The sequence below is a fragment of the Pseudarthrobacter naphthalenicus genome (assembly GCF_029076445.1).
Taxonomy (GTDB): domain Bacteria; phylum Actinomycetota; class Actinomycetes; order Actinomycetales; family Micrococcaceae; genus Arthrobacter; species Arthrobacter naphthalenicus.
On sequence record NZ_JARESG010000009.1, the window covers coordinates 1 to 57671 of the forward strand.

A 57671-nucleotide genomic window follows, 5' to 3' on the forward strand; every position below is an offset into this window, starting at 1 on the left:
ACTGGGAGTAGACCCCACCCAGGACATGGTGCCGGCCCCGAGCACACCAGCGAAGGGCCGGTACCAAGTCCTCAGAATCTCAGTACCAACTACCCAGACCAGCAGTTCCAACAACAGCTATCTGCCACCCAGAACCGTGACCTCGGCTACCCGACGTCAGACGAGTACTCACCGATGGCCGGTGGCGTTATGCAAGACTTCCAGTTTGGCAAGATCTCCTGGAACCCCGTCACGGGATCCAGAATCACCAAAGGAGGCATCGGTGTCACCTGGGACAAGGTTGGTGGTCCGCTCAGCGGGCTCGGATACCCCACGACGGACGAATACGCCACGGCCAACGGAGGCGTCACTCAAGCCTTCCAGTTCGGGCAAATCGTCTGGTCTCCTGCCCCTGGCCCCCGCTTCATCAAGGGCGGAATCGGTGCAACGTGGATCAATGTCGGCGGCCCAGAGCCCACTTGGATACCCCACCTCTGACGAAGTCGGCGGACTCGTCCAGGGCGGTGCAAAACAGTACTTCCAGGGCGGGGAAGTTATGGTCTCCGGCAGCAGGTGCCCGCGTTGTTACCGGTGGCATCTGGGCCGCCTGGGTTGGCCATGGCTCCGAAGGCGGGCGCTTGGGCTACCCGACCACCAACGAGTATGCAGTCGGTGGTGGAGGCTACGCGCAGGATTACCAAGGCGGCCGCATCACCTGGCGCCCCGGTAATCTCACTGTCGAGTGGGCGAAGTAAGGGCTGCATCCAGGCTTCCTCGTAGCAGTTTCGGCGGCTCGGAGGTACTGCTTAGATACGCGACGAGCCAAGGAATGCCCCGCTACCCAAAAGGGTGGCGGGGCATTTCCACGCAATCTGTCAGCGTGTAAAGCTGGTCTTGGGTCAAGACTAGCTGCACGCTTCAGGCGTCCATCTAAGGGATGGAAGGACACCACGCAGCGACGAGGACCATGCACCCTAAGCCAGGATGTGGCGGATTGGGCTCACTCAACGGTCTTGCATAGCGGCAGCACCAACAGTCAATGGTCAGAAATGCTCTGAATCGCACTCGGACGTCACTTCCCTGAGACGGCTGGCTACCTACGACGCCTATCCGCGGCACTGTCAGCGACGGTAGACGCTCACTCCAGTTGTCGGCGTCCAGATCAGTGACCCTCCCTGGAAGTCCTGCCGACATTCACGTGAAGAGTTGCAGTATTCGTCAGTGTAGGGATACCCGAGCCAGCCGTTTTCGAAGTTTTGACTCGCCCAAACGTACCGAATCGATCCGAAGGGGCTGAAGTGGGCTCCAGTGGCGGATGACCAGATCGTTGAGCCGCCCTGGAAGAACTGGTAGCAGCCGCCGTTCTTCAGGCCACATGCTTCATTGCTGACCGGATATCCGGTCTGGCCATTCTCGGAACCCAGGCGCTGGAAGCTTGAACGAATTGCACCTGCAGCGACGGCGTAGGCTCCGGATGAGGGCGACCAGTAGATGTCACCACCTTGAAACGTCTGCACGCATCCTGAAGCTGCATATCCGCAAACCTGGCCCGAAGTCGGGTAACCTAAGACCCCGTTTTCGAAGCCCATCGCCGCGTAGCGGTCCCGGATTGGACCAGCAGGGCTGATCTGAATGCCTGTGCCGGTCCAGATAATGGCGCCTCCCTGGAACATCTGATAGCAACCGCCGCCTTTTAGTCCACATATTTCAGGTCCCAAGACTGGATAGCCCAAAGGCCCGTTCTCGGATCCGGACCGCTGATAAGTGCCACGGATTGCTCCGTCCCGTATTGCGTGGGCGCCAGTGGCCGGAGACCACTGGATCGATCCGCCTTGGAAGATCTGGTAACAGCCATTGTTGACCAGTCCGCACGCTATCGGCCCCCAAGGATTCCCAATCCAGGACTTGGAGGCTTGGTATTCCTGGCTGAAGGCTGCTTCGATGTTTTCCCCGGAGCGCGCAAAGCGCTGGAGCGATGCGTAATCTCCGTTCCATACGTTCGAGTCACCTGCGAAAGGACCCGTGCTGCTGTACTGCCAGATGCTATAGGTGCTCCAGCTGGCTGTGGGAACCGGTCCTGCAATGTTGGTGGGGGAGCTTGGGTAGGCAGCAACCCAAAGGGGATAGTCGCCAAAACCGGCCGGATTACCTAGGCATTGATTCCACCAACTCGTGTTGGTGTAGATGACCGGAAGCCGACCCGTAAGCGACTGCATGGTGTTGCCGAAGTCCCTCACCCACGATTGGAGCTTGCCCGGCGACATGTTGTAGCACGTGTTGCCAAAGTAGAAACCATCGATGGTCCGGCCTTCATAGGGGTTGAACTCGAAGTCCAGGACGGGCGGCATGGTATATCCGTCAGCAGACCAGCCGCCGCCGTTTTGTACAAAGTAACGGGCTTGATCCGCTCCCGAGGACCAGTTCGGAATAGCAAAGTGGTACGCACCGCGGATCATCCCGACATTCCTGGAGCCCCGGTATTGCGAGCCGTACGACGGGTTGGTGTAGTAGTTACCTTCCGTGGCCTTTACGTAGGCGAACCTTGAGCCCATGTTCCACTGCTGCTGCCAGTCCACGCTAGGCTGATGTCCACTGACGTCCAGACCTTGGACCCCAAACGTCGGCATCCAGGTGCCTTCGGTTGACAACGACTCCGTGCTAAGCCGCCCAGCGGAATTGGAGGGAGTCGATGCTGTGACGCGGGCGGACCGCTGTCCCATTTCGGCTCCGCCGACTCCAACCGCTTCCGCCATAGACTGCGCAGCCTCTGCCGTGGGAGGGGCAGATTGTGTCGCCGTTGGTGCTATCTTCTCGGGGGTTGGGGGCGCTGACGATGTTGCCGGGGAGGGTGAACCAGTCGCGGAGCTAGTACTTGCGCCAGCGGCTGCGGTGGGCGTAGGGGCAGGTTCGGCGGCGGTCGCAACGCCCGCCAGTCCTGGACCCGCTGCCAGACTGGCAGCCAGAAGAGCTATCCCCAACGACATCAATGCGGGGCGACGGGACTGAGACGGGTTCCGCTTCATTTTTGCTCCGGAGACAATGTGGCGCTCCGCCGAGCGCTCATTTGGTTGCTGCTTTGATGACTCCCCCAGGGAGGCATCAAGCAGGTGGTATTTCGACAATTAACGCGCCCACCATAGCACTGGAGTTACAGATGCAACTAGTGGTTCAGTTGTTGCTGATGTGATTGCTATCCAGCGAATGTTGGGCCAGCTACTTGCAGGGTTCCCGGCGAAACGTTACTGATTGCTCCAACGGCAGTGCGCCAGGCGCGCACTTTCAGTTGCCACAACGGTGTCTACCTTCGCTTGGCGGCCCCGATATTAACGGCCGCGTTGTGCTGGGAGCGTGGGTGGCACCGGACGCTGGCACGATTGGCCGCTGATGAGCGGCCAATCGATGCTGTAAGCGCAGACTACGGTTAGTACCGGTCAGTCCAGATTCTTCCGTTGGACCAATAAATGATGCCGTCTTCAAAGCGCTGAGCACGAGTTGATGCATTCACTGAATATTCATCGGTTACGGGACGGCCCATGTAGAAGTAGCCACCGCCACGCTCGTATTCCCATCGAATGGCTCCCTGCAGCAGCCGGGTTCCGTATTGAGATGTGAAGTAGAAGGTTCCACCTTGGAAAGCTTGGACAGCGCCCCCTGCGTACCAATACGTCTCATCCGATACCGGATAGCCGGCCACCCCGGTCTGGCCACCCTTGTTCCACCATGCCTCCCGGATGCCGGCTCCAATATAGTGCAGGCCAATCTGAGGCGTATAATACATGGTTCCGTTCGTGAAGTGCTGTGCGATGGCACCGCCGCCTAACGGTTCCTCGTCTCGAATGGGCCAGCCCGCTTCATGGCCGGCGTACCACTTATTCTCGATTGCGCCCCACAGTGGATGCGCTCCACCCACCGGTGACCAGAAGATGATCCCCCCTTGAAAATCCTGCTGGGCTCCGCCGGTTACTGGGTACTCGTTCCAGAGCGGCAGCCCTAACGGTGATGAGGACCCGCCAATGGACGAATATTTTGCGCCGATTGCGCCAACCACTGCCGGCGCGTAGGCTCCCGCTGCGGGACCGATGCCCGAAAGAACAATCGCAGCCGCAGCTGCAATCGCTAATTTAGCCTTTAACTTCTTCATATTCTCCCCATTGCAATTCGTGAGTCGTCAGCCCAGTGGGGCTGACGACTCATTATGCGGGAAGTTTCAATGGCCGCACTAACCTCGTCCACGAAACGATCGAGTATCTACGCCACACGCGTCGCCGCACCTTGTCAGAGATGTAAAGACTTCTGAAATCTAGAGTCAGTTGCAAAGTTCGCCCGTGGCATCTTGAGCACATGCTCAGCACGCCCCGAATAATTATCCACAGCGCCCGAGATATGACTTGGCAGCTTGTTGTAGGTTCCTTAGGCTTTATCCAGTTGCACTGCCTCCGCCGGGGGCGGCAGTTGTATTGGGGAACATATGGACGCGCTGGGAATTGTCGAGGACGAAGTCCGCGAGCTTATTCGTCGTCGAGGACTTGATCCGCTTCGTCAGGTGGGAGAAGTCCGCCGCCTTGTAGAGGCAGCAGTCAGTGACTACGACGAGCGGGCCCTGATGGGTCCGCTTCCTCCTATTGGCCCTTTGGATGCGGCACGCAAGTTCCTTTTTGATGCTGTGGCCGGATTCGGCGTGCTTCAGCCACTCTTGGACGATCCAAGCATCGAAGAAGTCTGGATCAACACCCCCAACGAAATCTATATAGCAAGGAACGGCGAATCCGAGCTAACCTCCCTTAGCCTGACGGAGCAACAGGTGCGGGACCTGGTGGAGCGAATGCTCAAGAGTTCCGGCCGTCGCCTGGACATGTCATCGCCCTTCGTTGACGCTGCACTGCCCGATGGCTCCAGGCTCCACGTTGTCATTCCGGATGTTACCCGCCGCCATTGGGCAGTGAACATCCGCAAGTTTGTGGTGAAGGCCAGCCGCCTTGAGCACCTGATCGAGTTGGGGACTCTGACGCCGCAGTCCGCCCGGTTCCTTGGCGCGGCCGTTTCCAGCGGACTGAACATTCTTGTTTCTGGCGCCACCCAGGCGGGCAAGACCACCATGCTTAACTGTCTGGCGGCGAGCATCGGCAGCCGCGAGCGGGTGATCACCGTTGAAGAGATCTTTGAACTCCAGTTTCCGCTTCGGGACGTGGTGGGTCTCCAATGCCGCCAGCCCAATCTCGAAGGCGAAGGGGAGATTCCCTTGCGCAGGCTGGTTAAAGAGGCGCTCCGGATGCGGCCGGACCGTCTTGTGGTGGGAGAAGTTCGCGAGGCCGAGAGCCTGGACATGCTGATCGCCTTAAATAGTGGCCTGCCAGGGATGTGTTCCGTTCATGCGAACTCTGCGCGTGACGCCGTGACGAAAATTTGTACACTTCCTCTGCTGGCCGGAGAGAATATCTCCTCGGCGTTCGTCGTGCCAACGGTGGCATCCTGCATCGACCTTGTGGTGCACTGCAGCAGGCACGCCAACGGGCGAAGGCAAGTTACCGAGATACTCTCTCTCGGCAAGCGAGTGGAGAACGGCATCATCGAGTCGTCAATGGTCTTCGCGCTGGCGGACGGACAACTGCAGCCGCGGGCTAGCGCGATGCCGGCTGCCGAAAAGTTCGCCCGGGCAGGCTATGACGTCGCGGCGCTGCTGGAGCCGCGCTGATGGCGCCGCTATTCGGGGTGCTTGCCGGCACGGGTCTGTTTCTTATCTGGTGGTCGTTCTGGGAAAAGCCAACGTTGGTGAAGCGTCGACCGAGGGTCAGCCGCATCGGTGACCTCCTGGCTGCCGCCGGGATCGAGAAAGTCACTGCCGGTGGACTCGTCGCCTCCTGTTTGGGGCTTGGCATTTTTGTGGCGCTGGTCTTCGTCCTAATTTCCAGGTCGTGGCCCATGTCCGTTTGTTTCGGGCTGTTTGGCGCTTGGCTTCCCATCAGTGTCGTGCGCTGGCGCGCGCATAAGAGGACTGCTGTGTTGCGCCAGCTCTGGCCGGACGTGGTGGATCATCTTCGATCTGCCATCCGCGCCGGTCTTTCCCTGCCCGAGGCTCTCATCCAGCTGGGAGAAAACGGGCCGGAAGAACTCCGCCACATATTCCGGGACTTCGGCGCCGATTACCGTGCGGGGGGCCAATTTGAGGGCTCTCTTAACAGGCTCAAGGACCGCCTGGCGGATCCTGTCGCGGACCGGATCATCGAGGCCCTTCGACTGACCCGCGAGGTGGGCGGTTCAGACCTGGGTAAGCTACTGGGCACACTTGCCGAATTCCTTCGCGAGAACGCCAGAACCCGCAGCGAACTGGAGGCCCGGCAGTCCTGGACAGTCAACGCCGCCCGGCTGGCAGTTGCGGCACCTTGGATTGTCATGCTCCTTTTGGCCACCCGCCCGGAAGCCGTCAACGCTTACAACACACCCATGGGGGCAGGAGTCCTCCTGGGCGGTTTGGTGGTCTCCCTCGTCTGCTACTCCATCATGTTGCGCATCGGCGCCCTTCCCCAGGATCAGCGGGTGCTCCGATGAGTGGCCAGCTGGCAGCAGCTATGGTTTGCGGCATAGTCCTCGGCGTTGGATTGTGGCTGGTGTTCGTCAGGTTGCCATTCATGCGTCCCCTCACCTTCGTAGAGCGCATTGAACCGCAGTTGAAGTCGCAGAACCTTGAATCCCGGCTGCTCCGGCCCAGTAGCCAGAACGCCACTCCTTTCGGTCCTTTGGAACGGATCGTGCGTCCGCTGCTTCACGATGGATTCACAGCCCTCGGCAGGCTCAACCTTGGGTCAAGAGCACTGATCCGCCGGCTGGCGCAGGCCGGAATCAATAAATCGCCAGTCGATTTCCGGGCAGAACAATTGCTCTGGGCGGCCGCCGCGTTTGTGACAGCGCTGGCACTGGTAGTTCTCTCCGCTGCGGCCGGGCGCTTTAGTCCGTTCCTTGCGGTGGTGGCCGTACTGGGGAGCGGCCTTAGCGGATTCCTCCTCAGGGACTTTTGGTTGGGCGTCCAGATCAGCAGGCGTCAGGCCCGGATGATGACTGAGTTTCCCAGCCTGGCAGAGCTGATGGCGCTTGCTGTCGGTGCCGGAGAGAGCGCGACGGGAGCCTTGGATCGTGTCTGCCGCAGTGCAAACGGGGAACTGGCCAAGGAATTTTCCAAGATCCTCGCGGAGACCAGGGCGGGCAAACCCCTGGTTGAAGCGCTTCAGGAGTTTTCCGCCCAGACAGACCTTGGCCCGCTCGTGCGATTTGTCGATGGCATCGTCGTCGCGGTGGAGCGTGGAACACCTCTGGCTGATGTCCTGAGAGCACAGGCCCAAGATGTCCGGGACACGGCAAAACGGGACCTGATGGAATCGGCCGGCAAGAAAGAAATCGCCATGATGGTGCCCCTGGTTTTCGGGGTCCTTCCCTTAACCGTGGTGTTCGCAGTGTTCCCGGGCATCGCTGCCATAAGCCTGGGGCTGTAGCCATGAGTGTTACTCAACTGTCAGATATCAACCAACACGCTTTGCCTACTCGATCGCCGCGTCACTTACAGAATGGGACCGAAATGAAAAAACTGGGACTTTCCATCAGCTTGTTATTTCTTACCTTGCTGGCCAGCTTCGGGGCGTGCGACAGCCCTGCAGTGCGATCGAGACGCCGCTCCTGGAAGCGGATCCATCCCCGGGCCGCGGAGCCCACGGCTGACGAACGGCGACGCCATTCTTCTGACCATCCTGAACGGGGCGACGTCCCCGGCTGGGTCATGATCACGCTGATGTCCGCCGTCCTTGTGGCGGCCTTGCTCGCCCTGGCGGGACCGGCCCTGGAGGCGATGTTTAATCAGGCCATGGAGAAGGTCGGAAACTAAGGCATGCTCGTCGCTGGCCCTGGCAGTTCCGGTCGGTTTTCTCCCGTCGCGGGAGGCGACCGGCGCGCGGCGGAACGAGGATCCGCCATAGTGGACTTTGTCCTGGTAGGCGGCCTGCTCACCATGTTCTTCCTGGCCATCATCCAACTGGCGTTGGTCCTGCACGTTCGCAACACCCTGATTGATGCGGCGGCGTCCGGCGCACGTTATGGAACACTCGCAGACCGCGGCGCCGGCGACGCGCAGGAACGCGCTGCCCTCCTGATCGGCACGTCGCTGAACGGCGAATTCGCTCAGGACATCAGCACTGCCGAAGTGATGTTTCAAGGCATGCGAACCCTCGAGATCACCATCAGGGCGCCGATGCCCGTCATCGGGCTAATCGGCCCGCGGGACCTTCTGGAGGTAAAGGGCCATGCCGCCATCCAGCCGTAAAGATCGCCGGGCCTGCGCATACGCCTGGGCTCGTCTGAGGTGCAGAATGCAAGCGGCCCTCGCCGAGGAGGACGGAGAAGAGGGGAGCGCCGTCGTTGAGTTCACGTTTCTGGCGTTGCTCCTGATGGTGCCTTTGGTGTATTTCATTATCACTGTGGGCCAGATCCAGGGCGCATCCTTTGCGGTAGTGGGTGCTGCAGACCAAGCCGCAAAAGTTTTTGTTGCCCAGCCGAACGCCGATGCAGCGCAGGCCGCAGCCGAGCAGGCCGTACTCCTCGCCCTCGCAGACTTCGGTCATGACACCACTTCGGCCCGCGTCTCAACGCGATGCGATCCCGCGGACTGCCAAGCCGCTGGAACGGCAGTGACAGTCACTGTGAATCTGAGCGTGGCGTTGCCATTCGTACCCTTTAACGAAGACTTCAGGCTAGAGGCCAGTGAAGTTGAAGCATCATCCACTCAGCTGGTCGGCAGGTTCAGGTGACGGCAGCATGAACACTCCCACCGCCTCCGGGACGGTTCCGAGCGGAGCCACCGCGACCAGACTTGAACCGCCAATACAAGACGGACAAATGACCGTGATGATTATCGGCTACGTGACGCTCGCCTTGCTTGTGGTCAGTGTCGTCATCGGAATCTCCAGCGTCTATCTCGAACACAAGAGGCTGCTGTCCTTGGCCGACGGCGCCTCGCTTGCTGCCGCGGACAGCTACACACTGGGTGAGGTTGGGGGAGCAGGCGGAAGTCCTTCGGCCTTCCTCGGTTCCGAGCGCGTCCGCAATGTGGCCTCGGACTTCGTCGCCCGTTCGCCGGCGTCAGCCCGCTTCGACGGGCTGGCCGTGACGCAGGCGACCGGCAGCCCTGACGGTTCCACCGCCGTAGTCGTGCTCAGTGCCATGGTCCATCCGCCTGTGGTGAATTTTTTAGTGCCGGACGGGATCCGGATCGAAGCTGCATCCACGGCGCGTTCCCGTCTCAGCAGGTGAGTCGCTGCTGCGGACCGGCCGGGTACCCGGCACTCCCGGCCGCATAGCGTAGGCTTAAACAACCATGGCCAATATTGATTTTTCCGCAGAAATCCGCGCCCTTCGCGCCACGTACAACTCCATCGAACGCGTCAGCGATGTCGAGGCACTGAAGGAAGACATCGCCGAACTGAGCGAACGGGCTGGCGAGCCTGACCTGTGGGATGATCCTGCCGCCGCCCAGAAGATCACCTCCCGGCTCTCGCACAGGCAGTCCGAGCTGGAACGGCTGAACAAGCTGGTCTCGCGGATTGATGACCTGGAAGTTCTGGTGGAACTCGGCCAGGACGAGGACGACGCCGACTCCATGGGCGAAGCGGCCGCCGAACTTGAGTCGATCCGGAAGTCCCTTAAGGAACTGGAAGTGGTGACGCTGCTTTCAGGTGAGTACGACGAACGCGAGGCAGTGGTGTCCATCCGGGCCGGAGCCGGTGGAGTGGATGCCGCAGACTTCGCCGAAATGCTGATGCGCATGTACCTTCGCTGGGCTGAACGGCACGGGTACCCCACCACGGTAATGGACACCTCCTATGCCGAAGAGGCGGGCCTTAAATCCGCAACATTCGAAGTCAAGGCGCCGTACGCGTTCGGGACACTCAGTGTCGAAGCCGGAACGCATCGACTGGTGCGGATCAGCCCCTTCGACAACCAAGGCCGCCGGCAGACTTCCTTCGCTGCCGTCGAGGTCATTCCGCTCATCGAGTCCACGGACTCCATCGACATTCCGGACAACGAGATCCGCGTGGACGTGTTCCGCTCCTCGGGCCCCGGCGGTCAGTCTGTTAACACCACTGACTCCGCCGTGCGCCTCACTCACATCCCTACCGGCACCGTGGTGTCCATGCAGAACGAGAAGTCCCAGCTCCAGAACCGGGCAGCCGCCATGCGCGTGCTGCAGTCCCGCCTCCTTCTGCTGAAGAAGGAGCAGGAGGACGCCGAGAAGAAGGCCTTCGCCGGAGACGTCAAGGCATCCTGGGGCGACCAAATGCGCTCCTACGTCCTGAACCCTTACCAAATGGTCAAGGACCTCCGCACCGAACACGAAGTCGGCAACACGTCCGCAGTTTTCGACGGCGAGATTGACGACTTTATCGACGCCGGGATCCGCTGGCGGACCGACAACCGCAACGCCGCGAAATAGCACCTGGCCGCCCCAGGCCGTCCGGCACCGCCGCCGCCAACCCGCGACACACCCCTGAAACCCCCGAAATCCGGCAAACGGACTGCGTATAGTCAAGGGGCCGGGGCCTCTAATTCCCCAAACGAATGCCCGCGCGCCGGCTGCAGATCTGGGCTGCACTAGCGGTGCCCTGCAGGGTAATTAGGGCCATGATCCGATTCGATAATGTCACCAAGGTCTACGACCAGACGGCCCGGCCTGCGCTGGACGACGTCAGCCTGGAAATAGACCGAGGTGAATTCGCTTTCCTCGTGGGCGCTTCCGGATCCGGGAAGTCCACCTTCCTCCGGCTGGTCCTTAAAGAAGACCGGGCCTCGTCCGGTGCCGTCTACGTGGCCGGACAAAACGTCGCTAAGATCTCCAGCTGGCGCGTGCCCAGGCTCCGGCGCGGAATCGGCGTGGTCTTCCAGGACTTCCGCCTGCTCCCGCAAAAGAACGTGTTCGCCAACGTCGCCTTCGCCATGCAAGTCATCGGCAAGAGCCGCAGCGTCATTCGCGACACAGTGCCCGAGGTCCTGAAAACCGTGGGTCTGGACGGCAAGGAAAACCGCCTTCCGCACGAACTCTCCGGCGGCGAGCAGCAGCGTGTGGCCATTGCCCGCGCGGTCGTCAACCGCCCGGGCATCCTCCTCGCCGATGAGCCCACAGGTAACCTCGATCCCACCACCTCAATGGGGATCATGGGCGTGCTGGACAAGATCAACCAGAACGGCACAACGGTGGTCATGGCCACCCACGATGATGACATCGTCAACGAGATGCGCAAACGCGTGGTCGAGCTCAAGAACGGCGTCGTCATCCGCGACGAGGCCAAAGCGCTGTACACCTCCATGATTCCCGTGGTGGGACAGTCACGCAGGCTGCGGGACGCCAGCGGCCGGGACGAAGTGCCGCCTGCCGCAGGGGACCGCCAGCCAGGTGAAGGGGAGGGGCAGCGATGAGGCTCGCGTTCATTCTCGGCGAGATTGGCAGCGGCCTGCGCCGCAACGTCTCCATGGTGGTCTCGGTAATCCTGGTCACCTTTGTCTCCCTGACGTTCGTGGGTGCCGCCGGCATGCTTCAGCTTCAGATCAACCAGATGAAGGGCTACTGGTACGACAAAGTCCAGGTCGCCATTTTCCTCTGCAGTGACGGTTCGACGGCGGCCGGTTGCGCCACGGGGCCCGTCACCCCCGAGCAGCAGGACAATCTGCAGACCCTGCTGAAATCACCTTCCGTGGCGCAGTACGTCAATGACTTCCAGTTCGAGTCCAAGGAAGAGGCCTACAAGCACTTCAAGGACCAGTTCTCCAACTCACCGATCGTTGATTCGGTCACGCCGGACCAGCTTCCGGCTTCCTTCCGGATCAACATGAAGGATCCGGAAAAGTACCAGATCATCAGTGAGACGTTCTCGTCGCAGCCGGGTGTCGAAACGGTCATCGACCAGCGCCAGTTGCTGGAGAGGCTGTTTTCGGCAATGAATGCGGCGTCACTCGTGGCCGTGAGTATCGCCGGCGTCATGATTGTCTGCGCCATCCTCCTGATCGCGACCACCATCCGCCTTTCCGCCTTCAGCCGGCGCCGGGAAACCGGAATTATGCGTTTGGTGGGCGCCTCCAAGATGGTCATCCAGCTGCCGTTCATCCTCGAGGGCGTGATCGCTGCCGTCATTGGCGCGGCTCTGGCCTCCGGAACGCTGTGGGCCGTTGCCCATTTCTTCCTCGGGGAGTATCTGTCCAAGCAGTATCCCGACACCGCGTTCATCTCGCCCGGCCAGACCCTCATTCTTGCGCCGGCCCTGCTGATCCTTGGCGGATCTTTGGCTGGAATTTCGTCTCTCTTGACCTTGCGCAGATATTTGAAGGTTTAGGCTGTGCAAACCGACCAAGGAATCCTGATGAACGTATTGCACCGAACTGCGCCCCGCCACCGGGCCGAACAACCGGCAAGCACAGTCGCGGCACAGGCACGCCGCCGCACCGGCTTGATGAGCAGCGTTATGGTACTGCTCCTGGCGGTCAGCCTCGGCGCGTCAGTCCCCGTCGCGCACGCCGACGAGCTGGACGACAAGCGCGCAGCCCTCGAAGCCGAGGCAGCACGCGTGCAGCAGTCGCTGGAGTTCGTGGATTCCCGCATCGCGAAAGCAGCAGGGGACCTGGTGATTTACCAGGGACAGCTGCCCGGAGCCCAGCAGGCACTCCTTGATGCCCAGGGCCGCGTGGCGGGTGCGGTCAAGGAGGTTGAAGCCCTGACCGCGCGGGTGGACCTGGCTCAGCAGAACAAAGCCAAGATCACACAGCAGCTCGACGCGGATAAGCAAAAGATTGCTGACACCAAGAAGCTGATCGGCCAGATCGCCACCCAGGCATACAAGTCGGGGGGAGTGCCATCGAACCTGACCCTGTTCTTCGGGGCCAACAACGGCGGCAGTCTCACCCAGACCATGGACCTCGCGGACCAGGCAATGCGCAGCCAAAACGCCGCCATGGACAAACTGTCACAACAGAGTGCCACGAACGTGAACTCACAGGCGAGGCTTGAAGCTGTCGAAGGCGAGATCAGGGACCTCAAAGCCAAAGCCGATGCCGCCCTGGAACGGGAAAAAGCCGCCCGCGATGAGGCTGAAGCCAAGAAGGCGCAGGTTGATCAACTGATCGCCGACACCACACGCCTCGACGCGGAACTCCAGGCTGCCAAGCCTGGCATCCAAAGCCAGATGGCTGCAGTTTCGGCCAGCCAGAATGCTGTGGCCAACGAGATCGCCGAACGCGACCGCAGGCTCCGCGAAGCATGGGAAGCAGAGCAACGCCGGATCGCCGAAGCGGCCGCCGCGGCTGCCGCCGCCAAGGCCGCCGCACAGGGACAGGCCCCGCCGCCGCAGGTACCATACGCACCGGTGACCGGTTCGCCGTCGGCCTTTGGCTTACGGCATCCGTTCTCGGGTGACGTGCCCATCACCTCCGGCTTCGGCTGGCGCTCAACCCCGCCCGGCACCATCGACTTCTACGGACAGGGAGGCTACGTCCACACGGGCATCGACTTCGGCGCTGCCTGCGGCACCCCCGTCTACGCTGCGGCCGCGGGCGAGGTCTTCTCCTCAGGCTGGAATTCCGCGGACGGAGGCGGCTGGCGGGTGAAGATCTCACACGGTGTCGTTCAGGGCAACTCCCTGACCACGATCTACTACCACAACAGCAGCATCGTAGTCTCGAACGGCCAGCAGGTATCGCAGGGGCAGCTCATCGCCTACTCGGGCAGCACCGGAAACTCAACCGGCTGCCACGCGCACTTCGAAACGTGGCTCAACGGCGCTGCTGTCGACCCTATGCGGTTGCTGTAACCATAGTCCGCGGCTGCCGTACACTGGTATGACTCCGCGCCGGACCGGCCGGAGCCAACCAGGATCCAAGAACTGAGGAGTTCCACCGTGCCCAAAGAAAGTGGCCGTAAAGTGGTGGCCACCAACCGCAAGGCCCGGCATGACTATCTCGTGCTTGACACGTATGAGGCCGGAATTGCCCTGATGGGCACCGAAGTGAAGTCCCTGCGCGAAGGCCACGCATCCATGGTGGACGGGTTCTGCACCTTCTACAACGATGAGTTGTGGATGGAGGGAATTCATATCCCTGAGTACAACCAGGGCAGCTGGACCAATCACGCAGCCCGGCGCCGGCGTAAACTCCTGCTCCACAGGGAGGAGCTCATCAAGATCTCCCACAAAGTCAGGGAGTCCGGTTTTACCATCGTTCCCCTCCAGCTCTACTTCGTGGACGGCCGGGCCAAGGTGGAAATCGGCGTTGCCCGCGGTAAGCGTGAATACGATAAGCGGCAGACGCTCCGGGAACAGCAGGACAACCGGGAAGCATTGCGAGCCATGCGCGAACGCAACCGCCGCTAGCGGGCGGTCAGGCTGGAATGATTTGTGGGGGACATGCGTTATAATGGGTAGTCCGGCAGGGATGGTGTTCACACCGACCAGCCGGTTTGGTAACAAAATACGGGGATGATCGGTTTCGACGATGTTAGTCGCGACAGGTGAAGCGGGCCGAGGATGCAGAATTATCTCGTAAACGCTGTCTGCAAAACAATAAGTGCCAAATCTAACGATCGCACTGACTTCGCTCTTGCTGCCTAAGCAGTAAGACAGTCCGTCAGCCCGAGGTTGCTATTGCCCCGGAACCTGGCGTCATTTAGATAGCCACTGCTGCTTACCCCCGTCATCGGGGTGAGCGGGACTCTTAGATGACTGGGCCCGGATCGGCCAGCTGTTTGCAGCATGGCCGGGGCCGAGAAAATCCGACGCAAACTGCGCCCGGAGAAGCCCTGACAACACGACATCGGACGGGGGTTCAATTCCCCCCATCTCCACATTTTGTGGTGAGTCGAGGCATCCTTCACGGATGAGTCGAGTCATCGGAAACGCCCCGGTCTTCGGACCGGGGCGTTTTTCTTTGCCCGGATTCCGGGTCCCGGAATGGACGGCCGACCGCCCGGTTCCCTCGCCAGCGACCGGCGCCCCCGCCAGCGCCCGACCGTCTGAGCAGGTCCGCAGTTGCCCAGGCAGGGCCGGGCGCCCAAACCGCGGTTTTTCCCGATCGATAATCTTTTGGCAGCGGCACTTGCAAGTAACCACCCGTGACAAAACAGGTAGTGGCTACTCTCGCTGCACGGGCCGGTCGCCCACTAGCGTGGCTGCATTGCACGACTCCGGACGGCCAAGCCTGCCCTGGCGCAGGTGAGGAATCCGTGCCGGGCCGGGCAGATCCGTCCACCAGCACCGGATGCCACGGAACAGAAGCGAGGGCAAGATGGAAATTAATAATCACGTTCGGGTGCTGGGGAGCACCCGGCGGAGCAGGCCTGACCATGAAGGCTCGTTGGAGCCGCCTACGATCCGACGCCCCCGACGTCGAGCAGGAAGATCGTCTCCCACGTGGTTGACCGTTCCAGTCACTTTGGCGCTCGTGTTCGGCGGGGTCTCGCTCTGGTCCGGTCCCGCTGCCCAGGCCGCGACCGGTGGCATGATAAGTGTCACGTTCGATGACGGTTGGGCCAGCCAGTTCAACAACGCACTGCCCATCCTGAAGAAATATGCCGTTCCCGCCACGATGTACATTTACACGCAAGGGATTGGCGATGTTCCGGCTTACATGACGGAGGACCAGATCCGGGCGTTTGCAAGCCGTGGCGACGAGATTGCGTCCCATACCGTTAGCCACGCGGACCTGACCAAGATCACCGCGGCTCAGGTGGAGACCGAACTTTCGCAGAGCAAAGTCACGTTGCAGCAGAAGTTCGGCCCTTCAGCTGCAATAGATTTCGCCACCCCTTACGGGGCGTCCAGCGCGGCGACCACGGCAGCGGTGAAGAAATACTACGCTACCCAGCGCAACACCGATGGCGGATTCAACGCCGCCGCCGGCTTCGATCCCTATAACATTCTTGTTCAGAACGTCGTTGACACTACAACCGCCGTCACAGTGCAGGGATGGATAAACGAGGCGAAGACCACCGGTAAGTGGCTGGTCCTGGTCTACCACGAGGTCGGGGCAAGCCTCGGTGGAGATGTCTATCATGTGGACACGGCCTTGCTCGATGCTCACATGGCGGCAGTGAAGAACAGCGGACTACCCATGGTCACGGTCCGCAAGGGCGTCGAGGCCTTGACCTCTACGACCACCCCGCCACCGCCGACAACACCGCCGCCCACAACACCGCCACCCACAACGCCGCCGCCGACAATTCCGCCACCCACGACGCCGCCGCCCTCGACGACACCGGCAGCGGCCACGACTGCGATAAACGCGGTAGCGGCAGCAAACCTGATGCTGGGAGCGCCGTCCGGCAACATCGTCTGCGGACTGGTTAGCGGCGGCTGCTACCGGATGTATCAGGCGGGTGCCATCAATTGGTCCCCGGCTACCGGTGCGCACTACACGCTCGGTGGAATCCGTCAGGAATGGGCCTCCACCGGGTTTGAAGGTGGTCTACTTGGGTATCCGACTTCGGATGAAGTTGGAGGACTGGTCAATGGCGGCGTTTACCAGATGTATCAAAGGGGTGCCATCAATTGGTCCCCTGCCACTGGTGCACACTACACGCTCGGTGCAATCCGCCAGGCATGGGCCTCAACCGGGTTTGAAGGTGGCCTACTTGGGTATCCGACTTCGGATGAAGTTGGAGGACTGGTCAACGGTGGCGTTTACCAGATGTATCAAAGGGGTGCACTTTATTGGTCCCCTGCCAGTGGCGCGCACTACTCTGTGGGTGCAATCCGCCAAGCATGGGCTGCCACCGGCTTCGAAAGGGGACGTCTTGGGTACCCACTCAGCAATGAATACGTCTCCGGGAGCAGTGTGGTCCAGGACTATCAAGGTGGCCGCATCAGCTGGAGCGCGGGCGGAGGCGCTGCCGTCATTTACAAATGACGCTGAGCTCATCCGAAGGCTCAACCACTTTCGCGTCTGAAGGGGGACCTAAGCGAAAAGGTGCTCTGACCAAGGGAAATATTGGTACCCAACCCGATACATCCCTGTCGGAAAGGGCACCTTTTCCATGCCCCGGCTGCCAGGGTTGTGAACCCATCCCGGCCGCCGCAGCCAAACCCTGTTCACCCACGGCGTAGCCGGTGCGGGACTACGAAAACCCCAACCGTGGTTGTCCCCAGTAAGATCCGGCAGCACCAAAACCCGGCAGCCGGACTGAACACAGGCAGCCAGGAGGTGCGCCATGGAACCGGCCCGTGAACCCCGCAATGAAGAGTACGACGACGGTGCGCTGGATGTGTATTCGGCCACAGTGATGCGCGTGGCTGAGACCGTCACACCGCACGTTGCGGCCATTGAGATGACCAGCAACCGGCGGAACGGCCGTTTCCGTGTGGGCGCGGGCTCGGCAGTGCTGTTCACCGAAGACGGTTACCTGCTGACAAATTCGCACGTGGTGGCAGGCACCCATCAGGGCCATGCCGCTTTTGCCGACGGTAGCCGGACGGACCTTGAACTGGTGGGAGCGGACCCGTTGTCCGATCTTGCAGTGGTCCGCGGACGGGCGCCGAAAGTTGCTCCGGCACAGTTCGGGGACGCGGAAACGCTGCGGGTGGGTCAGTTGGTCATCGCCGTCGGAAACCCGCTCGGACTGGCAGGTTCAGTGACCGCGGGCGTGGTCAGCGGCCTGGGCCGGGCCATCCCGGTGTGGCAAGGCAGCAACCGCCGGGTGATTGAGGATGTCATCCAGACAGACGCCGCACTCAATTCGGGAAGCTCCGGCGGAGCACTCGCTGATTCGCACGGACGGATCGTGGGCATCAATACCGCAGTAGCCGGCGCCGGGCTGGGCCTGGCAGTACCCATCAACTCGACAACGCGGCGGATCATTTCTGCGCTGCTGAAGGACGGCCGCGTCCGGCGTGCCTATCTGGGCGTGGTGAGCACTCCGAGCAGGCTGAGCGCCAGTGCCGTGATCAGGACCGGTCAGCGGGACGGGCTCAGAGTGGTGGAAGTCCTGGCCGGATCCCCTGCCGACCGCGCCGGCCTGCAGGCGGGCGACATCATCATGACAGCCGGAAGCCGCCCCGTCAGCAACGCTGAAAGCCTGCAAAAGCTGCTGTTCGCTGATGCGATCGGCAAGCCGCTGCCGGTCAGCGTGCTGAGGGACGGCAAGGAACTGGACTTGGTGGCCGTACCGGAAGAAATGGCGGATAACGGATGACCGCTACCGGCGCTTCTTCAGGTGCGCCACGGGATCCTGTGCGCCTTCAGGATTCTTGGCCTTCTTCTCGGCCCGTTTTTCCTTGATCGTCTTAACAGGCTTTTTGTTCAGCTGCTGGTGCGGTGTTTTGTCCGGCATGGCGTGCTCCTTACGACAGGGGGACGGGCTACGTCCCACTTCGTAAAATACGCCTTATCCGGGCGGAAGGAAATGCCCCGGATCAGGCCGGAGCGGGCACGTCTGCGATACCCACAAAGCGGGTGCCGACGCCGTCGAATTCGCTCCGGATGAAGCCTGCCTGAGCCTTCGGCACCTCGGCGGGGGAGTGATGTTCGCACACAACGTAGGTGAACTCCGGCCACCATTTCTTGGGCCGGGCCGCTTCCTCATACCCGCAGACGGCGCATTCCAAATGGACCCAGACGGGGCGCTTACCCGTGCGGTTGGCCCGCGACTGGACCAGCCATGCCGGCGGGTTGTCCAGGATCTCGCCCAGCTCGGCCTCGGAAAGGCGTTTGGGGATGCCATGGCGCTGCGCCATTTCCATCGGTACATCAAGGGCAATTGCCGCGTCGCGTCTGCTAATCATCAGAGTCAACAATACGGGACCGCGCCAAACCGGACGCCGTTCGCCATCGATGCCAAGGGTGCAGCCCGCCTATGAAGCCAGGGCTATGCCCACTGCCGCCGCAGCAGCCCCGGCGGCCAGATTGGCACCGATGTTGAGGGCTGCGGCACCGAACCGTGCTTCGCTCAGGAGCCGCACGGTCGCAGTGGTCCAGGAACTGAACGTGGTCAGGCCGCCCGCAAGCCCGGTAGCGACGGCGGTCTGCCACTCGGGTGCCATGCCGAGCTTTCCGGTAACGCCGATGGACAGCCCGATGATGAGGCATCCGACGACGTTGACCACCAACGTGGCCCATGGCCAGTGCCGCGGTGTGCCGGTGCTGCCGATGGTCTGAAGGTGGGTACGGTGGGCGAACCAGCTGTCGACGGCGAAGCGCAGCAGCGCACCTGCCACACCAAATACTCCCACCAGGAGCGCCCCGGTCACGATGCCACCCGGTCAGCCACGAGCCGGCCCGTCCGCCAGCCGCCGGCCGCAGCCCCCAGGCCAAGCAGCAGCGACAGCCCCAGATAGACCAGCCACACGGGATGCTCCCCGGCCCGGGACAGGTGGTCAATCGAGAAGACCACTGCCGAGAACGTGGTGAAGGAACCCAGCAGCCCGGGGCCCAGACCGGCCCGGAGCCAGAACGCCGTGTGCGGGCGCGCCATCCACAAAGTGGTGAGGGCAGCCAGGACAAAGCTCCCGGCGACGTTGATGGCCAGCGTGGTCCACGGTACGGCTCCGGCAGCGTCCGGAAACGCGAGCCCCAGGCCGTAGCGCAACTCGGTTCCCACAAGCCCTCCCGCGCCCACGGCCAGCCACGCGCGCCATTCAGGCACCCCGCCCTGCTTCACTCAGCGGTCACCGAGGCTTTCACCGAGGCTGCAGCCGGCGTGGGGCCGGTCGGTGTGCACCCACAGTGCGGCCGTGATTTCGTCCGCGAGGTCGTAATCCCGCGCCCTGCCTCCGGTCTGGATCCGCACCACCAGTGCGCCGCCGAACGGCTTGCGCCCCATGACCTCCACATCGGCGTCGAGGTCGATCTCCTCTGCCGCAAGATAGCGGAGCAGGTCGGGGTTGTCGTCACTAATCCGGATGATGCGGCCGGTATGACCGGGATCGAGTTCACCGAGCAGGTGCGCCTCCGGCATCAGGACGGCGCCGTCCGCCGTCGGAATGGGATCACCGTGCGGGTCACGCTCCGGGTTGCCCAACTTCGCTGCCATCCGTTCGATAAAGGTGTCCGATACGGCGTGCTCGAGGAGTTCGGCTTCGTCGTGGACTTCGTCCCAGCTGTAACCGAGTTCCTGGACAAGGTACGTCTCAATGAGGCGGTGGCGGCGGACCATGGCCAGCGCCAGACGGATCCCGGCGGGGGTAAGCGTGACGGCGCTGTACGGCTTGTGGTCCACGAGCCCCTGGTCCTTGAGCTTGCGGACCATTTCCGAGACGGAGGAGTTGGCCACACCCAGGCGCTGCGCCAGCTGCGAAGACGTGATGGGCTTGTCCTGCCACTCCGTGAAACTGTAGATGACCTTGACGTAGTCCTCGATCGAGGAGGAGGGGGCGCTGGTCTTCACGACGTCAAGCCTACCCGGTGCCCCGAAGGCGTCACGCCTTTACCGCCCGCCACGTCAGGGTCAGGTAAGGCAGCCTGACGTCCTCTCCGGTGCCGTGCCCGAGATGCTCGTGGAGGTACCAGTCGAGGTTGGCCAGCACTTTCGCCCGGGTGGCCTCACCGGCACGCAGATAATAGCTGCGCGTCTTGGTCAACTCCATAATGTCCGTGGTGCTGAGGCTGTCCTCCCACCGGGTCACATGGCTTTCCAACCCGGAAAATTCCGGGCCCACCACAGGCCGGAAACCCGGTTTGTAGACGTCCCCGGCGTGCATGATGCGCGATAACCTGTGCACCCAGGGAACCGACGTATCCAGCTGGTTCCAGATCAGTCCCAGCGTCCCGGCCGGCCGCAGAATCCGCGCGAGCTCGGTGCTGGCCGGCAACGGATCGCACCAGTGCCAGGCCTGGGCAACGCTTACGACGTCGAACGCTGTCTCCGGGAGGCCTGTCGCCTCCGCAGTTCCCTGGGTGGCCGCCACCCCGGGATAGTGCGCCCGGAGCTGTTCGAGCATGTCAGCGGACGGGTCAACCGCGGAGACGGTGAGGCCACGCTCCAGCAGCAGTGCGGCGAATTTCCCGGTTCCTGCACCCACATCCACGGCGTCCCGGGCCCCTGCCGGGACCACCCAGTCCGCCGAATCGGCAGGGTAGCCCGGACGCACGCGCTGATAATGCTCGCCGCCGTCCTGGAAGCTCTGTCCGAGCTCCAGGCGGCGGCCGTGATCAAGCCTGGGGCCGCCCCGTGCCACGCGTGATCTCCTTCAGCTGATTTCCCTGGATATTCTGCGGATTTAAAACTACCTGATGCCGGCGGACCGCCGCCGTTGCAGCGGCGGTGTTTACTGGAAGAGTGAGTTTCCCTCCGGTGACACGCGTTCAGAGACTGGTCCTTTGGATCTCGGTCCTTGCGTCCTTCGTATCCTTTCTGGACAGCAGTGTCATCAACGTGGCCCTGCCCGCCATCTCCCGTGACCTGGGCGGCGGCCTGACCACCCAGCAATGGGTGGTGGATGCCTACATGATCACTCTGGGGTCCCTGATCCTGCTCGCGGGCTCGCTCTCAGACGTGCTCGGACGGATCCTTATTCTCCGGGCCGGGCTCCTCGGATTCGGGCTGACGTCACTGATGTGCGCATTTGCCCCCACCGCCGAAGTTCTGATCATTTCCCGGGCGCTCCAAGGCATCGCCGGGGCCCTGCTCGTCCCCAGTTCGCTGGCCCTCATCACCTCGCACTTTGACGGGCCGTCCCGGGCCAGGGCCATTGGACAGTGGACCGCCGGTACCACTGTTGCCTTCATCGCCGGACCGCTCGTGGGTGGACTCCTGGTGGATTCTGTCGGGTGGCGCTGGGTGTTTGGCATCAACGTTGCACCGATTGCGGTGACGTTGTATCTCCTGGCGGTGCTTCGCACCCGTGATGTCCGCGAGGCCGGGGTGCGGATTGACTATGCCGGGGCCGTGCTGTGCGTGCTGGGTCTTGCCGGGCCGGTCTATGCCTTGATCGAACAGGCCACCCAGGGGTGGGGAAGCCCGGGCATAGTATGGCCCCTGATCCTGGGAGGCCTCTGCTTTGCGGCGTTCATCTGGCGCCAGGCACGGGTCAAACAGCCGCTCATGCCGCTGAACCTGTTCGCCGTCCGGAACTTTGCGGCAGGAAACCTGGCCACGACGTTCATCTATGCCGCGCTCTCCATCGGCGGATTCATCGTTGTACTTTTCCTGCAGCAGGTGGCCGGATACTCGGCGACCCTCGCCGCGCTCGCGCTGTTGCCGGTCAGCCTGCTCAGCATCTTTCTGTCTTCCTGGTTCGGTTCCCTCGCCGGCCGCCATGGCCCGCGGTGGTTCATGGCTCTCGGACCTGCCGGCGCGGGCCTCGGCTACTTTCTCATGGTGTCATCGCAAACACCGGTCAACTACTGGTCCCAGCTGCTGCCCGGCATCGTCCTCTTCGGGGTGGGGCTCTCGGCAACAGTTGCGCCGCTGACCGCGGCGATACTGGGCTCGATCTCTGAACAGCAGTCAGGCATCGGCTCAGCAGTAAACAATGCAGTCGCCAGGGTGGCGGGCCTGGTGGGCATCGCTCTCGTCGGACTCATCGCCGGGAAGCAGCTGGACCTGGACGGATTCCACCGGGTGCTGATCGCCACCGGCATCCTGCTGGTCATTGGTGGTGCGGTCTCGGCAGCGGGCATCAGAAACCCGGCGCGGACCGCGGCGCCTACAGGCAGCGCCGCTGCCCAGGCCCAGCCGTAGGGCCCGGACGTAGGAGCCAGCCGTAGGATCAGTCGTCGAGGCAGGGCGCGGCCCCGGCAGTGCCGGGTGTATTTGGTGCCCAGTGGGGGTAGGCCCGGGTGTCGTTGGCCGGAACCCAGCGGCCCGAATCCACCACGTAGTCCCAGCCCAGGCCGGCGCGGCGCAGCTGCTCCAGGCCGGCCAGCAGCCGTTCAGCGTCCTCCAGCCGGGACCCCACACCAAAACTTGCCCGCAGCGATCCGGATGGAAGACCCAGGCGCTTCAGCAGCGGGTGCGCGCAGAATCGGCCGTCCCGCAGGCCCACACCGTGCTCTGCCGAAAGATATGCGGCAACCAGTCCTGCGTCGTAGCCGGCCACGGAGAAGTTTACGACGCCGATCGTGTCAGTCCCCGGATCGGTGTCCGAGAAGATCTGGTGGACCGTGATGCCGTCGATCTTCTGCAGTCCCTCCACCAGGAACGACCTGATGGCCGCCTCATGGGCATGCCAGCGGTCCTGGTCCAGGGACGCGATGACCTGGGTGGCGCGGGCCAGCGTGGCCGCACCCAGGACGTTCGGTGAGCCCCCCTCGTGCCGGGCCGGTCCGGTGGCCCAGCTGACGCCGTCGAGCTTTGCCTCCCTGACTGCGCCCCCGCCGGCCAGGTGCGGTGTGCCGGCATCAAGCCAGTCACTTCGTCCAATCAGGACGCCTGACCCGAACGGCGCGTAGAGCTTGTGGCCGGAGAAGGCCAGGTAATCCACGTTGTCAGTGCTGATATCAATGCGCCGGTGCGGTGCGAGTTGCGCGGCGTCCACCACAATGCGTGCCCCGTATTGGTGGGCCAGGTCGGCGAGGACACCGATCGGAAGGATCTCACCGGTGACGTTGGAGGCGCCGGTGACAGCGAGCAGGCTGACCCGGCCCTCCTGAAGTTCGGCGCGGAGGGCTTCGACGGTTCCGGCGATGGTGGGTGCAGCCACTACGCTGCGGTGCGGAACACCCTGCCACGGCAGAAGGTTGGCGTGGTGCTCGATGTCCAGGTACAGGACGTCCCCGGCGAGCCGGCCGTCCGTGTGCGGCAGGCAGCCGGCGAGAAGATTCAGTGAGTCGGTGGTGTTGCGGGTGAAGATGACGGAGTCGTCCGGCCGCCCGCCCACGAAGTCCCGCACGATGTTCCGGGCGTTCTCGTAGACGGATGTGCTGAGCTGCGACGCGTAGCCGGCACCGCGGTGCACACTGGCGTAGAACGGCAGGATCTCGTTGAGGTAGGCCGACACGACGGACAGGGCAGGAGCTGACGCGCCGTAATCGAGGTTGGCGTAGCGAACCTGCCCGCCCTGGATCAGCGGCGCCTGAATTTCAGCGCCGGTGACGGCGGCGAGGGGGCGTCCGGCACTCGCTGCGCTTTCACCCGCAGCTGCTGCGGCACGGCTGTTCTGGACGGTATGGCTGTTCTGGACGGCGGGGGAGACGGTGGCAGTTGTCACGGAGACCTCACTTTAAAAGGACTCCCGGTGCCGGGAATCCGCGCTTGCCGGGTCCATTGAGGAGCGGCCTGGTCGTCACCCGGGGCACCCCACCGCGAATGGAGGGTTGCCGGCCAGCAAACCGGGGTTTAGCGCTGGCACTCGTGACCTGTTAAAGAGCGTAGGACATGCCCGCCGCAGCGAAAAAGCGTGGCGGAATGTTAAGGGCTTTGTTACGTGAGTTCCGGAATTGGCAGAATCCCCGAAGATGCGAACGGCGGGCACCTCCGAAAGGAGGGGCCCGCCGACGATAATTCGGGAATACGGGCTTACAGCAGGTCGTCCAGTTCCGGGTTCAGCCGCTTGAGTACCTCGGAGTGGAGGATGGAGTTGGTGGCCAGCGCGTTGCCGCCGAAGGGGCCGTCCTGGCCCTCCAGCGAGGTGAAACGGCCGCCGGCTTCAACGACGATGGGCACCAGCGCCGCCATGTCGTAGAGGTTCAGCTCCGGCTCGCAGGCAATGTCAACGGAGCCCTCAGCCACCATGCAGTAGGACCAGAAGTCGCCGTACGCCCGTGTACGCCACACGTCCTCGGTCAGGCCCAGGAATTCGTCCAGATTCCCGCGCTCCTTCCAGCCGCTCAGGCTCGAGTAGGACAGCGAGGCATCCGCAAGGTTGGAAACGTTCGAGACGCGGAGCCGGGTTGCCGCGGCAAGGGACCTGCCCATGTACGCGCCGGCGCCTTTCGCGGCCCACCAGCGCTTGCCGAGCGCAGGAGCACTGACAACGCCAACGACGGGTTCCCCCTCATCCACCAGGGCGATCAGGGTGGCCCACACGGGGACACCACGGACAAAGTTCTTGGTGCCATCGATCGGATCAATGATCCAACGCCGGGAGCCGTGCCCGGAACTGCCGAATTCCTCGCCGAGCACCGCATCCCGGGGGCGTGAGCGGGACAGCTGGCCGCGGATGGCCTCTTCGGCAGACTTGTCGGCGTCGGTGACCGGCGTCAGGTCAGGCTTGGTCTCGACGTGCAGGTCCAGGGCCTTGAAGCGGCTCATGGTCTGGTCATCCACGGAATCGGCCAGCACATGGGCCAGGCGCAGGTCATCGTTGTAGCTCGAAGCGGGTTGGATCATGGTTCCAAACTACCGTCAAACCGCCGCGGCGTTGGGGAGGTGGGCGTCCGGACGCTAGCCGACGGTGCCGAGCTCCTTGCTTTCCTGGCCTACAAGCCTCGGGTCAGAACCCAGCAGCCGCCGTAGTGAGGCCAGCCGGGCGGGGCCGGTTGGACCGGCCTTTCCCTCGGCCACCCATGAGTCCAAGCCGCAATTGACCGCAGCAGAGTTGTGTTTACAGCCACGCTCGCAGGCATCAGTGCCAGGCTCCAGGTCCGGGAAGGACCGCAGGATCCGGTCCGGGTCCACGTGCGCCAGGCCGAACGAACGGATACCGGGGGTGTCGATGATCCAACTGCCCGCCGGAGCATCGGTCAGTTTCAGGGCCAGGGCCGACGACGACGTGTGGCGGCCGCGGCCCGTCACCGCGTTCACGCCGCCCGTTGCCCGTTCGGCGCCGGTGAGCGCGTTGACCATGGTGGACTTGCCGACGCCGGAATGGCCGAGCATCACCGTGACCTTGCCGTCCAGATACGCGCGAAGCTGCGACACAGCGTCACTGTCCAGTCGGGCCGACAGCCCGTCGTCGGAGCGCGCGTCGATGCCGGAAGCGGCGGAGTCGGCCGTCCGGCTGATGATGACCGGGAAGTCCAGGTGCTCATAATTTGCCAGTAGTTCCGCTGGATCCTTGACGTCCGCCTTGGTGACGAGCAGCAGCGGCTCAATCCCGGCGTCGTACGCTGCCACCAGGGCGCGGTCGATGAATCCGGTGCGTGGCTCCGGGTTGGCGGCTGCCACCACCACCACGAGCTGATCTGCGTTGGCCACCACCGCTCGTTCGATCGGATCCGTGTCATCGGCGCTGCGGCGCAGCAGGGTGCGGCGGTCTTGGATCCGGACCAGCCGGGCGAGGGTGTCGGGCTCGCCGGAGACGTCTCCGACGAGGGAGACGAAATCGCCGGCCACGACGGGGGAGCGTCGCAGCTCCCGGGCCCGTGCGGCGATAATGATCCGTTCGTCACCCGAGTCCTCGCCCACCACGGCGGTGTAGCGTCCGCGGTCCACCGTGATGATGCGGCCGGTAACGGCGTCGTCATGGCTGGGGCGGTCCTTGGTGCGGGGCCGGGAGCCCTTTTTGCTGGGACGGATCCGGACGTCGGACTCATCCCACGAATCAGTGCTGCGCGCCACCGCTGGGACCTTCCGTTGGGTCGGCGGGAGCCGCGTTTTGCGCCACCATTTCCGCCCACATCTGCGGGAACTCGGGCATGGTCTTGGCTGTGGTTCCAATGTCCTGCACTTCAATGCCCGGCACGGCCAGGCCCAGGATGGCCCCGGCGGTGGCCATCCGGTGGTCGGCGTAACTGTGGACCACGCCGGCGCGCAGCTTGGCCGGACGGATCACCAGGCCGTCGCTGGTTTCTTCCGCATCACCGCCGAGGCGGTTGATTTCAGTGGCCAGCGCCGCGAGCCGGTCCGTCTCATGGCCGCGTAAATGTGCGATGCCCGTGAGCCGGGACGGACTCGTGGCCAGTGCGCACAGAGCGGCTACGGTGGGGGCGAGCTCACTGGTCTCGTCGAAGTCCGCACCCTTGATCTCGGGTCCGCCGGTGACAGTCAGGACGCCGTCGGCCAGGCTGACGTCCGCCCCCATTTCTGCAAGGATGCTGCGCCACTGGTCGCCCACCTGGGTGGTTTTGGCCGGCCAGTTCGGGATCCGCACAGTCCCCCGGGTGGCCAAAGCGGCGGCCAGGAAGGGGCCCGCGTTCGAGAGGTCCTGTTCGATGCGCTGATCGAAGGCGCGGATGGGTCCCGGTGCCACCACCCAGTGGTTGGGCGTGGAATCGTCAACGGAGACGCCGGCGCCGCGGAGGACCGCCACGGTCATGTTGATGTGGTCGAGGCTGGGCACGGGTTTGCCCACGTGCTCGAGGTGGAGCCCCTCGGTGAACCTTGCGCCCACCAGCAGGAGGGCCGAAACGAACTGGGACGAGCCGCTGGCATCAATGACCAGGTGGCCGCCGCGGACTTCCCCCGTGCCTTCCACGGTGAACGGCAGCGAGGAGGGGGTCCCGCCGTCGTCCGTTGTCACGGCCACGCCGAGCCCCCTGAGGGCATCAATGATGGCGCCCATGGGCCGCTTCCGGGCGTGCGGGTCGCCGTCGAAAACGCTGGCACCCTTCCGCAGCGCCGCCAACGGCGGGACAAAACGCATCACCGTTCCGGCCAGGCCGCAATCGATGTGCGTGCGCGACGACGTCGCATCCGGGCTGAGCGGCGTCACCTCAAGGTCGGGCCCGTAGGCACTGTCCCCGGGCACCTCCCTGATGGTGGCGCCCAGCAGCCGAAGGGCCTCGACCATCAGGGCGGAATCGCGCGAGTGCAGGGGGGCCCGCAGGCGGGAGGGGCCGTCAGCCAGTGCAGCCAGCACCAGGAATCTGTTGGTCAGCGATTTCGAGCCGGGCACCGTCACCGTGGCGTTAATGGGACGGCTCGCAAACGGGGCAGGCCAGTTCACGGTGAGGTTGTCGGAATCAGGGAGTGCTGGCGGGGTGGAACCTGTCATGCGTGCTTATGCTCCCGTTGCGTGCACGGCGCGGCGCACGGCTTTGTCTGCGTTGTGAAGCTTCTTGCCGGTGGTCTTCCGGGCCTCCGCAGCCGTCTTCCGGGCGTCGGCTGCAATGTGCTCGGCACGCCAGGCGAGGCCGGGCTTCCCGGCGGTGTCCACTGAGGCCAGGAGGGCGCCACCGCTCAGGGAAACATTCTTCAGGAGCTGGTTACGGCGGGCCTCCCGGCCTGCCTTGGTGCTGATGTCAGCGCTGCGCCACTCCACAAAAGTGTTCAGGAGCGATATGACTGTCAGCACGGTGGCCGAAAGACGGCTGAACTTGCCGAGGCCGAACAGCACGCCGGCACCCACCTGGGTTCCGCCGATCACGCGGGCCAGCATCTTTTCATCAGCCTGGAAAGGCAGCGACGCGGCGGCCTTCTGCAGGAGCGGAGAGAGTTGCTGCGCCGTGTCATCGGCGTTCTTCAGCTTGTCCAGTCCGGCGAAAACGAAACTGGAGGCCAACATGGGCCGGGCGAGGGTGCGGGCAAAGGACATGAATTTCCTCCTGGCTGGACGAACCGCTCAGATGCGGCGAAGTCCGTTCTAGTCTTGCACTTTTGAGGAATATTTGCCCGCCAACCGGGGTTATCCATTGAAGGTCCGCCGAACGCTGGCGGCGAGAAGTTCAACTGCCCGGATATTTTTACCTAACGTCGGCTCGTGCCAGGGCGGCGTTGAAAGAGAACGGAGTTGCCCTTGCGGTTGCTGAAAGACGGTGTGGAGACATCCGGTCCCCTCAGACTGCAGGCTCTCGAATCCGATCCGCCGCAGTACGGAACGCCGCGCGCCAAGGCCGTCACAGTAGACTTGGGCGCAATGAGTACCGTGGATCCGGCCGTTGAGGCCATGTATGGGGCCCCGCAAAGCGGCGCCAAGACCGGCGGCGACGCCCGGAAAGATTCGCCCGCTGTGGCGGCGGAAGCGGCTGCAGGTGAATCGGACGCGCAGGTGACCGGAACGCAGGCACCGCCCGAAACGGTAAAGGACGCCGCGCCCCAAGCAGAGGAGCGCGCCGCGGAGATTTCCGCTGCGGAGGAATCCTCTGCCGAGCCTGCCGGCGCGGCCGAGCCGGCTGTGGACATGGCCACGGAGTCGACCGAAGAACGGCGGATCCGCTTCGAGCGTGACGCCATGCAGTATGTGGATCAGCTTTACTCGGCGGCCATGCGCATGGCCAGGAACCCGGCCGACGCGGAGGACCTCGTCCAGGAGGCCTACACCAAAGCCTTCTCCGCGTTCCACCAGTACAAGCCGGGCACCAACCTCAAGGCGTGGCTGTACCGGATCCTGACCAATACTTACATCAACCTGTACCGCAAACGGCAGCGCGAGCCGTTGCAGTCAAACTCGGACACGATCGAGGACTGGCAGTTGGCCAGGGCGGAGTCGCATACGTCCCGCGGCCTGCGGTCGGCTGAGGCTGAGGCCCTTGACCATTTGCCGGATTCGGACGTCAAACGGGCCTTGCAGTCCATCCCTGAGGAGTTCCGGCTCGCCGTGTACTTCGCAGACGTCGAGGGATTCGCGTACAAGGAAATTTCGGACATCATGAACACGCCGATCGGCACTGTGATGTCCCGGCTCCACCGCGGCCGGAAGATGTTGCGGGACCTGCTGGCGGACTATGCCGCCGATCGAGGATTCAAAGGCGCAGTGGAGTCACAGGACCCGGCTGCGAGTACACAACAGGAGAACAGGAAATGAGCGACTGCCAAGGATTGGGCGACTGCGATGACACGCGGATGCAACGCATCTACGAGTACCTCGACGGCGCCCTGACCCGTGAGGACATCACGGAAATCAAGCACCACCTCGACGATTGCCCGGAGTGCACCGAGCAATACGACTTGGAGTGCGTCATCCGCAAGGTGGTCAAGCGTTCCTGTACAGAGGCGGCGCCGGAGAACCTGAAGAACGCCATCCTGGACCGGATCCACGCCATCCGCCCGGTGGACGCCTAAACCCTCACAAAATGGCGGCAGCGGCGGGCTGGACTAACCGCGTCAGCAGGCGTTAAGACGAAGGACCCCGGAAGCCAGGTGGCTTCCGGGGTCCTTCGCTTGAACCGTTACTCCAAGCATGGGCTTAGGTGTTGGGGCGCTTCCCGTGGTTCGCGCCGCCACGCTTACGGTCACGACGTTTACGTGCACGCTTGCTCATAGCTGGCCTCCTTAAATGTTGGTACTCAAAAGAGCTGCCCTCAAGTCTCCCACACCATGGGACACGCCGCGAAACGGGGAGGGGGTTCCCGTAAACAATGCGGGCCTCCGGTTTAGCCGGGCAGGGAGTTGCGGATGGAAATGCGCGCCTGGTCAAGCACGGTCCTCACGGTTTCCAGCGTGACGGGGCTGAGCGGCTGCCGGCTGGCCTGCAGGCGGAGTTCCACCCGGAGATCGTCCCGGAACGCCTGGAGCAGCATCTCGGCTTCCTTGAGCTCGCGGATCCCCTCGGAGGTCTGCCGGCTGCCGGCCTTTCTGAAGTCGGCACTGCGGGCGGTAGAGCGGGCTGCTTCGGCGGTGGCGGCAAGATCGGCCCGGAGCCCGCGCATATTGGCGCGAATGTCCGCCCGCAGGTTGTCCGCCAGCCGCCGGACCGAAACCGAAATGTCATTCTCGACGCCGGCGAGTTCGTCCCTGCGCCGGTTCAGTTCCTCCAGCCCCGCCGCCGTGATGCGGTAGTTGGTGCGGCGGCCCGATGTTTCGGTGGCCACCAGGCCTTCCTCTTCGAGTTTGCCCAGGCGCGGGTAGATGGTGCCTGCGCTGGGGGAGTAGGTGCCGCCGAACCGTTCACTGAGGGCCTTGATCAGTTCGTATCCGTGCTTGGGGCCGGACTCGAGCAGTGCAAGCAGGTATAGTCGGAGCGCGCCGTGGGCGAATACCGGAGGCATTACTGCGCTGCTTCCGGATCCTGGGCACTGTCTCTCCGGGCCGGCTGTCCGTGGAAAATGGACGTCTTGCCGGACACCGAATTGGTCCGCACGAGCATCAGTTTGCGGTCCGGACCAGCGATGGTCTCAACCTTCCCGTTGGGCTGGGAGTACTGACGATCGTCGATGACCACCACGCCACTGGCGGATTTCGCCACGATGTCCACGCCGACGTCGTGCGGCAACCGGATGGTGAGGTCGCCCGAGACGGAGTTGGCGCCGAAGTCGTTCGTGAAGCTGAACAAATCGAAGCTCATGTCACCGCTGACCGTGTTGGCCCTGATGTTCGTGAACCGGCCGGAGGCCGTCACCTCGCCGGAGACGCTCTTGGCGCTGAGGATGCCGTCATGGTTCCGAGCAATGACTTCGCCGCTGACCGTGTTGACCTGCAACCGGCCCGAGGTTTGGTCCGCCATCACTGAACCCGAAACGGTGCTGAGGCGGGTATGCCCGCTGATGCCGGACACCAGGCCATCGCCGCTGACGGTGCCTGCCTCCACCTCGACGCCGGCGGGTACCGCGATGCTGATGACGGCGGAATTGTTGCTGTTGTGGTTGACCGTGCCCATGAGGTTCTTGAACCAGCCCTGGGGCCCGTTGAGCTGATGGCGGACCTCAAGCCTGCCGTCCGTCAGGGACACGGCAACAGGATCGCCCTGAACTTCGCTGATCTCGAGGCGGACCACGGGGTCCGGGTGGGTGACGATGTCGAACCGCCCGCGGACCATCCCGAGCTTCAGCGACCTGACGCCGTCGAAGTCAATAACCTGGGGGTCGGTGACGGTCCAGCTGTTCTCTGACATTGATCCTCCATGGCCGCGATATATCGTGTGTTATGAGTTCACGCTATAGCGCGGCGCGGCAGAGGTCAAGATATATCGCGAACTTGCGGCTGCGGTGTCCACCGGGACTGCGGGAGGGTTCAGGAAAAACCCGCATTAAGTGAGAGAGCGTTTGGGGCGGCTACTCGGGGGCGTCGATCTTGAGCCACTGGAACCAGCCGCGGTGCAGGACCAGCCACGCCATCAGCCCATAGCCCGCCTGGCCCGGGGTGCCGCTGTTCGCTGCCAGGTCCTGGCGCCACTGCTCGTGGTTCAACAGCGGTGAGAACGTGTCCACGTACAGGTGCTTGCGCCGGGTGGTCACGTCCGCGAATGCGGTGTTCAGTTCCGCGAGGCGGCGGTTCTGGGCAGGGTCGAGGGTGGGCGGCGGACCCACCACAAAAACCTCGATCCGGTTCTGGGATGCAGTGTCGAGGATGTTGGCCAGATTCAGGCGGCTACGGGCGGTGGAGAGTCCGAACTCGATGTCGCGCCCGGAGAGGCCTATGACCAGCCGGTTCTCATGGAGGTCACTGAACCGCCTTCCGGCCTCCTCCAGCCAGCGGGCGGCGAGCCCCTCCGTTCCTTCCATCGGACAGGGGAGGGCATAGCTTTCCATGGCCACGCCGTCGTGGGGAGTACGGGCCAGCACACGGCCCAGCCAGCCGAGCGCCCTGGGATCTCCCAGTCCGGCCAGCAGTTCATCTCCAACAGCTGCGAGCCGCAGCTTCCTGTCTTCCACAAGTCCCTCTTAACGTCCGTGCCGACTGAAGCCAGCCGGCGTGGCTATGTTCATCCCATTAAACAGAACTGCCCGGCCGGAGTCTGGTATTTCGACGTCCGGCCGGGCAGCCTCGGATACTACTTCCGTGCAAATGCCTGCTTCAGCAGCGTGTCCTGCTCTTTCGCGTGCCGCTTCATGGACCCTGCGGCCGTTGAAGCGGAGGCGGGACGCGACACCAGACGGACGCGCCGGTCCAGCGCCTCCGGAAGATGCAGGCCCATGAACGGCCACGGTCCCTGGTTGGCGGGTTCGTCCTGCGCCCAGACAACCTCGGCGTTCGGGTACTTGGCCAGTTCCGCGGCGATCTCCTCGTGCGGCAGCGGGTACAGCTGCTCCACGCGGATAATCGCGGTGGTCTTGTCATCGGTCTTCTGCCGGGTGGACAGAAGGTCGTAGTAGAGGCGGCCGGAAACCAGCAGCACGCGTTCGACGGCGTCTGCCGCCAGCTGCTCATGGTCACCGATGACGGGGCGGAAGGTGCCGTTGGTGAAGTCCTCCACGGACGAGGCGGCAGCCTTGAGGCGCAGCAGCTGCTTCGGGGTGAAGATGATCAGCGGCTTCCGCGGCCGGCTGTAGGCCTGGCGGCGCAGCAGGTGGAAGTGCGATGCCGCCGTGGTCGGGTTCGCCACGATCATGTTCTCTTCGGCGCACATCAGCAGGAAGCGTTCGATCCGGGCGGAGGAGTGGTCCGGACCCTGTCCTTCGTAGCCGTGCGGCAGCATCAGGACCAGGGAGGAGCGCTGGCCCCACTTCTGTTCGGCCGAGGAGATGAACTCATCGATGATGGTCTGCGCACCGTTGACGAAGTCGCCGAACTGCGCCTCCCACAGCACCAGGGCATCAGGGCGTTCCACCGAGTAGCCGTATTCGAAGCCCATGGCGGCGTATTCGGAGAGCAGGGAGTCGTAGATCCACAGCTTGGCCTGGTTGTCCGAAAGGTTGCCCAGGGGCAGCCACTCGTTGCCGTTGGCGCGGTCATGGAACACGGCGTGTCGCTGCACGAAGGTGCCGCGGCGTGAATCCTGGCCGGCGAGCCGGACAGGCACGCCTTCCATGATCAGTGAGCCGAACGCTGCAATCTCACCGAAGCCCCAGTCGATGCCGCCTTCACGGGACATCTGCTCACGCTTCTCAAGCAGCTGCTTGAGCTTGGCGTGGACGGTGAAGCCCTCGGGAATCTCGATGTGGGCGTGGCCGATCCGGGCCAGGGTCTCCGGCGAGATGGCCGTGGAGGCAGGGGCGTTCGTGCCCATGTCAGCCTGCTGCGCGATGGGCCGCTCAATGTCCGAGACGGCGGCCGAATCAGCAGTGATGATCGGGATGGGCGAGGTCTGGGCCGCATGCGTTTCAGCGAAGACCCGTTCCAGCCGTTCCTGGTAGTCGCGGAGCAGCTGCTCTGCTTCTTCCTCGGTGATGTCGCCGCGGCCGATCAGTGCCTCGGTGTACAGCTTGCGTACGGAGCGCTTGGCTTCGATCAGGTTGTACATCATGGGCTGGGTCATCGAGGGGTCGTCGCCCTCGTTGTGGCCCCGGCGGCGGTAGCACACCATGTCGATCACAACGTCCTTGTGGAAGCGCTGGCGGAACTCGTAGGCGAGCTGGCCGATGCGTACCACGGCTTCGGGATCGTCACCGTTGACGTGGAACACCGGTGCCTGGATCATCTTGGCGACGTCCGTGGAGTACGTGGACGAACGCGAGGACGACGGCGCGGTGGTGAAGCCCACCTGGTTGTTCACCACCACGTGGATGGTGCCACCGGTGCGGTAGCCGCGCAGCTGGGACAGGTTCAGCGTTTCAGCTACAACGCCCTGGCCTGCGAAGGCGGCGTCGCCGTGGACCATGATGGGCAGGACCGGGAAGGCCTCGCCCTGGTCCAGGCGGTCCTGCTTGGCGCGGACAATGCCTTCGAGGACGGAATCCACGGCTTCGAGGTGGGACGGGTTCGCAGCCAGGTAGACCTTGGTCTCGTTGCCGTTCTCCGAGGTGAACGTGCCTTCGGTGCCGAGGTGGTACTTCACGTCGCCGGAGCCCTGCACGGAGCGGGGATCCTGGGTGCCTTCGAATTCGCGGAATACCTGGGCATAGGTCTTACCGGCGATGTTGGTCAGCACGTTCAGGCGGCCGCGGTGGGCCATGCCGATGGCGACTTCGTCAAGGCCGTCGTCGGCGGCTTCGGAAATGACCGCGTCCAGCAGCGGAATCAGGGATTCGCCGCCTTCCAGGGAGAAGCGCTTCTGGCCCACGAACTTGGTCTGCAGGAAGGTTTCAAATGCTTCGGCAGCGTTGAGCCGGGACACGATGCGCAACTGCTCTTCGCGGCTGGGCTTCGAGTAGGGGTGCTCGAGCTGGTCCTGGAACCATTTGCGTTCTTCCGGCTCCTGGATGTGCATGTATTCGATGCCCGTGGTGCGGCAGTAGGCGTCGCGGAGCACACCGAGGATGTCGCGGAACTTGAGCATGGGGGCGCCGCCGAAACCGCCGGTGGGCCATTCACGGTCCAGGTCCCAAAGGGTGAGCCCGTAGGTGAGCACATCGAGGTCCGGGTGCTTGCGCTGGCGGTACTCCAGGGGGTCGGTGTCTGCCATCAGGTGGCCGCGCACGCGGAAGGAGTGGATCAGCTGCTGGATCCGGGCAACCTTGTTGATCTCGTCGGCGGGGTCCACCTGGAGGTCCGGGCTCCAGCGCACCGGCTCGTAAGGGATGCGCAGGGATTCGAAGATTTCGTCATAGAAGTTCTGCGCGCCGAGGAGCAGCTGGTGGACCAGCTTGAGGAACTCGCCGCTGCCGGCACCCTGGATGACCCGGTGGTCATAGGTTGAGGTCAGCGTGAGGACCTTGCTGATGGCGTTCTGCGCGATGATTTTTTCGCTCGCGCCCTGGAACTCGGCGGGGTAGTCCAATGCGCCCACGCCGATGATGGCGGCCTGGCCCTTGGACAGTCGCGGCACGGAGTGTACGGTGCCGATGCCGCCGGGGTTGGTCAGGGACACAGTGGTGCCCGAGTGGTCGTCAGCGGTCAGCTTTCCGGCGCGGGCCCTCTTGATGAGGTCCTCATAGGTGTGCCAGAACTCGGAGAAGTTGAGGGTCTCCGCCTTCTTGATGTTCGGCACCATCAGGAGGCGGGTGCCGTCCGGCTTGGGCATGTCAATGGCGATGCCGAAGTTGACGTGGGCCGGCTGAACAGCAACCGGCTTGCCATCGATTTCGTCGTAGTAGACGTTCATCGAGGGGAACTGTGCGAGGGCCCGGATCACGGCGTAGCCGATGAGGTGGGTAAAGGAAACCTTCCCGCCGCGTGCGCGGGCCAGGTTGGAGTTGATGACCACGCGGTTATCGATCAGCAGCTTCGCCGGAATGGCGCGAACGCTGGTGGCCGTGGGCACCTCGAGGCTGGTGATCATGTTGGTGGCGATCGCCTTGGCCGGTCCGCGGAGGACAGAAACAACGTCCTCTTCGGGGACGGAGGGTGCCTTAACGTTCTTGGGCAGCTGTGCAGGGATGGGCTGGACGCTGCCGGGCTCGGCCTTCTTCGCGCCGTCGCGGGCGACCGTAGCGGGGGCTTTCTTCGCCGCGGCGGGGGCGGCGGGCGGTGCTGCAGGCTGTGCCGCCGGCGCCGGTGCCGGTGCGGACGCAGCAGGGGCCGCAGCAGGTGCTACGGCAGGCATTTCACGGGTGGCGGGGTTGGCTACGGCTGCTGCCGGGCTCCCGTTGGAAGACGATTCGCTGCCCGAGTCGAAAGATTCGAACAGCGGCCACCACTTGGCGTCCACGGTGTTCTTGTCCTTTTGGTATTGCTCGTACAGTTCGTCAACGAGCCACTCGTTTCCGCCAAATTCCTCTGGTAGACGGTGGCTAGGCTGCTCTGGCACTTGAAATACGCCTCTTCCATGAGTTTGATGTCCCTCTGGCCGCCACGTGCCTGAGCACAACAATCGAACCAGTTTCTGCGTCCTGAACCCGGACCTTTGCCAGTCTAATGAGCATTCTGTGTTAACTGCCAATAACGGTGACTGAAATCATGGAATGACAGGGAGATCGCGAAATGTGGCGGACGCAAGCGGTCCGTGACCTCGCGGAAGGCCCAATCCGCTCCTGTAGACTGATCTCCTTATGGACAGTAAATCTAGGTGCCGGCCTGGGGGCTGTCAGCGGAGCATGAACCACAGCCTCGCGCAGTCCACCCGCAGAGCCGGCAAACCCCGAACACGCGCCCATCACTCTCTCCCGGTCCACTCCGGCGGAGCCTTAATGGAAACAGAGTCCGCTTCGGCCGACCATCCTCCGCCGGGCAGTTTCCCCCGGATCCAGTCCGCTTCCCCTGGCCAACAGGCGGGATGCTGAATGGAGTGGCTACTCCTCGCGGCAGGCCTCCTGCTGATTGCCGGCACCGGATTTTTTGTCGCCGTCGAATTTTCCCTGATTGCCCTTGACCAGGCCACCGTGCAAAAGGCGATCGATAACGGTGACACCGGTGCCGTTCCGTTGCTCAAGTGCCTGAAATCCCTTTCCACCCAGCTCTCCAGCTGCCAGCTCGGCATTACCCTCACCACACTGCTTACGGGCTACGTGATGGAACCGTCGGTGGGACGACTCCTTGAAGGCCCGCTGGCCGCCGTCGGCATTCCCGACGTCGCTGCTGCCTCCATTTCCCTGATCATTGCCATGGTGCTGGCCACGCTGCTGTCCATGCTCCTGGGCGAACTCGTGCCCAAGAACATGGCCATCGCGCTGTCCTTCCCGCTTGGCAAGGCGCTGGCGCGGCCGCAGCTGATCTTTACGGCCATCTTCAAGCCCGCCATCGTGGTGCTGAACGGCTTTTCCAACAAGGTCCTCAATGTCTTTGGCCTTGAGGCCAAGGAAGAGATTTCCGGTGCGCGGACCCCGGCGGAGCTTGCCTCCCTGGTGCGGCGTTCCGCCGCCATGGGAACGCTCGACGCCGGGACGGCGAACTTCGTGGCGCGTACCCTGAACTTCTCGGCCCGGACCGCCGCCGACGTCATGACCCCCCGTATCCGGGTGGAAACCATCGACGCCGATCAGCCGGTTTCGGACATCCTGGACGCCGCACGGCGCACGGGGTACTCCCGCTTTCCGGTCATCGGCGAGTCCGCCGACGACATCAGGGGCCTGGTCCACGTCAAGAAGGCCGTTGCCGTGCCGTGGGACCGGCGCTCCAAGCTGGAGGCCGGCGCCATCATGACGGATGTCCTCAGGGTGCCCGAAACCATCCACCTTGATGCGCTCCTGGCCGAGCTGCGGGAAGGGAACCTGCAACTCGCCGTCGTCCTCGATGAATACGGCGGAACCGCCGGCATCACCACCCTTGAAGACCTCGTGGAGGAAATCGTGGGGGAGGTGGCCGACGAGCACGACAAAGTGCGGCCGGGACTGCTGCAGAGCGCCTCGGGGGACTGGTATTTCCCGGGTCTGCTGCGGCCCGACGAACTCTTCGAACAGATTCCCGGACTCGCGGTCCCGGATGAAGCCGCTTATGAGACCGTGGGCGGGTATGTCATGAGCCAGCTGGGGCGCATCGCTGCCGTGGGGGATACCGTCCCGGTCGGTGGTGGCACGCTGAGCGTGACCCGGATGGACGGCCGGCGGATCGAACGGATCTGCTTCCACCCCGTTGCTCCTGAAGCTGGGCACCCGGACGACAGGAGTACCTCATGAGTGACTGGGCAGGCCTCGCCTGGCTGGTGGTCCTCCTGCTGGGCAACGCGTTCTTCGTCGGTGCCGAATTCGCGGTGATGTCCGCGAGGCGCAGCCAGATCGAACCTCTCGCGGACGCCGGTTCGAAACGGGCGCAAACCACGTTGCGGGCCATGGAAAATGTCTCGCTGATGCTGGCATGTGCGCAGCTGGGCATCACCGTCTGTTCACTGCTGATCCTGCAGGTGGCCGAACCCGCCATCCACCACCTGATGGCTGCGCCGCTCGAAGCGGTAGGGCTGCCGGTCGAGGCGGCCGATGTGGCGGCGTTTGCCATCGCCCTGATGGTGGTGACCTTCCTGCACGTGACGTTCGGGGAGATGGTGCCGAAGAACATCTCCGTCTCGGTGGCGGACAAGGCGGCCTTGCTGCTCGCGCCGCCGCTGATGTTTGTGGCCCGCCTGGTGAACCCGGTCATTTTCGCGCTGAACTGGACCGCCAACCACATCCTCAAACTCCTGCGGATTGAGCCCAAGGACGAGGTGACTTCTTCCTTCACCCTCGAAGAGGTCCAGTCGATCGTGCAGGAATCCACCCGCCACGGGCTGGTGGATGACGACGCAGGGCTCATCACGGGTGCGCTGGAGTTCTCCGAATATACGGCGGAGGACATTATGGTCCCGGTGGAGAAACTGGTCATGCTGAAGGAGAGCACCACCCCGGTGGAGTTTGAAAAGGCTGTCAGCCGGACCGGTTTCTCCAGGTTCCCGATGGTGGACGAGGACGGCATGCTGTCCGGCTACCTGCACGTCAAGGACGTGCTCTCCATTCCGGACGAGGACTACCAGCACCCGATTGCGGAGAGCAGGATCCGCTCCCTGGCGAACCTGTCCTTGGGCGATGAGGTTGAAACGGCCATGTCGGTCATGCAACGGACCGGTTCGCACCTCGCCCGGGTCATCGGCGCAGACGGCCAGACCCACGGTGTGCTGTTCCTGGAAGACGTTATTGAACAGCTTGTGGGGGAGATCCGGGATGCCACCCAAGCCACCGGAATCAGGCGGCTCGGCCAACCGAACGGCACTTAAACGCCGCCGCGGGAGGGCCGGCTGTGGTGCCGGGACGGGAACACTGGTTTCCGTCCCGGCATATCTAAATAGGAATCATTCCCATTTAGCGTTAGGGTTGGGGAAGTCGTTAGAATTCAGCCCTGTTGATTTGAGGTTTCCGTGCGCCACCCCGCAGCCATCCGAACGTCACTTGCCGCGCTCGCGGGCCTCAGCCTCCTGCTGACGGCGTGCGGGGCCGGTGGCGGCGCACCGTCGAAGTCCCAGGGCTCTGCTGACTCGCCCGGCGTGATCAACGTTGTGGCGTCAACCAACGTTTACGGCGACATTGCCGGTGCAATCGGCGGCAATAAAGTGAACGTCACCGCCATCATCACCAAGGCCAGCCAGGACCCGCATTCCTATGAAGCCACAGCTCAGGACCGGCTGGCGATCTCCAAAGCGGAATTGGTTATCGAGAACGGCGGCGGCTACGACGCATTCCTCCACAAGATGGCCGATGACAGCAATATCGGGCACAACAACATCCTCACGGCAGTGGAGGTGTCCGGCCTGGCCCCGGAAGAGGGCCACACCGGGTCGGCCCCGGCCACCGATGCACACGACCATCAGCACGGTGCGTTCAATGAGCACGTCTGGTACAGCCCGGACGCCATGGTCAAGCTGGCAGATTCCCTGGCGGCCCGAATGGGCGAACTGGAGCCCGGATCTGCCGCTGAGTTCAACGCCAACGCGGCAGCCTTCAAATCCGGCGTGGACGGACTGAACGCCAGGCTCGCCGCGCTTAAGGCCAAAATCGACGGTGCACCGGTGGCGGTGACGGAGCCGGTACCTCTGTATCTCCTCGAAGCTGCGGGGCTGAAGAACAGCACCCCGGAAGAGTACACAGCGGCCATTGAAGAAGGCTCCGACGTACCGCCCGCAGTGCTGAAGGCAGCCACCGAACTGGCCGGATCCAAAGACATCAGGTTCCTTGCCTACAACGATCAGACAGACGGTCCCCAAACGGAAGTCCTGAAGAAGGCTGCCCAGGCGGCCGGGGTCCCGGTGCTGGATTTCAGTGAGACCCTGCCTGAAGGCAAGACGTACCTGCAGTGGATGACGGACAATGTGGACAACATCAGCAAAGTTTTGGAGAAAAATAGGTGAAACCGGTGGTGAGCCTCCGCGGGGCGTCCCTGCAGTTCGGCAAACGCACGCTCTGGGAGGATCTCGACCTGGACATCAGGTCCGGCGAGTTCTTCGCCGTCCTGGGCCCCAACGGCAGTGGAAAGACGAGCTTCCTGAAGGTGCTCCTGGGCCTTCAACGCCTGCAGGCCGGCACTGCCACCCTGGGGGACCGGCCGGTGGAACGCGGAAGCAGCCTGATCGGCTACATCCCGCAGCAGAAATCGTTCGCGCCGGACACGCCTATGCGGGCCCGCGACTTGGTGGGGCTCGGGGTGGACGGCCACCGTTGGGGCGTTCGCCTGGGCGCGTCCCGGGTCAACCGCCGGATCGATGAGCTCCTTGACCTCGTCGGGGCAACTGACTACGCCAAGGTACCCGTCGGACAGCTCTCCGGCGGCGAGCAGCAGCGCCTCCGCGTGGCCCAGGCCCTGGCCACCGATCCCAAGGTCCTCCTGTGCGACGAGCCGCTGCTGTCACTGGACCTGCACCACCAGCAGGCCGTCAGTGCCCTGATCAACAAACAATGCCATGAGCAGAACAGTGCCGTGGTCTTCGTGACCCATGAAATCAACCCGGTCATCGACTACGTTGACCGGGTGCTGTACCTGGCCGGGGGCCGCTTCATGGTGGGAACCCCGGAGGAGGTCATGACCACGGAGGTCCTCTCGGAACTCTACGGCAGCCACGTGGAAGTCATCCACGCGAACGGACGCATCGTCGTCGTCGGCCTCCCGGACGCCACCACCCACCACCACGACGATGTCCATGCAACGGCGGGGGAGGTGGCCTGATGGACGCTGACAGCATCATCGCCGCCATCTTCAGTTTCGATAACTATGGCGAACTCCTGGCACTCGTCCAGAACTCGATCTGGGCGGGCGCCGTCCTGGGGCTGCTCGGTGGCCTGATGGGAACCTTCGTGATGAAGCGGGACCTGGCCTTCGCCGTCCACGGCATCTCCGAACTCTCCTTCGCCGGCGCGGCCTTTGCCCTGCTGATCGGCGCCGACATTGTGTTCGGTTCCCTGATCGGCTCGGTGGCGGCGGCTCTGCTCCTGGGCCTGATGGGGGTCAGGGCGCGGGACAAAAACTCCATCATCGGCGTGATCATGCCCTTCGGCCTGGGCCTGGGGATTCTGTTCCTTTCCCTTTACCAGGGCCGCGCCGCCAATAAATTCGGCCTGCTGACCGGACAAATCGTTTCGGTCGATACAGTTCAGCTGCAGGTCCTCGCCGGCGCTGCCGTGGTGGTCATCGCGGCTCTGGTGCTCATTTGGCGGCCGCTGAACTTCGCCAGTGTGGACCCGGAACTGGCCGAGGCCCGCGGCGTGCCCGTCCGGACCCTGGGAATCGTCTTTATGGTGCTGCTGGGTGTGAGCGTTGCGCTGTCCATCCAGGTGGTGGGGGCGCTACTGGTGCTGGCGTTGCTCATTACACCGGCGGCGGCCGCACTGCGGGTGACGTCCTCCCCCGTGGTCCTGGTGGTCCTGAGCGTCATCTTTGCCGTCACGGCCACGGTGGGCGGGATCCTGCTTGCGCTGGGCGGACGCATCCCGATCAGCCCCTATGTCACCACCCTGTCATTCCTGATCTACGTGGTGTGCCGGATTATCGGCGGCGTCCGTGCCAACAAGGGGATCGACGGGCGGTTGGTGCGCGCCGCCTGATCCGGGGTGTCAGAGATTGCCGGCGGCCCTCAGGGCAGTGCATTCGGGGCAGAGACCGAAGATCTCCACGGTGTGCGCGGCCTCGGTGTAGCCATGTTCCGCGGCGGTCCTGGCCGCCCAGGTTTCCACCGCCGGTGCCTCCACCTCCACAGCCTTGCCACAGTTGCGGCAGAGCAGATGGTGATGGTGCACGGTCACGGCACAGCGCCGGTAGACCGCTTCGCCCTCGCCGTTGCGCAGCACATCCACCAGGCCGTCGTCGGCGAGTGACTGCAGGATCCGGTACGCCGTTGCCAGCGACACCGAGACGCCCTTGCCCTGCAGGATGCGGTACAGCTCCTGGGTGCTGACGAAATCGTCCAGTTCGTCCAGTGCGGTGCTGACCGCCACGCGCTGCTTGGTGACGCGCTGCTCCTTGCCGGCGGTGGACGGCGCCCTGCCCAGGGCGTTGGTGCCGACGCCGGAGGGAGCGTTCGACGGCGTCGCATCAGCTTTGGTGCCGAACGGCATGGACGTACTCGCTTCCCTGAGGGACGGTGGCAAACATCAAGATTACCAGCCGGCGCCACGAGGCCGGGTCTTGGAAGTCCCGGATGCGGAACCTAGGCTGGCGCTATGAAGCTGACAAAGTACACGCATGCCTGTATCCGGCTCGAGAAGGATGGAAAGGTCCTGGTCCTTGATCCGGGCACATTCTCTGAGTCAGCCGAGGCCTTGGACGGCGCGCACGCCGTGCTGATCACCCATGAGCATCCGGACCATGTGGACGTCCCGGCCATGACCCGGGCGCTGGAAGCCCCGGCCGACCTGGCCGTTTTCGCTCCGGCCGGCGTTGCCGCAACGCTGCAGGAGGAAGCACCGCAGGCTGCCGAGCGGATCCATCCGGTGGAACCTGGCTCTACGTTTGATGCCGCCGGCTTCGAGGTTCGCAGCTTCGGCGGCCAGCACGCGCTGATCCACCCGCAGATCCCCCTCGTGGCCAATATCGGTTACCTGGTGGACGGGAATGTCTACCATCCGGGGGATTCGTTCATTGTCCCGGACGGACTCAGTGTCCGGACCCTCCTGGTCCCCATCCACGCGCCGTGGAGCAAAGCGGCCGAGGTGGTGGATTTTGTTGTCAGCGTCCGGGCTCCGCGGGCCTTCCAGATTCATGACGGCCTCTTGAACGAGACGGGCCTGAAAATGGTCGAAGGGCACGTTTCCCGGTTGGGTGGGAAATATGGCACCAAGTTCGCGCACCTTGCGCCGCGGGAATCGGTGGAGGTTTAGAACTGCATGCCGAACAGCGCAGAGGTCTTGATGGACGTTCCGGGCCTGCATTCCCTGCTGGACGCGGACCGGCATGTGGTTCTGCTCGATGTCCGATGGTCCCTGGGGGACCCGAATGGCCGGCAACACTACCTTGAGGGGCACCTTCCCGGTGCTGTTTTTGTGGACCTGGACACGGAGCTTGCAGCACCTCCGGCTCCGGCGCGCGGCCGGCACCCCCTGCCGCGGGCGTCGCAATTCCAAGCCAGCGCCAGGCGCTGGGGAATCAGCGCCGGTGACGTGGTGGTGGCGTACGACAACAGCGGCAATCTGGCCGCAGCCCGTGCCTGGTGGATGCTGCGCAGTGCGGGCTTTCCGGACGCTTACCTGCTCGACGGCGGTCTGGCTGCCTGGCAGCGCGCCGCGCTTCCGCTGGAATCCGGCCCTGTTGATCCGGTGCCAGGGGATGTTTCCTTTACGGGGACGGGCATGCCGGCGGTAGATCTTGCCGCAGCGGCGGGCTGGCCCGGCACCGGCATCCTGCTGGACGCCCGGGCGGGCGAGCGGTACCGCGGCGAGGTGGAACCCGTGGATCCGCGGGCGGGGCACATTCCGGGTGCCGTGTCCGCTCCCACCGCCGAGAACCTGGACGAAGCGGGGCGCTTCCTGCCGGCGGCCGAGCTGCGGCGGCGATTCCGGGACCTTGGAATCCGGGAGGACGTCCCGGTGGCCGTCTATTGCGGTTCCGGGGTAACGGCCGCCCACGAGGTGGCCGCCCTGGAAATCGCAGGATTCCGCGCCGCCCTCTATCCGGGGTCCTTTTCGGAATGGTCGAACAATCCCGATCTCCCGGTGGCAACCGGAGCGGCCCCGGGGAGGCCGGCCCGAACGTAACGGCTCGGACGTAACGGCTCGGACGTATTGGCCGGAACGTAGCGGCCGGAATGATGACGGACGGAATGATGACGTGGCGGCCTGGCGCGCTTCAAGTGGAAAAGCCCCGGCCTGCGGGGGTAGCGTCGCAGGTATGACCCCAGGACGCCCCGTACCGCCACCCCTTGCCCGCCCCGTGCTGCCTGCCGACACCGGTGTGCCCGATTCCGGTGCCGGCCTGCTGGCAGCCGCGTATGGTGCGGCCTCCGCGGACAGCGGGCTGGTGCCCCTCACCGTGGCCCGCCGCGCCCCCAAAGCGGACGACGTGGAGATCGCCATCGAATTCTGTGGACTGTGCCATTCAGACGTGCACGCCACGCGCGGCGAATGGGGCGCCAGGAATTATCCCTTGGTGCCCGGCCACGAGATCGTGGGAACGGTGAGCCGCGTGGGCTCTGCCGTGGAGGATTTCGTGCCGGGCGACCGTGTGGGCGTGGGATGCATGGTTGACTCCTGCCGGGAATGCGATAGCTGCCTGGACGGCCTGGAGCAATACTGCGAAGTGGGCATGACCGGAACCTACGGCGGCAAGGACTCGCGCAACGGTGACGCCATGACCCAGGGCGGCTATTCATCCTCCGTAGTGGTGGACCGCCGCTACGTGCTCAGAGTGCCCGCGAACCTTGACCCCGCCGCCGTCGCGCCGTTGCTCTGCGCTGGAATCACCACCTTCTCACCGCTGCGGCACTTCGACGTGGCGGAAGGTGACGTGGTGGGCGTGGTGGGCCTCGGCGGGCTCGGCCACATGGCCGTGAAACTTGCCAAGGCCATGGGAGCCGTGGTCAAAGTCTTCACCACCTCCGAAACCAAAGTGGCGGCTGCCCTTGAGCTCGGGGCCGACGAGGTCATCCTCTCCCGGGATGAGGACGCCATGGCGGCCGCCGACCGCAGCATCGACCTCATCATCGACACCGTGGCCGCGCCGCATGACCTGAATCCGTATTTCCGCACCCTGCGCGTGGATGGTGCGCTGTTCCAACTGGGGCTGCCGGCGGAGGCAATGCCTCCGGTCAACCCGAGATCGCTGATGCGGCGGCTCGCATATGCCGGCTCAATGATTGGTGGCATAGCCGAGACACAGGAAATGCTGGACTTCTGTGCTGAACACAACGTGGTGGCGGACATCGAAATGGTCTCCGCCGACCAGCTGAATGAGGCCTACCACCGGATGGTGGCGGGCGACGTCAAGTACCGTTTTGTGCTGGACACCAGCACCTTGCAGGCCCCGGCCGAGGAGGCAGACGCATGAGCACCCTGTTCACGAAGATCATCAATGGCGAGATCCCCGGACGCTTCGTCTGGCGCGAGCCGGACGTCGTGGCGTTCCTGACCACAGGCCCGCTGGCGGACGGACACACACTGGTGGTTCCCACCGAAGAGGTGGACCGCTGGACCGACGCCGCACCGGAAACCCTCGGGAAGGTCATGGAAGTGGCCCGGCGGATCGGTGCCGTCCAGCTGGACATTTTCCCGGCCGAGCGGGCCGGCCTGATTGTTGCAGGCTACGAGATCAACCACATGCACGTCCATGTGTGGCCGTCGCGGAGCATGGCCGACTTCGACTTCGCCTCCGTGGATCACAACCCGGACCCGGCCGTTCTGGACGCCAACGCGGAGAAGCTGCGTGCGGGGCTCCGGGCGGCCGGCTACGGGGACTTCGTTCCCGAAAGCTAGGCCCTCACCGGTTGTCCGGAAGGCTTAAGCCGGCGCCAGTGCCTTATTCAGGACCGCCCTGATCCGCTTTTCGGAAACCGAATAGGCGGTTCCGAGCTCGACAGCGAACAGGCTCACGCGAAGTTCCTCGATCATCCAGCGCACCTGGGTGAGCTCGGCACCGGCCCGCCGGCCCGGCAGCAGTGCGGACACGGCGTCGTCGTAGTCGTCCTCCAGCCGCTGGACCGCGGCCATGTTCAGGGCATCCCGCTGGACGTTGCCGGGCAGGCGCTCGAGGCGTTTCTCGATGGCCGCGAGGTACCGGGGGAGCTGGCTTAGCTGGGCGAATCCGGTGCGCGCCACGAAACCGGGAAACACCAGTTGCTCGAGCTGGCTCTTGATGTCGTTCAGCGCGCTGATCAGTGCCAGGCTCGTGGTCCCCTTGAGCTGCTTCTCGATCCGCCGGGTGCTGGCCAGGATGCGCTCCACCACAGCCGTCACGCTGAACACAGTGTCGATGAGTTCCGCGCGGACCTGCTCGTAGAGCGCGTCAAAGGACTCACGGTCCCAGGGGACATCGGCCGGGGTCAGCTTGTCCACGGCAGCCAGGACACAGTCGGCGATCAGTGCCGAGACCGAACCGTGCGGGTTTTGGCTGAAGGTCAGTTTTTCGGTGTTGTTGAGGTGTTCGAGCACGTAGCGGTCCGGCGCGGGAACACGCAGCGCGAGGAGCCGGATGACGCCGCCGCGCATGGCCGCCAGCTGTTCAGAGGAGGTCTGGAACACGCGCAGTGCCACCGAGGTTCCTTCATCCACCAGCGCCGGATAGCCGGTGACGGTATGGCCGTTGACCGTGTTGCTGACCTGCCGCTGTATGGTGCCGAAGGTCCATGAGGTCAGTCCGCCCTGTTCCCTGAAGCCCGTCCCGCGACCGGTTGCCGGGGTTCCGGCACCCGTCGCCGCGGGGGAGGTCCCGCCTGACTTTTCTGCAACTGCCGGATTGTTCCGTGATGGCGGTGCGGTGGTGGCGGGAGTTGCTCCCAGGGATTCTGCGATGGCGCGGCGCGTTGCCGGCGCCAGGCGTTGCTGGAGGGCGGCGAGGTCCTTCCCCTCGTCCAATACCCTGCCTTTGCTGTCCACGACCTTGAAGCTCACCCGCAGATGCGAGGGAACGGCATCCCAGTTCCAGGACCCCGGCGGAATGACCTGGCCGCGGATTCGGCGCAGGGCAAGTTCCAGCGATGCTTCCAGCTCGTCGCTCGCCGGGTCAAAGTCCGCCTCGAGGGCGGCCACGGCCTGGCGGGCGACGTCCGGGGCCGGGACAAAGTTCTTGCGGATCTGTTTGGGCAGGGATTTGATGAGCGCCGTCACCAGTTCCACGCGCTGGCCGGGGATCAGCCAGCGGAAGGCCTTGTCGTCCAACTGGTTGAGGAAGAGCACCGGCACCTCGGCTGTGACGCCATCGGAGGGATTCGGCGGCGAGCCGGGCGCAACAGGGTGGAACTCGTAGGTCAGCGGCAGCTCGAAGCCCTTGTGCAGGAGGGTCTTCGGGTACGCGGCTTCGTCCAGGTTGTCGGCTTCGTCGTTGAGCAGCAGCGACTTGTCGTAATCCAGCAGGTCCGGGTTCTGCTGCCGGGCTTCCTTCCACCATTTGTCGAAGTGCCGCTCGGACACCACATCCGGGCCGATCCGGGCGTCATAGAACTCGAACAGTGTTTCGTCGTCCACCAGCAGATCCCGGCGGCGCATCCGGGCCTCAAGCTCTTCCACTTCGAGCAGCAGGGCACGGTTGCGGTGGAAGAACTTGTGGTGGGTTTTCCAATCGCCCTCCACCAGGGCATGCCGGATGAACAGCTCGCGGGCGAGTACCGGGTCCACCCGGCTGTAGTTGACCCGGCGCTGGGGAATGATGGGCACGCCGTAGAGCGTGACCTTCTCGTACGCCATGACGGCGCCCATTTTGGTGGACCAGTGGGGTTCGCTGTAGCTGCGTTTAACCAGGTCCGGCGCCACCTGCTCGGCCCACACGGGATCAAACTTGGCGGCGACCCTGGCCCACAGCCGGCTTGTTTCCACCAGTTCGGCAGCCATCACGAAGGTGGGGGACTTTTTGAACAGTGCCGACCCGGGGAATATGGCGAACCGGCTGCCGCGCGCGCCGGCGTACTCGCGCTTGCGGTCATCGAGGATGCCGATGTGGCTCAGCAGCCCGGAGAGCAGGCTGATGTGGATGCCTTCGTTATTGCCCACCGGATCTGCGAGGCGTTTGTTGTCCAGGCTGATGCCCAGCGGCCGGGCCAGTTGCCGGAGCTGGGCGAACAGGTCCTGCCATTCCCGGACCCGCAGGTAGTTGATGAACTCGTTGCGGCAAAGCCGCCGGAACTGGGTGGAAGAGAGCTCCTGCTGCTTTTCCTGAATGTAGTTCCACAGATTCAGGAAGCCGGTAAAGTCCGAGTTCTCGTCGCGGAAACGGGCGTGCTTCTCCGCCGCGAGCTGTTGTTTGTCCGTCGGGCGTTCGCGGGGGTCCTGGATGGTCAGCGCCGCTGCCAGGATCATCACTTCACGCACGCAGCCGCGCTTGCCCGCCTCGACGATCATCCGGCCCAGCCGCGGGTCCACCGGCAGCTGGGCAAGCTGTTGCCCGACGGCGGTCAGCCCGCCGCTCTTGGCGTCTCCGGCCCGCACGGCACTTAACGCGCCGAGTTCACGCAGGAGCGTGACGCCGTCGTTGATGGCACGCGAATCCGGCGGCTCCACGAACGGGAAGTTTTCGACGTCCTTGGGACCGCGGGCCACGCCCATGGCGGTCATCTGCAGGATGACGGCCGCGAGGTTGGTGCGCAGGATCTCGGGGTCGGTGAAGAGCGGCCGGGACTCGAAGTCCTCTTCCGAGTACAACCGGATGGCGATGCCGTCGGATACACGGCCGCAACGGCCCGACCGCTGGTTGGCGGAGGCCTGGGACACCCGCTCGATGGGAAGGCGCTGCACCTTGGTGCGGTGTGAATAGCGCGAGATGCGCGCGGTGCCGGTGTCAATGACGTACTTGATCCCGGGAACGGTCAGGGAGGTCTCGGCCACGTTGGTGGCCAGCACAATGCGCCGCCTGCTGCCCGGGTGGAACACCTTGTGCTGTTCCTGCAGGCTGAGCCGGGCGAAAAGCGGCAGGACCTCGGTGCCGGCCAAGCGGCGGTTGGACTGGATCCTCGCCTGGAGCGCGTCTGCGGCGTCGCGGATTTCGCGCTCGCCGGAGAAGAAAATCAGGATGTCGCCCAGCGCTTCGCCCGCAAGTTCGTCCACGGCGTCGCAGACGGCGTCGAGCGGATCACGGTCCTCCTCGAGTTCGTCATCCGAGGAGGTGTCTTCATCATCTCCGGTTACGGCCCCGCCGGCAGGCTGGGACAGGGGCCGGTACCGGATTTCCACCGGGAAGGTGCGCCCCGAAACTTCGATGATGGGGGAGGGCGTCTCCTCGGAGCCGAAGTGCTTGGCAAAACGCTCCGGATCGATGGTGGCGGAGGTGATGATGATCTTCAGATCGGGACGCTGCGGGAGGATGCGCTTGAGGTAGCCGAGGATGAAGTCGATGTTCAGGCTGCGTTCGTGTGCCTCGTCAATGATGATGGCGTTGTATTTGCGCAGCAGTTTGTCACGTTGGATCTCGGCAAGCAGGATGCCGTCCGTCATCAGCTTGACCTTCGTGGACCGGCCGACCTCGCCGGTGAAACGCACCTGGAAGCCGACTTCCTGCCCAATCTCCACGCCCAGTTCCTCAGCGATGCGCTCCGCAACGGTGCGCGCCGCGAGCCGCCGGGGCTGGGTGTGACCGATCAGGCCGTTATCGCCCAGGCCCAGTTCGAGGCACATTTTGGGGATCTGGGTGGTCTTACCCGAACCGGTCTCGCCGGCAATGATGGTCACCTGGTTCGCTGCAATGGCAGCCATCAGGTCCTCGCGGCGCTCGGAGACGGGCAGCTCAGCGGGATAGGAGATATGAAATGTCATGGCTGCAGCCAGTCTACTGGGGCTCGCACCATTCCGGCGCTCCCCTCCGTACGGCCGGCTATTGAGACCGTTCCGCGGCGGCCCGGGCACTGTCGATGAGGACGCGCCAGGGACCGGTCACCTGCTGCTCCGGCAACGCCGCGCGACGTTGCCCTGCCCTGATGGCATAGATGAAGCGGTCCGGCTGGCTGGCTTCCGCTTCGGCGGCGGCTGCCCGGACTGTCTTGGGTACCGCATCCCACGGGCAGGCCTCGACAATGGGCTGCCACTCGCTCATGGCGCTTTCCGTTTCAGCGGTAACGGTCCACACCCGTGTCAGCGCGGCAATCCCGCCGGTGCGCTCCACGCTAATTTTCATGGCCGGGTTCCTGGGCTTTCCTGCAGCCGGGCTGCCACCTGCCGGCAGCCAAGCGTTGGCTTAAAGCTTGACCTTCACAGTTTCCCACGCCTTCCGGACGGCGTCATGTTCGGCGGAACCGGACCCGAACAATTCGGCGGCTGAAGCTGCGGTGGCCCGCGCGAAGACGCTGAAGGTGGCGGCGGCAGGCAGGGATCCGCCGGTCAGGGTCTCATACCAGATGCGGCCCGGCGCCTCCCAGGCGTTGCCGCCCAGGGCTGCTGCGGCCAGGTAGAAGGCCCGGTTGGGGATGCCGGAGTTGATGTGGACGCCGCCGTTGTCCGCGCTGGTCCGCACGTACGAGTCCATTGAGTCCGGCTGGGGGTCCTTACCCAGGACGTCGTCGTCATACGCGGTGCCGGGAGCTTTCAGGGACCGCAAGGCCTTGCCCTGCACCTGTGCCGTGAAAAGTCCCTCACCGATAAGCCAGCTGGCCTGGTCGACGGACTGCTTCCTGACATACTGCTCAACAAGCACGCCGAAGACGTCAGACAGGGACTCGTTGATGGCGCCGGCCTGGTTTCTGTAGGCGAGTCCGGCAGAGAACTGTGTGACTCCGTGCGTGAGTTCGTGTCCGATAACGCTCAGTGACCGCGTAAAGCGTTCGAAGACCTGGCCGTCGCCATCGCCGAAGACCATCTGCTGGCCGTTCCAGAAGGCATTGTCATACAGCTTTCCGAAATGAACGGTGGCATCCAGTGGCAGGCCATGGCCATCGATGGAGTTGCGTCCAAAGGCGTCGGCGAACAGGCGGTGCGTGTGCCCGAGGCCGTCATAGGCCTCGTCCGTTGGCAGGTCTCCCGATTCCGGGTCACCTTCCTTGCGGACAAGTTTGCCGGGGAGTGTTTCGGAGCCTGCCGCATCGTAGATGCTGCGGTTTGGCGGTCCGGGCTGGACGTCGCGGAATGCCGGCGGCGCGGCGGGCTGAGGCGCTGTCCTGGCTGACTGGACCGACCGTATATGGCTCAGTGCTTCCTTGGCCGCCCGCGCGGCGGACAGGAGTTCCGGCGCATCCTGACGGGCCAACCGCCGCAATAAGTAGGGCGGGATGATGAAGCACCGGCCGCTGGTTTGATGCCGGCCCTGTGGCTGTTCAGCTGACGGACGCTGGCCTGGCAGCTGGTGGTCTGGTAAGTGCATAACGTACCCCCTCGGATGGTGGCATCAGCCTACGAGGGGTCACAGACAATTTGATGGAGGCCCGCGGCCGCGCTTCGAAAGCGCTTGCCGATGCACAGAAAACCCCACCGCGCCTGGCGCGGTGGGGTTTTCATGTTGGTGCCCTCGATAGGATTCGAACCTACGACCTTCTGCTCCGGAGGCAGACGCTCTATCCCCTGAGCTACGAGGGCAATTCAGGGATCCTGCCGTTGCTGGCGGGACGTCCTAGAGCTTAGCAGGAAGGTGGCCCGCAATGAAAAACGGAGCTTACCGAGCCTTTCCGGCGAGCCGAAACGCCGCCCCCGCGATTCTTCAGTAACCGGCAAACGAGTCCACACGCACCCTGCGCGCACCCGCCTCCCTCGCGGCACGGCGCAGCGAAGCAACGCTTGAGGGGGCCCCGGAGACGTAGACGGTACGTTCTGCGATGTCAGGCACCAGCGCCCGCAGGGAGGTTCCGTCCAGCCGGGGCGGGGAGTCAACGCCGCCCGGCCCCGCGGCGCCGGCGTCGGCTCGGTTTCCGGCGTCGGCAATGAACGACGGCGGGATGGAACCATCGGCGAGGCGGGCCACCATCCGCGCACCGCACCCTTCCAGTTCCCGGGCATACGCTATCTCCGCTGCGTTCCGTTCCAGCAGCAGGAGGACCACATCCCGGTCCCGCCCGGCGCCTGCCGCCAGGTGCGCGAGGTACGGTGTGACACCAATGCCGGCGGCAATGAGCAGCACCGGCGTTCGCGGGTCGCGCGGCAGCACAAAATCCCCGCCCACCGAGGTAGCGGTCACCGGGTCGCCGGGCTCCAATGCCAGGAGGGCCTTCTTGGCGGCTGACAGCGGCTCGGCGGTCCGCACCCCGAACGTGACTGTCGCCGAGCCCGGGGCGCTGGTCAGGCTGAAGACCCGGCGGCGGCCCTTCCCGTCGGACTTGTCATGGGGCAGGTCCAGTTCCATGAACTGCCCGGGCAGATAGCGGACCGGGCGGGAGGGGTTAAAGCCGAACTCGGTGGTGCTGGGCGTCAACGTCCGGGAACCGGTGAAGGTCAGCCTCAGCGCGCCCCGCTGGCCCAGCACAAACGCCAGCAGGTTGCCCACAAGCAGGGCCAGTTCGGGGGAGTTGGCGAAGAACCCGACGTTGTACGGCACCGCAAACACCACCCCCACCACGGCCGCCAGCCCGAGCTGCTGCCAGCGGCGCGGCGGCAGCGTCAGCGGCTCGGTCAGCATAAAGCCGACGAAAAAGAGCAGCGGCCGCTGTGCCACGGCCTGCCAGAGCGCATCGCCCGGCGTCGTCCCTGCCTGCAGCAGTTCCGAGGTCACTACCGCGGCGGCAACCACCAGGAAAACTGCGGCCATGAGGAACTTCCGGGTGCGGTGCAGCACCAGCACGATGCCCGGCACCAGCAGCCACAGCATGGCAGGGGTCGCCGCCCACCACGTCGCTATGTTCAACCCGGTGAGGCCGGTCACGAACGCCCCGGCCGCGGCAGGGTTGAACACGTGCCGCCCACGCCACGCAAGCGCATACTTGGACGCAGAAGCCAGCACGCAGGCCAGGGCCACCCCCGCCATATCCATGGGGGCAAACGACGGCCAGAAAAGGAAGTACAGCAGCAGCCCCGTGATCAGCGACGACTCTGAATGCGGCCGGACATGGAACACTGCGGCGAGGACCCGGTTGGAGGCATAGGTCAGGCCCAGGCAGAGGGCCAGGTGCACCACCATCTCAGGAATGCCGAAAGTCAGCCAGCCGAGCGCGTCCAAAACCACGCTGTACGCGGCAAGCGCCGCGAGCACCAGGAGGATCAGCCGGTACATCGTGTACTTTCCCAACCATGCGTCCAGCCGGCCGGCCGGCGAAACCGCCGTGGGGGTGTCGATGGGGCTCATGTGAACAACGTCCCTTCAAATCCGGCCGAATAGGCGGCGCTTCCATCGGAAAATACTGTCAGCCAGGAGAACTCGAAGCTGCGCTCCAGGTCAGCGCCCGGGACGAAGAACAATGCGGTGGCCAGCGCGTCAGCCAGCATGGTGCTGGCCGCCATGGTCCAGGTGGCCACGGCTGTGCTGACGGGCCGGCCCGTGGTGCCGTTCAGGACGTGATGTAGCCCGTCCCCCCAGGCACGGCGGTTGGCGGCAGAGGCACACAGCGCGCCGCCTGCCAGGTCCACCGTGCCGATGGCCCTGGCAGGATCATACGGGTGCTCCAGGCCCACCCTGATGACGTCCGGACCGCTGTACAACAGGTCCCCGCTGGCATCGATCAGGTAGCTGTTGTGGCCATGCTGACGCAATTCGACGCCCAGAAGATCCACCAGCTGGCCCTTGCCGGCGGCGCCAATGTCCAAGACCACGGGCGCACGGTTCGTGAGGACTGAACCGTCCCAGTCCAGGGAATCCTCCCAGCGGGGCGCCGCCAGGGGAGGGCCCGCCTGCCGCAGTGAGTAGTCGCCGTCGTAGCCCAGCTGCTCAAGGCTGCTGCCGATCAGCGGCGTCATCGCCCCGGCTGAGAGGCGGTACAGGGAGCGGTATAGCTGCCCGAGCGGTGCAGCCTCCGGCGGAAACTCATGCCGCCCCGGCTCACGTGCCATGGCGCTGGCGGTGGAATCCGGACGGAACCGTGACCACGCGCCGTCGTACGCTTCCACCACGGCCAGGAGCCGGGCCCGGACACCCGCCGAAAGGGCCCGGGGCGTACTAATCTCCCAACGGGTGCCGATCCCGTCGAAGCGGAACTCCTCCAAGCCGGGCTGCGGCACGGCCTAGCGGGCCTCTGACTTGATCTTCTCTACCGCCTGGTTGAACCCGCCGCTGGTCAGGGACGAGCCAGCAACCTTGGACACCTTCAGCTGGTCAATGTTCCTGCCCACCACCTGGGCGGCGATTCCGCCGGCGAACTCGCCCTGGAACTTGCGGGTGTTCGGGTTGGAGGGGTGCTGGGTGATGTTGACCGCCTTGACCGTCCCGGCGGCAAGCGTTAATTCCACGCCCACTGTTTCGGTGCCGTTCGGGGACACATAGGTGCCATCGGCGTTGTACGTCCCGTCTTTATAGTCGGACCCGCTGCCGGCCAGGGAGGACGAGGTCCCGGACGGGGTGCTTTCGCCCGCGGAACTGTCGTTAGCGGACGGCGGCGTTGCCCCTTGGGTTGCCGTGGGCGCGCAGCCGGCCACGGTTCCGACGAGGGACAGGCCGGCCAGGCCGGCGAAAACACTCTTGCGGACTGACGGTCTCATGATGGGGCTCGTTTCGTGGGCTGGGTGCTTACGGTGTACTCAACGTCGGATTCAGCGTAATGGTTCACGCTGAGAGCCAGCCGCGAGGCTGGCTCAGTTAAGCCGGTCCGCCGGCTGGGACCCCAAGTCACCCGTCATGGCTCAAATTCCTCCACGTGGCGGGCGCCGGTAGGCTAGAGGGGTGACTCCCGAAGAACTCTCCCTCGCCATATCCGCCTGCCTGAAAGATGCCGTCGCTGCCGGCGAAATCGGGCTTTCCGCGTCTGCAGTTCCTGCCGAGGTGCGGGTGGAGCGACCAAAGAACCGGGATCACGGTGACTGGGCCACCAATATCGCCCTGCAACTGTCCAAGCAGGCCGGCACCAATCCGCGCGAGTTCGCCACCATTTTGAGTGCCCGGCTCAAGACCATCAACGGCGTTTCGGCCGTGGACATCGCGGGTCCGGGCTTCCTGAACATCACCGTGGACGCTGCGGCCGCGGGGGCCCTGGCGAAGGCCATCGTGGAAGCCGGTCCGGAGTACGGCACCAACACCGCGCTCGCCGGCCATACCGTCAACATGGAATTCGTGTCGGCCAACCCCACCGGGCCCCTGCATATCGGCCATACCCGCTGGGCAGCCCTGGGCGACGCCATCGCGCGGGTCCTCCGCGCATCCGGCGCCGAGGTCACCGCCGAGTACTACATCAACGACGCCGGCACGCAGATGAACACGTTCGCCCAGTCGGTCTACAACCGGCTCCACGGCCTCCCCGTGCCCGACGGCGGCTACCCCGGCCAGTACATTGCGGACCTCGGCCACGAGGTACTCAGCGAACACCCGGACATCCGTGAACTGACCGAGGTCGCGGCGATCCCCGTGATCCGCGCCGCGGCCTACGAGGCCCAGATGAAGGACATCCAGGCCACGCTCGCGGATTTCGGCGTCGAATTCGACGTGTTCTTCTCCGAGCAGGAACTGCACGACGCCGGCGCCATCGAAAGTGCCGTTGCGCGGCTGCGCGAGCAGGGCCATGTGTTCGACGACGGCGGTGCGGTGTGGCTGCGCACCACGGACTTTGGCGATGACAAGGACCGGGTCATGATCCGCGCCAACGGCGAGCCCACCTACTTCGCGGCTGATGCCGCCTATTACCTGTCCAAGAAGGACCGCGGTTTCACCGAGAAGATCTACCTCCTCGGCGCGGACCATCACGGCTACATCAACCGGCTCAAGGCCATTGCGGCGGCCGCCGGAGATGACCCCGAGGTCAACATCGAGGTCCTGATCGGCCAGCTGGTCTCCGTCAACGGCGCCAAGTTGTCCAAACGTGCAGGCAATATCATCGAGCTCAAGGACCTCATCGACTGGCTTGGCAAGGACGCGGTCCGCTACTCGCTGGCCCGTTTCCCGGCGGATTCCCCGCTGACCCTGGACCCGGACCTGCTCAAGAAGCACAGCAACGAGAACCCGGTGTTCTACGTGCAGTACGCCCACGCCCGTACCCGCGGCGCGGCACGGAACGCCGTGGCCGCCGGCGTTGACCGGAGCGCCTTCGAGGCCTCCCTGCTGGACCACGCCACCGAAAACGAACTGCTCTCCTACCTGGGCAGCTACCCCTCCATCGTGGCCAAGGCCGCCGAACTGCGCGAGCCGCACCGCATCGCCCGCCACCTTGAGGTCATCGCCGGCGCCTACCACCGCTGGTATGACGCCTGCCGCATCGCCCCCATGGGCGACGAGCCGGTCACCGACGTCAACCGCACCCGTTTGTGGCTCAACGATGCCACCAGCCAGGTCCTGGCCAACGGACTGGACCTCCTTGGCGTCTCCGCGCCGGAACGGATGTGATGGCAGTGCCAAAAACCAACCACCAGGCCGCCTCCCCGCTGGCCCCTGATTGGCTCGCCGTTCCGGCTGATCTGAACGTCCTGCATCAGCCGCTGTGGGCCGGTGACGTTGACCGGAACGGCGACGGCGAACTCGCCATTGACGGCATCCCGGTCAGCGAGCTCAAAAGGCAGTACGGAACGCCGCTCTTTGTGCTGAGCGAGACCGATTTCCGGGAGCGTGCCCGCTCCTTCAGCGACGCGTTCAACAACGCCTTCGCTGACATCTGCGGGGGAGTGGACGTCTACTACGCCGGGAAGTCCTTCCTCTGCACCGCCGTGGTGCGGTGGGTCGAGGAGGAAGGCCTGCGGCTGGACACCGCCTCCGGCGGGGAACTGGCAGTCGCTGCACGGGCCGGCATCCCCGGCGCGGACGTGGCCCTGCATGGAAACAACAAGTCCGACGCCGAAATTCACCGGGCCCTGGACATGAAGCTCGGCCGGATTGTGGTGGACAGCCTGGACGAACTCCAGCGCGTCGCCAGGATCGCGGAAAACCGCGGGGAGCAGGCCAAAGTCATGCTGCGGCTGACTCCCGGCGTGCACGCTCACACCCACGAGTTCATCGCCACCGCCCACGAGGACCAGAAGTTCGGCCTCTCCATGGCGGAGGACACCACCGAGCAGGCAGGTCTGTCCGCGGCGGAAGAAGCCGTGGCGGCCGCAACCAACTACCCAGGCATCGACCTTCTCGGGCTGCACTGCCACATCGGTTCCCAGATTTTCGAGCCCGACGGCTTTGCCCTGGCAGCCGAGAAGCTCCTTCGCTTCCTTGCCGCCATGCAGGAAAAGTACTCCATCGTGATGCCCGAACTGGACCTGGGCGGCGGGTACGGCATTGCCTACACCCCGGTGGACACCCCCCGGCCCGCAGCCGAGATCGCGGAGGCGATGGCCGCCGTCGTGCGTTCCACGTGCGCAGACCTGGATATCACCTCCCCGCGGATTTCCATTGAGCCGGGCCGCGCGATTGTGGGCAGCACCACCTTCACGCTGTACGAGGTGGGCACCCTGAAGACGGTTCGCGTGGACGCGCCCGCCGTTGGAACAGCCGGGACAGCCCAAACAACCGGAACCCCGCCGGAAAACGTTACGCACCCGCGCCGGTATGTGTCGGTTGACGGCGGCATGAGCGATAACGCCCGGCCGGTGCTGTACGACGCGGATTATTCGGCTGTTCTCGCCTCGCGCACCTCGGACGCGGCGGCGCAGCTGTCCCGCGTAGTGGGCAAACA

General features: G+C 64.2%; 55 protein-coding genes, 1 tRNA gene, 1 other RNA gene and 1 riboswitch (1 of these 58 running past the window's edge). Of the genes, 31 read left to right on the plus strand and 26 right to left on the minus strand.

From position 1 onward, the window contains the following. Positions 1–477, plus strand: a 477-nt coding sequence (locus tag PY310_RS10400) for an LGFP repeat-containing protein (RefSeq protein WP_419095467.1), incomplete at its 5' end; no start/stop codon positions are given. A 26-nt stretch (positions 478–503) separates the two neighbouring features. After that, positions 504–734 (plus strand): LGFP repeat-containing protein, encoded by a 231-nt coding sequence (locus PY310_RS10405; RefSeq protein WP_275214315.1) that lies wholly within the window; start codon positions 504–506, stop codon positions 732–734. A gap of 366 nt (positions 735–1100) precedes the next feature. On the opposite strand, the gene PY310_RS10415 is transcribed toward PY310_RS10405, so the two are convergent. Both PY310_RS10415 and PY310_RS10420 read right to left on the minus strand, forming a co-directional pair. After that, positions 1101–3002 carry a GH25 family lysozyme gene (locus PY310_RS10415; RefSeq protein WP_342755743.1) on the minus strand — a complete coding sequence of 634 codons (1902 nt, stop codon included), beginning with the start codon at positions 3000–3002 and terminating at the stop codon, positions 1101–1103. A 398-nt stretch (positions 3003–3400) separates the two neighbouring features. Beyond that, positions 3401–4120, minus strand: coding sequence for an LGFP repeat-containing protein (locus PY310_RS10420; RefSeq protein ID WP_275214316.1), 720 nt, complete (start codon positions 4118–4120; stop codon positions 3401–3403). 327 nt (positions 4121–4447) lie between these two features. Here PY310_RS10420 and PY310_RS10425 point away from each other — a divergent pair, with 327 nt between their 5' ends. From PY310_RS10425 to PY310_RS10495, 15 genes are all read left to right on the plus strand, one after another. Then, a complete protein-coding gene (locus PY310_RS10425) occupies positions 4448–5671 on the plus strand; it encodes a TadA family conjugal transfer-associated ATPase (protein ID WP_275214317.1) in 1224 nt (407 codons plus the stop codon). Further along, positions 5671–6525, plus strand: a complete 855-nt coding sequence (locus PY310_RS10430) for a type II secretion system F family protein (RefSeq protein WP_275214318.1) — start codon at positions 5671–5673, stop codon at positions 6523–6525. Before PY310_RS10425 ends, PY310_RS10430 begins: the two co-directional genes overlap by 1 nt. Then, entirely contained in the window at positions 6522–7463 is a 942-nt protein-coding gene (locus PY310_RS10435) for a type II secretion system F family protein (protein ID WP_275214319.1), read from the plus strand. Before PY310_RS10430 ends, PY310_RS10435 begins: the two co-directional genes overlap by 4 nt. Positions 7464–7654: 191 nt before the next feature. Continuing rightward, positions 7655–7849 carry a hypothetical protein gene (locus PY310_RS10440; protein ID WP_275214459.1) on the plus strand — a complete coding sequence of 65 codons (195 nt, stop codon included), beginning with the start codon at positions 7655–7657 and terminating at the stop codon, positions 7847–7849. A gap of 90 nt (positions 7850–7939) precedes the next feature. Beyond that, positions 7940–8284: a TadE family protein gene (locus tag PY310_RS10445; protein WP_275214320.1), complete on the plus strand. Its 345-nt coding sequence runs from the start codon at positions 7940–7942 to the stop codon at positions 8282–8284. A 46-nt stretch (positions 8285–8330) separates the two neighbouring features. Further along, the gene (locus PY310_RS10450) at positions 8331–8768 is read left to right on the plus strand and encodes a hypothetical protein (RefSeq protein WP_275214321.1); all 438 of its coding nucleotides are present in this window, start codon (positions 8331–8333) and stop codon (positions 8766–8768) included. Between the two features lie 88 nt (positions 8769–8856). Then, positions 8857–9270, plus strand: a complete 414-nt coding sequence (locus tag PY310_RS10455; protein WP_275214322.1) for a pilus assembly protein TadG-related protein — start codon at positions 8857–8859, stop codon at positions 9268–9270. A 64-nt stretch (positions 9271–9334) separates the two neighbouring features. Next, positions 9335–10450 carry a peptide chain release factor 2 gene (gene prfB / locus PY310_RS10460; RefSeq protein WP_275214323.1) on the plus strand — a complete coding sequence of 372 codons (1116 nt, stop codon included), beginning with the start codon at positions 9335–9337 and terminating at the stop codon, positions 10448–10450. 188 nt (positions 10451–10638) lie between these two features. Then, positions 10639–11430, plus strand: coding sequence for a cell division ATP-binding protein FtsE (gene ftsE / locus PY310_RS10465; RefSeq protein ID WP_275214324.1), 792 nt, complete (start codon positions 10639–10641; stop codon positions 11428–11430). Next, the gene (gene ftsX, locus PY310_RS10470) at positions 11427–12341 is read left to right on the plus strand and encodes a permease-like cell division protein FtsX (RefSeq protein ID WP_275214325.1); all 915 of its coding nucleotides are present in this window, start codon (positions 11427–11429) and stop codon (positions 12339–12341) included. The genes ftsE and ftsX overlap by 4 nt, the downstream gene beginning before the upstream one ends. 27 nt (positions 12342–12368) lie before the next feature. Then, complete coding sequence (locus PY310_RS10475) at positions 12369–13811, plus strand: peptidoglycan DD-metalloendopeptidase family protein (RefSeq protein ID WP_275214326.1); 1443 nt, start codon at positions 12369–12371, stop codon at positions 13809–13811. Positions 13812–13898: 87 nt separating this feature from the next. Continuing rightward, on the plus strand, positions 13899–14369 hold the full coding sequence (gene smpB / locus PY310_RS10480) for an SsrA-binding protein SmpB (RefSeq protein WP_255768224.1): 471 nt from the start codon (positions 13899–13901) through the stop codon (positions 14367–14369). 101 nt (positions 14370–14470) lie between these two features. Continuing rightward, positions 14471–14842: a transfer-messenger RNA gene (gene ssrA, locus PY310_RS10485) on the plus strand. A 566-nt stretch (positions 14843–15408) separates the two neighbouring features. Beyond that, positions 15409–16899 (plus strand): polysaccharide deacetylase family protein, encoded by a 1491-nt coding sequence (locus PY310_RS10490; RefSeq protein ID WP_275214327.1) that lies wholly within the window; start codon positions 15409–15411, stop codon positions 16897–16899. A gap of 301 nt (positions 16900–17200) precedes the next feature. Then, positions 17201–18181, plus strand: a complete 981-nt coding sequence (locus PY310_RS10495) for a S1C family serine protease (protein ID WP_275214328.1) — start codon at positions 17201–17203, stop codon at positions 18179–18181. A 3-nt stretch (positions 18182–18184) separates the two neighbouring features. Here PY310_RS10495 and PY310_RS10500 read toward each other — a convergent pair whose 3' ends face one another. From PY310_RS10500 to PY310_RS10525, 6 genes are all read right to left on the minus strand, one after another. Next, positions 18185–18319 carry a hypothetical protein gene (locus PY310_RS10500; RefSeq protein ID WP_275214329.1) on the minus strand — a complete coding sequence of 45 codons (135 nt, stop codon included), beginning with the start codon at positions 18317–18319 and terminating at the stop codon, positions 18185–18187. A gap of 82 nt (positions 18320–18401) precedes the next feature. Beyond that, positions 18402–18770 carry a hypothetical protein gene (locus PY310_RS10505; RefSeq protein WP_275214330.1) on the minus strand — a complete coding sequence of 123 codons (369 nt, stop codon included), beginning with the start codon at positions 18768–18770 and terminating at the stop codon, positions 18402–18404. Between the two features lie 69 nt (positions 18771–18839). After that, complete coding sequence (locus tag PY310_RS10510) at positions 18840–19235, minus strand: fluoride efflux transporter FluC (RefSeq protein ID WP_275214331.1); 396 nt, start codon at positions 19233–19235, stop codon at positions 18840–18842. Then, positions 19232–19630 carry a fluoride efflux transporter FluC gene (locus tag PY310_RS10515; RefSeq protein ID WP_275214332.1) on the minus strand — a complete coding sequence of 133 codons (399 nt, stop codon included), beginning with the start codon at positions 19628–19630 and terminating at the stop codon, positions 19232–19234. Before PY310_RS10515 ends, PY310_RS10510 begins: the two co-directional genes overlap by 4 nt. A gap of 15 nt (positions 19631–19645) precedes the next feature. Further along, the gene (locus PY310_RS10520; protein ID WP_275214333.1) at positions 19646–20371 is read right to left on the minus strand and encodes a metal-dependent transcriptional regulator; all 726 of its coding nucleotides are present in this window, start codon (positions 20369–20371) and stop codon (positions 19646–19648) included. Positions 20372–20402: 31 nt separating this feature from the next. Further along, positions 20403–21161 (minus strand): class I SAM-dependent methyltransferase, encoded by a 759-nt coding sequence (locus tag PY310_RS10525; RefSeq protein WP_275214334.1) that lies wholly within the window; start codon positions 21159–21161, stop codon positions 20403–20405. A 116-nt stretch (positions 21162–21277) separates the two neighbouring features. Between PY310_RS10525 and PY310_RS10530 the strand changes: the two genes are divergently transcribed. Beyond that, positions 21278–22666, plus strand: a complete 1389-nt coding sequence (locus PY310_RS10530) for an MFS transporter (RefSeq protein ID WP_275214335.1) — start codon at positions 21278–21280, stop codon at positions 22664–22666. 28 nt (positions 22667–22694) lie between these two features. Here PY310_RS10530 and PY310_RS10535 read toward each other — a convergent pair whose 3' ends face one another. The 5 genes from PY310_RS10535 to PY310_RS10555 all read right to left on the minus strand — a co-directional run bounded on the left by PY310_RS10535 (position 22695) and on the right by PY310_RS10555 (position 28340). After that, positions 22695–24134: an aminotransferase class V-fold PLP-dependent enzyme gene (locus PY310_RS10535; protein ID WP_275214336.1), complete on the minus strand. Its 1440-nt coding sequence runs from the start codon at positions 24132–24134 to the stop codon at positions 22695–22697. A 35-nt stretch (positions 24135–24169) separates the two neighbouring features. Beyond that, positions 24170–24283, minus strand: a riboswitch (SAM riboswitch). Positions 24284–24442: 159 nt separating this feature from the next. Further along, on the minus strand, positions 24443–25255 hold the full coding sequence (gene hisN, locus PY310_RS10540) for a histidinol-phosphatase (protein ID WP_275214337.1): 813 nt from the start codon (positions 25253–25255) through the stop codon (positions 24443–24445). 54 nt (positions 25256–25309) lie between these two features. Next, on the minus strand, positions 25310–26425 hold the full coding sequence (gene rsgA, locus PY310_RS10545; protein WP_275214338.1) for a ribosome small subunit-dependent GTPase A: 1116 nt from the start codon (positions 26423–26425) through the stop codon (positions 25310–25312). After that, positions 26409–27800: a 3-phosphoshikimate 1-carboxyvinyltransferase gene (gene aroA / locus PY310_RS10550; RefSeq protein WP_275214339.1), complete on the minus strand. Its 1392-nt coding sequence runs from the start codon at positions 27798–27800 to the stop codon at positions 26409–26411. The genes rsgA and aroA overlap by 17 nt, the downstream gene beginning before the upstream one ends. Before the next feature lie 6 nt (positions 27801–27806). Then, entirely contained in the window at positions 27807–28340 is a 534-nt protein-coding gene (locus PY310_RS10555) for a DoxX family protein (RefSeq protein WP_275214340.1), read from the minus strand. 321 nt (positions 28341–28661) lie between these two features. On the opposite strand from PY310_RS10555, the gene PY310_RS10560 reads away from it, so the two are divergent. Both PY310_RS10560 and rsrA read left to right on the plus strand, forming a co-directional pair. Continuing rightward, the gene (locus PY310_RS10560; RefSeq protein ID WP_419095468.1) at positions 28662–29549 is read left to right on the plus strand and encodes a sigma-70 family RNA polymerase sigma factor; all 888 of its coding nucleotides are present in this window, start codon (positions 28662–28664) and stop codon (positions 29547–29549) included. Further along, on the plus strand, positions 29546–29806 hold the full coding sequence (gene rsrA / locus PY310_RS10565; RefSeq protein ID WP_275214341.1) for a mycothiol system anti-sigma-R factor: 261 nt from the start codon (positions 29546–29548) through the stop codon (positions 29804–29806). The genes PY310_RS10560 and rsrA overlap by 4 nt, the downstream gene beginning before the upstream one ends. 124 nt (positions 29807–29930) lie before the next feature. On the opposite strand, the gene PY310_RS21640 is transcribed toward rsrA, so the two are convergent. The 5 genes from PY310_RS21640 to PY310_RS10585 form a co-directional block, all read right to left on the minus strand. Next, entirely contained in the window at positions 29931–30005 is a 75-nt protein-coding gene (locus PY310_RS21640; protein WP_369299106.1) for a 50S ribosomal protein bL37, read from the minus strand. A 112-nt stretch (positions 30006–30117) separates the two neighbouring features. Then, complete coding sequence (locus PY310_RS10570) at positions 30118–30732, minus strand: PadR family transcriptional regulator (protein WP_275214342.1); 615 nt, start codon at positions 30730–30732, stop codon at positions 30118–30120. Beyond that, positions 30732–31574, minus strand: a complete 843-nt coding sequence (locus PY310_RS10575) for a DUF4097 family beta strand repeat-containing protein (protein WP_275214343.1) — start codon at positions 31572–31574, stop codon at positions 30732–30734. Before PY310_RS10575 ends, PY310_RS10570 begins: the two co-directional genes overlap by 1 nt. Before the next feature lie 160 nt (positions 31575–31734). Then, the gene (locus PY310_RS10580; protein WP_275214344.1) at positions 31735–32334 is read right to left on the minus strand and encodes a GDSL-type esterase/lipase family protein; all 600 of its coding nucleotides are present in this window, start codon (positions 32332–32334) and stop codon (positions 31735–31737) included. Between the two features lie 119 nt (positions 32335–32453). Further along, positions 32454–36248 carry a multifunctional oxoglutarate decarboxylase/oxoglutarate dehydrogenase thiamine pyrophosphate-binding subunit/dihydrolipoyllysine-residue succinyltransferase subunit gene (locus PY310_RS10585; protein ID WP_275214345.1) on the minus strand — a complete coding sequence of 1265 codons (3795 nt, stop codon included), beginning with the start codon at positions 36246–36248 and terminating at the stop codon, positions 32454–32456. Positions 36249–36720: 472 nt separating this feature from the next. Between PY310_RS10585 and PY310_RS10590 the strand changes: the two genes are divergently transcribed. From PY310_RS10590 to PY310_RS10610, 5 genes are all read left to right on the plus strand, one after another. Further along, positions 36721–38052 (plus strand): hemolysin family protein, encoded by a 1332-nt coding sequence (locus tag PY310_RS10590; RefSeq protein WP_275214346.1) that lies wholly within the window; start codon positions 36721–36723, stop codon positions 38050–38052. Next, entirely contained in the window at positions 38049–39119 is a 1071-nt protein-coding gene (locus PY310_RS10595; RefSeq protein WP_275214347.1) for a hemolysin family protein, read from the plus strand. The genes PY310_RS10590 and PY310_RS10595 overlap by 4 nt, the downstream gene beginning before the upstream one ends. Before the next feature lie 141 nt (positions 39120–39260). Continuing rightward, positions 39261–40247, plus strand: a complete 987-nt coding sequence (locus tag PY310_RS10600; RefSeq protein ID WP_275214348.1) for a metal ABC transporter solute-binding protein, Zn/Mn family — start codon at positions 39261–39263, stop codon at positions 40245–40247. Then, complete coding sequence (locus PY310_RS10605; protein WP_275214349.1) at positions 40244–41059, plus strand: metal ABC transporter ATP-binding protein; 816 nt, start codon at positions 40244–40246, stop codon at positions 41057–41059. The genes PY310_RS10600 and PY310_RS10605 overlap by 4 nt, the downstream gene beginning before the upstream one ends. Further along, a complete protein-coding gene (locus tag PY310_RS10610; RefSeq protein ID WP_275214350.1) occupies positions 41059–41934 on the plus strand; it encodes a metal ABC transporter permease in 876 nt (291 codons plus the stop codon). Before PY310_RS10605 ends, PY310_RS10610 begins: the two co-directional genes overlap by 1 nt. Positions 41935–41943: 9 nt before the next feature. On the opposite strand, the gene PY310_RS10615 is transcribed toward PY310_RS10610, so the two are convergent. Continuing rightward, positions 41944–42444, minus strand: a complete 501-nt coding sequence (locus PY310_RS10615) for a Fur family transcriptional regulator (RefSeq protein WP_275214461.1) — start codon at positions 42442–42444, stop codon at positions 41944–41946. A gap of 105 nt (positions 42445–42549) precedes the next feature. Here PY310_RS10615 and PY310_RS10620 point away from each other — a divergent pair, with 105 nt between their 5' ends. The 4 genes from PY310_RS10620 to PY310_RS10635 all read left to right on the plus strand — a co-directional run bounded on the left by PY310_RS10620 (position 42550) and on the right by PY310_RS10635 (position 45792). Then, complete coding sequence (locus PY310_RS10620; RefSeq protein WP_275214351.1) at positions 42550–43206, plus strand: MBL fold metallo-hydrolase; 657 nt, start codon at positions 42550–42552, stop codon at positions 43204–43206. A gap of 6 nt (positions 43207–43212) precedes the next feature. Further along, positions 43213–44079 (plus strand): sulfurtransferase, encoded by an 867-nt coding sequence (locus PY310_RS10625; protein ID WP_419095469.1) that lies wholly within the window; start codon positions 43213–43215, stop codon positions 44077–44079. Between the two features lie 133 nt (positions 44080–44212). Then, on the plus strand, positions 44213–45367 hold the full coding sequence (locus PY310_RS10630) for an NAD(P)-dependent alcohol dehydrogenase (protein ID WP_275214352.1): 1155 nt from the start codon (positions 44213–44215) through the stop codon (positions 45365–45367). Then, a complete protein-coding gene (locus PY310_RS10635) occupies positions 45364–45792 on the plus strand; it encodes an HIT family protein (RefSeq protein WP_275214353.1) in 429 nt (142 codons plus the stop codon). The genes PY310_RS10630 and PY310_RS10635 overlap by 4 nt, the downstream gene beginning before the upstream one ends. Positions 45793–45816: 24 nt before the next feature. Here the strand turns inward: PY310_RS10635 and hrpA are convergent, their stop codons facing one another. From hrpA to PY310_RS10670, 7 genes are all read right to left on the minus strand, one after another. Next, on the minus strand, positions 45817–49776 hold the full coding sequence (hrpA, locus tag PY310_RS10640) for an ATP-dependent RNA helicase HrpA (RefSeq protein ID WP_275214354.1): 3960 nt from the start codon (positions 49774–49776) through the stop codon (positions 45817–45819). 58 nt (positions 49777–49834) lie between these two features. After that, the gene (locus tag PY310_RS10645) at positions 49835–50134 is read right to left on the minus strand and encodes a protealysin inhibitor emfourin (RefSeq protein WP_275214355.1); all 300 of its coding nucleotides are present in this window, start codon (positions 50132–50134) and stop codon (positions 49835–49837) included. Between the two features lie 60 nt (positions 50135–50194). Next, the gene (locus PY310_RS10650) at positions 50195–51313 is read right to left on the minus strand and encodes a M4 family metallopeptidase (protein ID WP_275214356.1); all 1119 of its coding nucleotides are present in this window, start codon (positions 51311–51313) and stop codon (positions 50195–50197) included. Between the two features lie 136 nt (positions 51314–51449). Next, positions 51450–51525: transfer RNA gene (locus PY310_RS10655), tRNA-Arg, on the minus strand. Between the two features lie 121 nt (positions 51526–51646). Beyond that, complete coding sequence (locus tag PY310_RS10660) at positions 51647–53221, minus strand: FAD-dependent oxidoreductase (protein ID WP_275214357.1); 1575 nt, start codon at positions 53219–53221, stop codon at positions 51647–51649. Continuing rightward, positions 53218–54090: an FAD:protein FMN transferase gene (locus tag PY310_RS10665; RefSeq protein ID WP_275214358.1), complete on the minus strand. Its 873-nt coding sequence runs from the start codon at positions 54088–54090 to the stop codon at positions 53218–53220. The genes PY310_RS10660 and PY310_RS10665 overlap by 4 nt, the downstream gene beginning before the upstream one ends. A 3-nt stretch (positions 54091–54093) precedes the next feature. Further along, positions 54094–54567, minus strand: coding sequence for an FMN-binding protein (locus tag PY310_RS10670; RefSeq protein WP_275214359.1), 474 nt, complete (start codon positions 54565–54567; stop codon positions 54094–54096). A gap of 181 nt (positions 54568–54748) precedes the next feature. Here PY310_RS10670 and argS point away from each other — a divergent pair, with 181 nt between their 5' ends. Together argS and lysA are read left to right on the plus strand one after the other, a co-directional pair. Then, on the plus strand, positions 54749–56398 hold the full coding sequence (gene argS / locus PY310_RS10675; protein WP_275214360.1) for an arginine--tRNA ligase: 1650 nt from the start codon (positions 54749–54751) through the stop codon (positions 56396–56398). Continuing rightward, positions 56398–57671 carry the 5' portion of a diaminopimelate decarboxylase gene (gene lysA, locus PY310_RS10680; RefSeq protein ID WP_275214361.1) on the plus strand. The gene runs 226 nt beyond the window's last position, so 1274 of the gene's 1500 nt are visible here — the first part of the coding sequence; its start codon is at positions 56398–56400; the stop codon falls past the right edge of the window. The genes argS and lysA overlap by 1 nt, the downstream gene beginning before the upstream one ends.

Excerpts from the sequence above, each read along its gene's own strand:
- PY310_RS10670 (WP_275214359.1), bottom strand. The coding sequence starts at position 54,567 with ATGAGACCGTCAGTCCGCAAGAGTGTTTTCGCCGGCCTGGCCGGCCTG.
- PY310_RS10575 (WP_275214343.1), bottom strand. The coding sequence starts at position 31,574 with ATGTCAGAGAACAGCTGGACCGTCACCGACCCCCAGGTTATTGACTTC.
- PY310_RS10420 (WP_275214316.1), bottom strand. The coding sequence starts at position 4,120 with ATGAAGAAGTTAAAGGCTAAATTAGCGATTGCAGCTGCGGCTGCGATT.
- hrpA (WP_275214354.1), bottom strand. The coding sequence starts at position 49,776 with ATGACATTTCATATCTCCTATCCCGCTGAGCTGCCCGTCTCCGAGCGC.
- prfB (WP_275214323.1), top strand. The coding sequence starts at position 9,335 with ATGGCCAATATTGATTTTTCCGCAGAAATCCGCGCCCTTCGCGCCACG.
- rsrA (WP_275214341.1), top strand. The coding sequence starts at position 29,546 with ATGAGCGACTGCCAAGGATTGGGCGACTGCGATGACACGCGGATGCAA.
- PY310_RS10635 (WP_275214353.1), top strand. The coding sequence starts at position 45,364 with ATGAGCACCCTGTTCACGAAGATCATCAATGGCGAGATCCCCGGACGC.
- PY310_RS10595 (WP_275214347.1), top strand. The coding sequence starts at position 38,049 with ATGAGTGACTGGGCAGGCCTCGCCTGGCTGGTGGTCCTCCTGCTGGGC.
- PY310_RS10505 (WP_275214330.1), bottom strand. The coding sequence starts at position 18,770 with ATGATTAGCAGACGCGACGCGGCAATTGCCCTTGATGTACCGATGGAA.
- PY310_RS10660 (WP_275214357.1), bottom strand. The coding sequence starts at position 53,221 with ATGAGCCCCATCGACACCCCCACGGCGGTTTCGCCGGCCGGCCGGCTG.
- hisN (WP_275214337.1), bottom strand. The coding sequence starts at position 25,255 with ATGATCCAACCCGCTTCGAGCTACAACGATGACCTGCGCCTGGCCCAT.
- PY310_RS10645 (WP_275214355.1), bottom strand. The coding sequence starts at position 50,134 with ATGAAAATTAGCGTGGAGCGCACCGGCGGGATTGCCGCGCTGACACGG.
- PY310_RS10625 (WP_419095469.1), top strand. The coding sequence starts at position 43,213 with ATGCCGAACAGCGCAGAGGTCTTGATGGACGTTCCGGGCCTGCATTCC.
- aroA (WP_275214339.1), bottom strand. The coding sequence starts at position 27,800 with ATGACAGGTTCCACCCCGCCAGCACTCCCTGATTCCGACAACCTCACC.
- PY310_RS10475 (WP_275214326.1), top strand. The coding sequence starts at position 12,369 with ATGAACGTATTGCACCGAACTGCGCCCCGCCACCGGGCCGAACAACCG.
- PY310_RS10620 (WP_275214351.1), top strand. The coding sequence starts at position 42,550 with ATGAAGCTGACAAAGTACACGCATGCCTGTATCCGGCTCGAGAAGGAT.
- ftsE (WP_275214324.1), top strand. The coding sequence starts at position 10,639 with ATGATCCGATTCGATAATGTCACCAAGGTCTACGACCAGACGGCCCGG.
- PY310_RS10435 (WP_275214319.1), top strand. The coding sequence starts at position 6,522 with ATGAGTGGCCAGCTGGCAGCAGCTATGGTTTGCGGCATAGTCCTCGGC.
- PY310_RS10555 (WP_275214340.1), bottom strand. The coding sequence starts at position 28,340 with ATGTCCTTTGCCCGCACCCTCGCCCGGCCCATGTTGGCCTCCAGTTTC.
- PY310_RS10495 (WP_275214328.1), top strand. The coding sequence starts at position 17,201 with ATGGAACCGGCCCGTGAACCCCGCAATGAAGAGTACGACGACGGTGCG.
- PY310_RS10455 (WP_275214322.1), top strand. The coding sequence starts at position 8,857 with ATGACCGTGATGATTATCGGCTACGTGACGCTCGCCTTGCTTGTGGTC.
- PY310_RS10570 (WP_275214342.1), bottom strand. The coding sequence starts at position 30,732 with ATGCCTCCGGTATTCGCCCACGGCGCGCTCCGACTATACCTGCTTGCA.
- PY310_RS10650 (WP_275214356.1), bottom strand. The coding sequence starts at position 51,313 with ATGCACTTACCAGACCACCAGCTGCCAGGCCAGCGTCCGTCAGCTGAA.
- PY310_RS10560 (WP_419095468.1), top strand. The coding sequence starts at position 28,662 with ATGAGTACCGTGGATCCGGCCGTTGAGGCCATGTATGGGGCCCCGCAA.
- PY310_RS10615 (WP_275214461.1), bottom strand. The coding sequence starts at position 42,444 with ATGCCGTTCGGCACCAAAGCTGATGCGACGCCGTCGAACGCTCCCTCC.
- PY310_RS10415 (WP_342755743.1), bottom strand. The coding sequence starts at position 3,002 with ATGAAGCGGAACCCGTCTCAGTCCCGTCGCCCCGCATTGATGTCGTTG.
- PY310_RS10425 (WP_275214317.1), top strand. The coding sequence starts at position 4,448 with ATGGACGCGCTGGGAATTGTCGAGGACGAAGTCCGCGAGCTTATTCGT.
- PY310_RS10450 (WP_275214321.1), top strand. The coding sequence starts at position 8,331 with ATGCAAGCGGCCCTCGCCGAGGAGGACGGAGAAGAGGGGAGCGCCGTC.
- PY310_RS10610 (WP_275214350.1), top strand. The coding sequence starts at position 41,059 with ATGGACGCTGACAGCATCATCGCCGCCATCTTCAGTTTCGATAACTAT.
- PY310_RS10590 (WP_275214346.1), top strand. The coding sequence starts at position 36,721 with ATGGAGTGGCTACTCCTCGCGGCAGGCCTCCTGCTGATTGCCGGCACC.
- ftsX (WP_275214325.1), top strand. The coding sequence starts at position 11,427 with ATGAGGCTCGCGTTCATTCTCGGCGAGATTGGCAGCGGCCTGCGCCGC.
- PY310_RS10630 (WP_275214352.1), top strand. The coding sequence starts at position 44,213 with ATGACCCCAGGACGCCCCGTACCGCCACCCCTTGCCCGCCCCGTGCTG.
- PY310_RS10430 (WP_275214318.1), top strand. The coding sequence starts at position 5,671 with ATGGCGCCGCTATTCGGGGTGCTTGCCGGCACGGGTCTGTTTCTTATC.
- PY310_RS10500 (WP_275214329.1), bottom strand. The coding sequence starts at position 18,319 with ATGCCGGACAAAACACCGCACCAGCAGCTGAACAAAAAGCCTGTTAAG.